At 62.8% G+C, this 57,671-nt stretch carries 50 protein-coding genes, 1 tRNA gene and 2 pseudogenes (2 of these 53 running past the window's edge); 37 read left to right on the forward strand and 16 right to left on the reverse strand.

The genetic code is table 11. The features are described from left to right. Positions 1–341, reverse strand: the 5' portion of a protein-coding gene (locus I2G20_RS12185) for a YybH family protein (RefSeq protein ID WP_196259987.1). The gene continues 106 nt to the left of window position 1, outside the view; the window shows 341 of its 447 coding nt (coding positions 1–341); the start codon lies at positions 339–341; its stop codon lies off the left edge, out of view. Positions 342–1,268: 927 nt separating this feature from the next. Between I2G20_RS12185 and I2G20_RS12190 the strand changes: the two genes are divergently transcribed. Together I2G20_RS12190 and I2G20_RS12195 are read left to right on the forward strand one after the other, a co-directional pair. After that, on the forward strand, positions 1,269–1,751 hold the full coding sequence (locus tag I2G20_RS12190; RefSeq protein WP_196259988.1) for a YciE/YciF ferroxidase family protein: 483 nt from the start codon (positions 1,269–1,271) through the stop codon (positions 1,749–1,751). Positions 1,752–1,755: 4 nt separating this feature from the next. Further along, complete coding sequence (locus tag I2G20_RS12195; RefSeq protein ID WP_196259989.1) at positions 1,756–1,941, forward strand: hypothetical protein; 186 nt, start codon at positions 1,756–1,758, stop codon at positions 1,939–1,941. Positions 1,942–2,290: 349 nt separating this feature from the next. On the opposite strand, the gene I2G20_RS12200 is transcribed toward I2G20_RS12195, so the two are convergent. From I2G20_RS12200 to I2G20_RS12210, 3 genes are all read right to left on the reverse strand, one after another. After that, positions 2,291–2,367 (reverse strand) — tRNA-Arg (locus I2G20_RS12200). A gap of 122 nt (positions 2,368–2,489) precedes the next feature. Then, positions 2,490–3,893 (reverse strand): ATP-binding protein, encoded by a 1,404-nt coding sequence (locus I2G20_RS17485; protein ID WP_196259990.1) that lies wholly within the window; start codon positions 3,891–3,893, stop codon positions 2,490–2,492. 47 nt (positions 3,894–3,940) lie between these two features. After that, positions 3,941–5,368: an FAD-dependent oxidoreductase gene (locus I2G20_RS12210; protein WP_196259991.1), complete on the reverse strand. Its 1,428-nt coding sequence runs from the start codon at positions 5,366–5,368 to the stop codon at positions 3,941–3,943. A 263-nt stretch (positions 5,369–5,631) separates the two neighbouring features. Here I2G20_RS12210 and rpmH point away from each other — a divergent pair, with 263 nt between their 5' ends. The 4 genes from rpmH to yihA are packed head-to-tail and all read left to right on the forward strand — an operon-like array spanning position 5,632 to position 8,676. After that, positions 5,632–5,766, forward strand: a complete 135-nt coding sequence (gene rpmH / locus I2G20_RS12215) for a 50S ribosomal protein L34 (protein ID WP_196259992.1) — start codon at positions 5,632–5,634, stop codon at positions 5,764–5,766. 29 nt (positions 5,767–5,795) lie between these two features. Continuing rightward, positions 5,796–6,152: a ribonuclease P protein component gene (gene rnpA, locus I2G20_RS12220; protein WP_246473048.1), complete on the forward strand. Its 357-nt coding sequence runs from the start codon at positions 5,796–5,798 to the stop codon at positions 6,150–6,152. A gap of 4 nt (positions 6,153–6,156) precedes the next feature. Continuing rightward, complete coding sequence (gene yidC / locus I2G20_RS12225) at positions 6,157–7,998, forward strand: membrane protein insertase YidC (RefSeq protein WP_196259993.1); 1,842 nt, start codon at positions 6,157–6,159, stop codon at positions 7,996–7,998. A gap of 60 nt (positions 7,999–8,058) precedes the next feature. Next, positions 8,059–8,676, forward strand: a complete 618-nt coding sequence (yihA, locus tag I2G20_RS12230) for a ribosome biogenesis GTP-binding protein YihA/YsxC (RefSeq protein WP_196260103.1) — start codon at positions 8,059–8,061, stop codon at positions 8,674–8,676. On the opposite strand, the gene I2G20_RS12235 is transcribed toward yihA, so the two are convergent. From I2G20_RS12235 to I2G20_RS12245, 3 genes are read right to left on the reverse strand one after another with little or no spacing between them, the layout of a single operon-like run. Further along, on the reverse strand, positions 8,673–9,485 hold the full coding sequence (locus I2G20_RS12235; protein WP_196259994.1) for an alpha/beta fold hydrolase: 813 nt from the start codon (positions 9,483–9,485) through the stop codon (positions 8,673–8,675). The genes yihA and I2G20_RS12235 overlap by 4 nt on opposite strands. Next, positions 9,482–10,462, reverse strand: a complete 981-nt coding sequence (mbfA, locus tag I2G20_RS12240) for an iron exporter MbfA (protein ID WP_196259995.1) — start codon at positions 10,460–10,462, stop codon at positions 9,482–9,484. The genes I2G20_RS12235 and mbfA overlap by 4 nt, the downstream gene beginning before the upstream one ends. 24 nt (positions 10,463–10,486) lie before the next feature. Then, positions 10,487–11,374 carry a LysR substrate-binding domain-containing protein gene (locus I2G20_RS12245; RefSeq protein WP_196259996.1) on the reverse strand — a complete coding sequence of 296 codons (888 nt, stop codon included), beginning with the start codon at positions 11,372–11,374 and terminating at the stop codon, positions 10,487–10,489. 93 nt (positions 11,375–11,467) lie between these two features. Here I2G20_RS12245 and I2G20_RS12250 point away from each other — a divergent pair, with 93 nt between their 5' ends. From I2G20_RS12250 to I2G20_RS12280, 7 genes are all read left to right on the forward strand, one after another. Next, on the forward strand, positions 11,468–11,629 hold the full coding sequence (locus tag I2G20_RS12250; RefSeq protein WP_196259997.1) for a hypothetical protein: 162 nt from the start codon (positions 11,468–11,470) through the stop codon (positions 11,627–11,629). A gap of 53 nt (positions 11,630–11,682) precedes the next feature. Continuing rightward, complete coding sequence (gene lepA / locus I2G20_RS12255; protein WP_196259998.1) at positions 11,683–13,497, forward strand: translation elongation factor 4; 1,815 nt, start codon at positions 11,683–11,685, stop codon at positions 13,495–13,497. 107 nt (positions 13,498–13,604) lie between these two features. Further along, the gene (locus I2G20_RS12260) at positions 13,605–13,952 is read left to right on the forward strand and encodes a YciI family protein (protein WP_196259999.1); all 348 of its coding nucleotides are present in this window, start codon (positions 13,605–13,607) and stop codon (positions 13,950–13,952) included. Positions 13,953–14,050: 98 nt separating this feature from the next. Then, a complete protein-coding gene (locus tag I2G20_RS12265; protein WP_196260000.1) occupies positions 14,051–15,172 on the forward strand; it encodes a DUF2235 domain-containing protein in 1,122 nt (373 codons plus the stop codon). Between the two features lie 75 nt (positions 15,173–15,247). Further along, positions 15,248–17,560: a mechanosensitive ion channel domain-containing protein gene (locus I2G20_RS12270; RefSeq protein ID WP_196260001.1), complete on the forward strand. Its 2,313-nt coding sequence runs from the start codon at positions 15,248–15,250 to the stop codon at positions 17,558–17,560. A 56-nt stretch (positions 17,561–17,616) separates the two neighbouring features. Further along, complete coding sequence (locus I2G20_RS12275) at positions 17,617–18,333, forward strand: HAD family hydrolase (protein WP_196260002.1); 717 nt, start codon at positions 17,617–17,619, stop codon at positions 18,331–18,333. Positions 18,334–18,392: 59 nt separating this feature from the next. After that, on the forward strand, positions 18,393–19,286 hold the full coding sequence (locus tag I2G20_RS12280) for a cation diffusion facilitator family transporter (protein ID WP_196260003.1): 894 nt from the start codon (positions 18,393–18,395) through the stop codon (positions 19,284–19,286). Here the strand turns inward: I2G20_RS12280 and I2G20_RS12285 are convergent. Next, complete coding sequence (locus tag I2G20_RS12285) at positions 19,281–20,552, reverse strand: MFS transporter (RefSeq protein ID WP_196260004.1); 1,272 nt, start codon at positions 20,550–20,552, stop codon at positions 19,281–19,283. The two genes, I2G20_RS12280 and I2G20_RS12285, sit on opposite strands and share 6 nt — an antisense overlap. A gap of 251 nt (positions 20,553–20,803) precedes the next feature. Between I2G20_RS12285 and I2G20_RS12290 the strand changes: the two genes are divergently transcribed. After that, complete coding sequence (locus I2G20_RS12290; protein ID WP_196260005.1) at positions 20,804–21,400, forward strand: cell wall hydrolase; 597 nt, start codon at positions 20,804–20,806, stop codon at positions 21,398–21,400. Positions 21,401–21,458: 58 nt separating this feature from the next. Here the strand turns inward: I2G20_RS12290 and I2G20_RS12295 are convergent, their stop codons facing one another. Further along, entirely contained in the window at positions 21,459–23,057 is a 1,599-nt protein-coding gene (locus I2G20_RS12295) for a phosphoenolpyruvate carboxykinase (RefSeq protein ID WP_196260006.1), read from the reverse strand. A gap of 294 nt (positions 23,058–23,351) precedes the next feature. On the opposite strand from I2G20_RS12295, the gene I2G20_RS12300 reads away from it, so the two are divergent. The 5 genes from I2G20_RS12300 (at position 23,352) to I2G20_RS12320 (ending at position 27,141) form a co-directional block, all read left to right on the forward strand. Beyond that, positions 23,352–24,068, forward strand: a complete 717-nt coding sequence (locus tag I2G20_RS12300) for a response regulator transcription factor (protein ID WP_196260007.1) — start codon at positions 23,352–23,354, stop codon at positions 24,066–24,068. 6 nt (positions 24,069–24,074) lie between these two features. After that, a complete protein-coding gene (locus tag I2G20_RS12305; RefSeq protein ID WP_196260008.1) occupies positions 24,075–25,868 on the forward strand; it encodes a sensor histidine kinase in 1,794 nt (597 codons plus the stop codon). Further along, on the forward strand, positions 25,865–26,329 hold the full coding sequence (locus tag I2G20_RS12310; protein WP_196260009.1) for a hypothetical protein: 465 nt from the start codon (positions 25,865–25,867) through the stop codon (positions 26,327–26,329). The genes I2G20_RS12305 and I2G20_RS12310 overlap by 4 nt, the downstream gene beginning before the upstream one ends. Before the next feature lie 96 nt (positions 26,330–26,425). Then, the gene (locus I2G20_RS12315; RefSeq protein WP_196260010.1) at positions 26,426–26,824 is read left to right on the forward strand and encodes a PTS sugar transporter subunit IIA; all 399 of its coding nucleotides are present in this window, start codon (positions 26,426–26,428) and stop codon (positions 26,822–26,824) included. Beyond that, entirely contained in the window at positions 26,821–27,141 is a 321-nt protein-coding gene (locus tag I2G20_RS12320; protein ID WP_196260011.1) for an HPr family phosphocarrier protein, read from the forward strand. Before I2G20_RS12315 ends, I2G20_RS12320 begins: the two co-directional genes overlap by 4 nt. 41 nt (positions 27,142–27,182) lie before the next feature. Here the strand turns inward: I2G20_RS12320 and I2G20_RS12325 are convergent, their stop codons facing one another. The 4 genes from I2G20_RS12325 to I2G20_RS12340 all read right to left on the reverse strand — a co-directional run bounded on the left by I2G20_RS12325 (position 27,183) and on the right by I2G20_RS12340 (position 33,803). Then, positions 27,183–29,366: a TRAP transporter permease gene (locus I2G20_RS12325; protein WP_246473049.1), complete on the reverse strand. Its 2,184-nt coding sequence runs from the start codon at positions 29,364–29,366 to the stop codon at positions 27,183–27,185. Positions 29,367–29,473: 107 nt separating this feature from the next. Then, entirely contained in the window at positions 29,474–30,448 is a 975-nt protein-coding gene (locus I2G20_RS12330) for a TAXI family TRAP transporter solute-binding subunit (protein ID WP_196260012.1), read from the reverse strand. 209 nt (positions 30,449–30,657) lie between these two features. Continuing rightward, positions 30,658–32,022 (reverse strand): sigma-54-dependent transcriptional regulator, encoded by a 1,365-nt coding sequence (locus tag I2G20_RS12335; RefSeq protein WP_196260013.1) that lies wholly within the window; start codon positions 32,020–32,022, stop codon positions 30,658–30,660. Beyond that, positions 32,019–33,803, reverse strand: coding sequence for a sensor histidine kinase (locus I2G20_RS12340; protein WP_196260105.1), 1,785 nt, complete (start codon positions 33,801–33,803; stop codon positions 32,019–32,021). The genes I2G20_RS12335 and I2G20_RS12340 overlap by 4 nt, the downstream gene beginning before the upstream one ends. 411 nt (positions 33,804–34,214) lie before the next feature. Between I2G20_RS12340 and I2G20_RS12345 the strand changes: the two genes are divergently transcribed. The 5 genes from I2G20_RS12345 to I2G20_RS12365 all read left to right on the forward strand — a co-directional run bounded on the left by I2G20_RS12345 (position 34,215) and on the right by I2G20_RS12365 (position 38,988). Further along, the gene (locus tag I2G20_RS12345) at positions 34,215–35,393 is read left to right on the forward strand and encodes an ABC transporter substrate-binding protein (protein ID WP_246473050.1); all 1,179 of its coding nucleotides are present in this window, start codon (positions 34,215–34,217) and stop codon (positions 35,391–35,393) included. Between the two features lie 254 nt (positions 35,394–35,647). Continuing rightward, entirely contained in the window at positions 35,648–36,511 is an 864-nt protein-coding gene (locus I2G20_RS12350; protein ID WP_196260014.1) for a branched-chain amino acid ABC transporter permease, read from the forward strand. A 14-nt stretch (positions 36,512–36,525) separates the two neighbouring features. Further along, positions 36,526–37,521 carry a branched-chain amino acid ABC transporter permease gene (locus tag I2G20_RS12355; protein ID WP_196260015.1) on the forward strand — a complete coding sequence of 332 codons (996 nt, stop codon included), beginning with the start codon at positions 36,526–36,528 and terminating at the stop codon, positions 37,519–37,521. 5 nt (positions 37,522–37,526) lie between these two features. After that, a complete protein-coding gene (locus I2G20_RS12360; RefSeq protein ID WP_196260016.1) occupies positions 37,527–38,279 on the forward strand; it encodes an ABC transporter ATP-binding protein in 753 nt (250 codons plus the stop codon). Continuing rightward, positions 38,272–38,988, forward strand: coding sequence for an ABC transporter ATP-binding protein (locus I2G20_RS12365; RefSeq protein WP_196260017.1), 717 nt, complete (start codon positions 38,272–38,274; stop codon positions 38,986–38,988). Before I2G20_RS12360 ends, I2G20_RS12365 begins: the two co-directional genes overlap by 8 nt. A gap of 61 nt (positions 38,989–39,049) precedes the next feature. Here I2G20_RS12365 and I2G20_RS12370 read toward each other — a convergent pair whose 3' ends face one another. Both I2G20_RS12370 and I2G20_RS12375 read right to left on the reverse strand, forming a co-directional pair. Further along, positions 39,050–40,174, reverse strand: a complete 1,125-nt coding sequence (locus I2G20_RS12370) for a 5-methyltetrahydropteroyltriglutamate--homocysteine S-methyltransferase (RefSeq protein ID WP_196260018.1) — start codon at positions 40,172–40,174, stop codon at positions 39,050–39,052. Between the two features lie 131 nt (positions 40,175–40,305). Further along, complete coding sequence (locus I2G20_RS12375; protein ID WP_196260019.1) at positions 40,306–41,226, reverse strand: methylenetetrahydrofolate reductase; 921 nt, start codon at positions 41,224–41,226, stop codon at positions 40,306–40,308. Positions 41,227–41,433: 207 nt separating this feature from the next. On the opposite strand from I2G20_RS12375, the gene I2G20_RS12380 reads away from it, so the two are divergent. The 5 genes from I2G20_RS12380 (at position 41,434) to I2G20_RS12400 (ending at position 46,344) form a co-directional block, all read left to right on the forward strand. After that, a complete protein-coding gene (locus I2G20_RS12380) occupies positions 41,434–42,396 on the forward strand; it encodes a VOC family protein (protein WP_196260020.1) in 963 nt (320 codons plus the stop codon). 61 nt (positions 42,397–42,457) lie between these two features. Next, entirely contained in the window at positions 42,458–43,321 is an 864-nt protein-coding gene (gene purU / locus I2G20_RS12385) for a formyltetrahydrofolate deformylase (RefSeq protein ID WP_196260021.1), read from the forward strand. Between the two features lie 93 nt (positions 43,322–43,414). Then, complete coding sequence (locus I2G20_RS12390) at positions 43,415–44,149, forward strand: GntR family transcriptional regulator (RefSeq protein ID WP_196260022.1); 735 nt, start codon at positions 43,415–43,417, stop codon at positions 44,147–44,149. Positions 44,150–44,306: 157 nt separating this feature from the next. After that, positions 44,307–45,710: a vanillate/3-O-methylgallate O-demethylase gene (ligM, locus tag I2G20_RS12395; RefSeq protein ID WP_196260023.1), complete on the forward strand. Its 1,404-nt coding sequence runs from the start codon at positions 44,307–44,309 to the stop codon at positions 45,708–45,710. A 97-nt stretch (positions 45,711–45,807) separates the two neighbouring features. Continuing rightward, positions 45,808–46,344, forward strand: coding sequence for a CAP domain-containing protein (locus I2G20_RS12400; RefSeq protein ID WP_196260024.1), 537 nt, complete (start codon positions 45,808–45,810; stop codon positions 46,342–46,344). Between the two features lie 104 nt (positions 46,345–46,448). On the opposite strand, the gene I2G20_RS12405 is transcribed toward I2G20_RS12400, so the two are convergent. After that, entirely contained in the window at positions 46,449–46,994 is a 546-nt protein-coding gene (locus tag I2G20_RS12405; protein WP_196260025.1) for a response regulator, read from the reverse strand. A gap of 252 nt (positions 46,995–47,246) precedes the next feature. Between I2G20_RS12405 and polA the strand changes: the two genes are divergently transcribed. The 8 genes and pseudogenes from polA to I2G20_RS12445 form a co-directional block, all read left to right on the forward strand. Continuing rightward, the gene (gene polA, locus I2G20_RS12410) at positions 47,247–50,138 is read left to right on the forward strand and encodes a DNA polymerase I (protein WP_196260026.1); all 2,892 of its coding nucleotides are present in this window, start codon (positions 47,247–47,249) and stop codon (positions 50,136–50,138) included. A 292-nt stretch (positions 50,139–50,430) separates the two neighbouring features. Then, positions 50,431–50,723 (forward strand): annotated as a pseudogene (locus I2G20_RS12415) (GIY-YIG nuclease family protein). Positions 50,724–50,911: 188 nt separating this feature from the next. Beyond that, positions 50,912–51,349: a DUF1810 domain-containing protein gene (locus I2G20_RS12420; RefSeq protein ID WP_196260027.1), complete on the forward strand. Its 438-nt coding sequence runs from the start codon at positions 50,912–50,914 to the stop codon at positions 51,347–51,349. 683 nt (positions 51,350–52,032) lie between these two features. Then, positions 52,033–53,052, forward strand: a complete 1,020-nt coding sequence (locus I2G20_RS12425) for an SDR family oxidoreductase (protein ID WP_196260028.1) — start codon at positions 52,033–52,035, stop codon at positions 53,050–53,052. Between the two features lie 14 nt (positions 53,053–53,066). Then, positions 53,067–54,869, forward strand: coding sequence for a glycoside hydrolase family 15 protein (locus tag I2G20_RS12430; protein WP_196260029.1), 1,803 nt, complete (start codon positions 53,067–53,069; stop codon positions 54,867–54,869). A gap of 210 nt (positions 54,870–55,079) precedes the next feature. Continuing rightward, the gene (locus I2G20_RS12435) at positions 55,080–56,372 is read left to right on the forward strand and encodes an ABC transporter substrate-binding protein (protein ID WP_196260030.1); all 1,293 of its coding nucleotides are present in this window, start codon (positions 55,080–55,082) and stop codon (positions 56,370–56,372) included. Between the two features lie 236 nt (positions 56,373–56,608). Continuing rightward, positions 56,609–57,463 (forward strand): annotated as a pseudogene (locus I2G20_RS12440) (carbohydrate ABC transporter permease); the annotation flags it as partial. 19 nt (positions 57,464–57,482) lie between these two features. Then, a protein-coding gene (locus tag I2G20_RS12445) for a carbohydrate ABC transporter permease (RefSeq protein ID WP_196260107.1) crosses the window boundary here: on the forward strand, positions 57,483–57,671 show its 5' end (the start). 690 nt of this gene lie beyond the right edge of the window; 189 of the gene's 879 nt are visible here — the first part of the coding sequence; its start codon is at positions 57,483–57,485; the stop codon falls past the right edge of the window.

Consider the following 57,671-nt stretch of genomic DNA (forward strand, 5'->3'; position numbering starts at 1 on the left):
ATACGCTTTAGCACGATGGTTCGCCGACTCCAGGAGTCGACCGTTGTGCCATCGGTCTTCACGCCAGTCATGCGCGACAGCCCGAAGGCCACTGCAAGATCGCCGTTGATCATGAACTGCGGGTCCGCCATGTGAACGGTGACGGCGTCGCGCCAAGTTGCAAACCAGGTATTTATCGCCTCGATGTCGCGTGCTTCTTCGCGTCGATACGCAAGGGGCGGCTGCAGATCGAAAATCACCACATCTGCGTCCATGGCATCGACTGTAGCGCGGGCGTCCCCCTTGGCAATTGCGTCTTCCTGGGCCCGGATAACGGATAGAACTTCCTTTTCAGACATCATCGTTGCTCCTTCATTTCTTGAACGACGAAGCCCGGGCGATCAATCCGACGTGGACACGCCACTCTTGGTTGCTGATCTGGCAGGTCCTAGCTCCTGTTGCATGGTCGTATCCAGGGGATGAGCCGCTCATCTGCCGGACACAAGCGTCATCGGCTACGTCATCGTGTGCGGCCCGGGCTAAGCGCAGGTGATGCCGTGGGCACCAGAGCCCGTGCCCTTAGATACACATAAGCCACCAATACGGGTACCTATAGCCCAATGGAAAAGCCTCCAGGTACCGCACCCTTCAACCAGTGCCGGTACCGTTGGTGTTGTCATTAGGACAGTCAAAGAGGTCGATGATGAGCTTAGCGGATAGTTGGAAGGTTTGCGAAGCGGCGCTTCTGCGGCATCAAGTGAACGACATTGAGCACATCATCTGCAAATCGCATATTCGGACGGGGATCGTCGCGGTGGGGCAGAAGAAGGATGAAGCGGCATGAGATTGTTCACAGCAGGGGTCACACTCAGCCTGGCGCTTGTTCTCGCGGGGTTCCTTTACGATGTCTACTTCGCGGGAATCCCTTACCAGGATCCCACCCCAGAACTGCAATCTCGTTGGGCTTTTCATAAAGGCGTGTCGAAAACAATGATGCTCGCAGGCGCCATCGGCTTTGCCTTGGTGGCTTTGGCTGCTCTTATGGTCGGCCTCCGGCGTCGGCGGACAAGGGCCGACCCGTGAATGACGAAAGCGCCCCCGGCTCATGCGAAGGTGCCCCGCAAATCGCTCTACAAGTGTCGGCAATTGGCCCGAGGGGGCGGGCCGAGCTATGCGGGCACGTTGGCTCGACGTTTTGGTCTTCTAGCGTACGTAAATCTTTGTTCTGGAACCATTTTCCCCGGAATACCGTTGCCGTCCGGACTTAATTGCACAGACCGGAGGATCCAATGGCCGAAAAAAATCTCAAGTCACTTTTCGAAGACACCTTGCGCGACATCTATTATGCCGAGCGCCAGATTCTCAAAGCTCTTCCCAAAATGGCCAAAGCGGCAAACTCGGAGGAACTGGCCCAAGGTTTCGAGCGTCATCGGCAGGAAACCGAAACCCATGTCGAACGGCTCGAGCAGATTTTTGAGATGCTCGACAAGCGTCCCCGCGGCAAGACCTGCGACGCCATTCTCGGCATTATCGAAGAAGGCAAGGAGGTGATGGAGGAATACAAGGACACCGTTGCGCTTGATGCCGGACTAACGGCTGCGGCACAGGCCGTCGAGCACTATGAAATCGCGCGCTATGGCACCTTGAAATCGTGGGCTCAGCGGCTCGGGATGAAGGACGCGGTTCGCCTGCTTGACCAGACGCTCAACGAAGAAAAGGCGACCGATGAAAAACTGACCGCACTCGCCGAGGCCGATGCCAAGGCGGCATGACACTGTGCCGCTGTATGACGGCATCGGCCCGGACGACGCCATCGATTTGCGCGCTATCCTCGAAGGCAGGCAACTGGAACCTTCCTTGGCGCAGAGGCTTGCAGCAAAGGGCTGGATCGATCCCAGCCCGCATGGCCATCTCCTCACGCTTGCGGGTCGTTGCGTGATCGATAGTTCAACCCTGCGCTGAACGTTTCGGAGCCTGTTCCAGAAATAGGAACAGGCTCTGCACTTTTTAGGGCAAGTGGGCCTAATAGTCCCCGACGTGCTTTGGGAATTATGACGTCTTCGCTCGGCGCTGCGATTTGCTGAAGAGAATAAGGGCTTTGCCGAGCGGTTCATCATCCTGAGACGTTTTATGGCCGTACCCAGGTTAGTCTGGAAATCGAACGCATCCGGCAAATCACCAAGGATGCCAAGGCCAACATCAAGCGTCTTCACCACGCCAACGTGCATGGCATAATCGATCTGAACGATGACGACTCCGCCAGCGCATTCAGGGTGTAAGGCTCGAAGGCGGGACACCTCTGCAACGAGATTGGCGCGCCCGAAAGGATTCGAACCTCTGACCCCCAGATTCGTAGTCTGGTGCTCTATCCAGCTGAGCTACGGGCGCGCAGTGCCGGTTTTGGGGGCTGGCCCCGACGGCAGGCGCAACGCTTATACCGGGTTGGCAGGCAATGCAAGCCTTGAGGAAAGGGAAATTTGATTGCTGACGCGCGCTCCAAAGGACGTGGGTCAGACAAGGCTTGCGAGGGGAAAATCGAGGGCGAAGCGCGTGTCCTTGGGGGTATCGAGGAGGGTGAGCCGGCCTCCGTTCGCCTCGGTCAATTCGCGGGCGATGGCGAGCCCCAGCCCCGTGCCGCCGGCCCGCGCCGAACCCTCGAAAGCCACGAAAAGGTTGTCGCGCGCGCGGGGCGGCAGGCCGGGGCCGTTGTCGGCGATCACGATCCGCACCTGATCGCCCTCTCGCCCCGCGGTGAGGACCACTGCAGGGTCGGGGGTTTTTTCCCCCATCACCTCGAGAGCCTCGCGGGCATTCTTGAAGAGGTTCACCAGCACGCGCGAGACGTGATCGGGATCGAGTTTGAGATCGAGGGTTTCGGGCACCTGGTTGTCGAACCTGATCGTGGGATGCCCATGAAGCCCGGCTGCCTGGGCCGCTTCGTTGCCAAGCGCATGAAGGGAAAACCTGCGCGGGCGTGGCGGGGTGACCTGCTGGCGTCCATAATCGAGCACCGTCTGGGCAAAGCCGATAGCCTTGTCGAGCGTGGTCACTAGCCTGGGCGCGAGCCGCTGCACCTTGGGATCGTCGAGGGTTGCCACCTGATCGGAGAGCAATTGTGCAGAGGTCAGCATGTTGCGAAGGTCGTGATTGATCTTGGCGACTGCCAGCCCGAGATCGGCAAGGTGGCGGCGATGACGGAGCATCGAGAACAGCTCGGCCTGCGTTTCGGACAACGCGTTCTCGAGCACCCCGATTTCGTCGTCGCGATCGGGATCGGGCGTGATGATCAGCGTGCCGTTTTCGGGATTCCGGCGGAAGGCGAGAACGTTGCCGGTCAGCCGCTTGATGGGCGCAATCAGGAGCCGCTCGGCAAAGATATAGAGTACGGCCGCGGTCACCGCTGCAATAATGAAGCCGAGCGCCAGAATGTTGACCGAATAGGTGAGCATGTCCGCCCGCAAGGGGCCTTCGGGCATCACCACCTCGACGACGATGTCCCCCGCTCCGGGCGGCACGCCGACGATCCGCAATACCCGCCGACCACCGAAGAGCAGAGTTTCCACCCCTTCCACGACGAGGCGCAGGGGGTTGCGGTCCCGCATGTCGGCGAGATGGGTCTCGGTGGGCATGGTCACCGCTTCGAGCGCAATCAGGTCGGTCTGCCCGGCGCGCCGGTAGACGATGGCCAAAGCGCCCGCAGATTGCAGCAGGGGATCGGTGATCTCCACCGGCAGGTCCGTGACGTCGGGCACTGCGTCGAATACACGCACCGCCACCCCGCCGACACGCAGGCGGTCGTCGAGCCAGCTCGCACGGTAATTGGCGAGCGAGGGGAAGAAGACCGCGACCTCGACCAGGAGGATGACAAAGGCAATGACCGAGATGAGCTTGAAGGACAAGCTTCTCACTCTCACCGTTTTGTCCCCAAGCGCCATGGCGGGAGTCTACAGGCGCATTTTCGCTATGGCAACAAACGCTTAAGCGTCCCCATAACCCTCCAGGCGAGGCTTTGGGGATGATCGGCGGCATATCGAGCGGCGGAAAGCGATGCGATTTCGCTGAGCGCGGGATAGGGAGCGAGAAGACCAGCAAGATCGTGGAGCGTCAGCCTTTGTGCGATGACAAGCCCAAAGAGGCCGGCCAATTCGCCCGCGCCGTCTCCACAAAACCCTGCCCCCACAAGCCTGCCTCTCCGGGTGGTAAGGAGCTTTGCGTGCCCCTCGCGCCGGGCGTGGACACGGGCCTTGTCGAGACCGGCCAGCGGAAAGCGGGTGACGGAGAAATTGAGCCCATGGCGCGCCCGCGCCTGGGCTTCGGTCAGCCCCACGGCCGCGATTTCGGGGTCGGTGGCAATCAACCGAGGCAGGACGGGGGGCAGAAACAGCCCCAAACGGGGGCCGAGCGCATGGGTCGCAGCCCAGGCGCCCATAAAGCGCGCAGCATGGACCGAGCGCGTGCCCGCGGCGTCCCCCACGCAATAGATACGGTGATTGGAGGTGCGGGAAACCATGTCGAGCGCCACCCCGCCCCGGCCCCTTTTCACCCGCGCTTTGCCCAGGTCGAGGGTGTCGAGATTGGCGCTACGGCCGGTCGCGACGAGCAGGTAGGAGCCTGAAATCGTTCGTTCGTCGGCTCCGGTCCTGAGCGTGACAACAACGTTATTTTCATCGCCCTCGACGGCAACGACGCCCGTGTTGGCAAAGATCGCGACACCCTCGCGTTCGAGACCGTCGAGAACCGGCACGGCAAGTTCGACATCCTCATCCCCCAGAGGGGCGAGCATATCGACGAGCGTCACCTCGCAGCCGAGCCGCCGGTGCGCCTGTGCGAGCGTGGTTCCCGTCGCGCCGCCGCCAATGACGATGAGGTGTGCCGGCCGGCGGGTGATCTCGAATATGGTTTCCGGCGTGTGGAAGGGCACGCCCTCGAGCCCGGGTATTTCGGGAATATGGGGACGGGAACCGGTGGCGAGGATGAACCGCCGGGCCTTTATGCGCCTTTCGCCGGCCGCGATTGTCGAGGGCGACGTAAATGCGGCCGGATGGCGAATGACCTCGGCCCCCTTGGCGGCCAGCCGCTCGGCCGATACGTTGGGCCGCGCGTCCTCGACGACAGATTTGATATGGGCATTGAGCCGAGCAAAGTTGACCCTCGGATCTTCAGCTCCAATACCCAGGTCGGCCGCGGTACGGATATCATGGGCCCGGCGCGCCGAGGCGGCGAGCGCATGGGCCGGCAAGGCGCCCCAGTTGAGGGCAACCCCGCCCATCTCGACCGCCTCGACAATGGCGGTAGACGCCCCGAGTTCGAGCGCCCTTTCGGCGGCGGCCAGCCCGGCCGGACCGGCGCCGATCACGCACAGATCGACCCTTTCGTTCCTCGTTGCCACGCTATTCCGAAGGCCCCTCGACCGGTTGTCCCCTATGTTCGCCTCGCTTGTAACGCGGCTTGGAGATGCTGACCAGACCGCCCAGGGCATGCCGGCGCAAATTCGGTCGCTGGCTCGATTGACTTGAGGGAGGCTTTTTTCTATAAGCCGCGCAACCTTTGCCATTGGCTCTGGGCGGGACCGCCCTTGCCCCATTGGCAGACATTAACGTCACAAAGACACCTAGACAAAGAGGATCGCGCCGGCGCGCGCGGTATGGATCAATGAAGCGTACTTTCCAGCCGAGCAATCTCGTGCGCAAGCGCCGCCATGGTTTCCGGGCCCGTATGGCCACCAAGAATGGCCGCAAGGTTCTGGCCCGCCGCCGCGCGGTCGGCCGCAAGCGGCTTTCGGCGTAAGCGTCCGGCTTTGCGCCGGAGGGCCTGGCTTGTCGCTGAGGCGCCTTACGAAACGGGCACAGTTTGTAAAAGCCGCGCGGGGCACGAGGGTAGCCCGGCGCGGTTTTGTGTTGCAGGCAGCAACGGTCGAGCAAGCAATCCCGGGGGTCGGATATACGGTCACCAAGAAGACCGGTAACGCCCCGGAGCGCAACAGGATCAAGCGCCGACTGCGCGCGGCTGTCGCAAAGGTGAGCGGCAAGCTTGTCGCAGGTCACGATTATGTCTTGATCGGACGGCGTGAGGCCTTAAATGAACCCTTCAATGTGCTCGTGGCCGAACTTTCGGGCTCCATCGAACGCATTCACGAGAGACAACGGCCCAAGGGCGAGCGGGTATTGAAATAGAGCCATGAACGACCAACGCAACATGATCCTGGCCATCGTCCTGAGCATGGTTGTGCTCTTTGGCTGGCAATATTTCATCGCGGGCCCGCAGCTCGAGCAGGCGCAACGCCAGGCCGAACTTGCCGCCGAGCAACAGGCGGCACAGCAGGCGCCGGACAGCCTCGACATCGCCGCTCCTGCAGGAGAGCCGGGCGCTGTAGCGCCCGCCGGAACGGCAGCGCCGACGTCCGATATCACGACCTTTGCGACGCGTGACGCCGCGCTCGCCGCCAGCCCGCGCATCGCCATCCAGACACCGTCGGTTTCGGGCTCCATCAATCTTGTGGGCGCGCGGATCGACGATCTCCATCTCGTGAACTACCGCGAAACCATCGAGCCCGACAGCCCGACCATCACCCTGCTTTCGCCAGCCGGGTCGCCTGAACCCTATTTCCTCGAGCATGGTTGGGTCGCGCCTTCGGGCAGCACCGTTGCGCTGCCCAACGGGCAGACGGAGTGGGCGCTCGAGAGCGGGGAAACTCTTACCGCCAATTCGCCGGTAACGCTGGTATGGGACAATGGCGAAGGCCTCGTGTTCCGCCGCACAATCACTGTCGACGACCATTATCTCTTCACGGTCACCCAGAGCGTGACCAATACCGGAGCCAGCGAAGTGGCGCTTTATCCCTATTCGCGCATCATGCGGCTCTATACACCGTGGACGCAGAATTTCTTCATTCTCCATGAAGGCCCGATCGGTGTCCTGGGCGCCGCCAACCTCGTCGAGATGAGCTATGGCGACCTGCAGGGCGATCGCCAGCGTGATTATGTCTCGACCGGCGGCTGGCTGGGCTTTACCGACAAATATTGGGCCACGGCGATCATTCCCGATCAGACAGAGACGGTCAACGCGCGGTTCTTCCATTCGACCCGCAACGGCAATCTTGACGATTATCGCGCCAATTTCGTGTCCCAGACGGCCGTCGTCGCGCCGGCCGGCGGATCGGCGGAACATACGAGCCTTGCCTTTGCCGGGGCCAAGGTCGAGGCGATCATCGATTCTTACGAGCGCGCCTATACAATCGACCGGTTCGAGCTTCTGATCGACTGGGGCTGGTTCCACTTCATCACCAAGCCCATGTTCATCGTTATCCGGTTCCTGCACCAGATCCTGGGCAATTTCGGTCTCGCCATCCTTGCGGTGACGGTGATCATCAAGGCGATCTTCTTCCCTCTGGCCAACAAGAGCTATGCCTCCATGGCCAACATGCGGCGCGTGCAGCCGCAGATGAAGGAGATCCAGGAAAAGCACAAGGATGACCGCGCCGCCCAGCAGCAGGCGATGATGGAGCTTTACAAGACCGAGAAGATCAATCCGCTCTCGGGCTGCTGGCCGATCCTGATCCAGATTCCGGTGTTCTTTGCGCTCTACAAGGTCCTGTTCGTTACCATCGAAATGCGGCACGCGCCGTTCTTTGGCTGGATTCAGGACCTTGCGGCGCAGGACCCCACGACGATCTTCAACCTCTTCGGGCTCCTGCCCTACGACCCCACGATCGTGCCGATCATCGGGCCGTTCCTGCAGGTGGGCGTCTGGCCGCTCATCATGGGTGTCACCATGTGGGTGCAGATGAAATTGAACCCGCCCCCGACCGATCCGACGCAGCAGATGATTTTCGGGCTGATGCCGATCATCTTCACCTTCATGCTGGCGACCTTCCCGGCCGGTCTGGTGATCTACTGGGCGTGGAACAACTTCCTTTCGATCGTCCAGCAATGGTTCATCATGAAGCGCCACGGCGTCGAGGTGGACCTTCTGGGCAACATAAAGAACAGTTTCAAGCGCAAGCCCAAGGCTGCGGAATAGAAAAGACGAAAAGAAGGGCCGGGAGACCGGCCTTTCTGCTATTGGTGGCCCATGTCCGAGATTCCAGAAACCGTTCGCCTGCTCTTTGCCCGCCCCTGGGTTTTTCTCAAGGGGTGCGTGCGTGTTTCCGATCTGCCTGCCGATGACGTGGTGGAAGTTGCCTTCGCGGGTCGCTCCAATGTGGGCAAGTCCTCGCTCATCAACGCGCTTGTCGGCCAGCGGGCGCTCGCGCGCACGTCCAATACGCCGGGTCGCACGCAGGAGCTCAATCTCTTTGCGCCCGAACAGGGCGGGATGCGGATTGTCGACATGCCGGGTTACGGCTTTGCCAAGGCGCCCAAGCCGGCGGTCGAGAAGTGGAACAAGCTCATCCACCAGTTCCTGCGCGGCCGCCCCAATCTGCGCCGGGTCTACGTTCTCGTCGATGCGCGGCACGGACCCAAGGCCAATGACGCAACGGTCATGAACGAGCTCGACAAGGCCGCCGTCAGCTACCAGATCGTCTTGACCAAGGCCGACAAGCTGACCGGGAAGGCCCTTGAGGGCATCATCGAGGCTTGCGTCAAATCAGTTGCCAAGCGCCCTGCCGCGCATCCCGAGATCATCGTCACCTCAAGCGAAAAAGCAGAGGGGATCGACCGGCTGCGAGCGGAAATCGCGGCGTTCCTTCCCAACTAGTCGGGCTGGCCCGCAATAAAATCGAGCACGGTCTGCCTGAACAACTCGGGCTGGTCGAGATTGGCGCAGTGCCCGGCTCCGTCCATGCGCACGATGGTCACATTGGGCAGCGCGTCGAGCGCAGCAAGCGCAGGATCGAGCTTCCGATTGACAGCCCGGTCCCGGGCCCCGCGAATGATGAGCAGCGGCTTTTTGCAGGCGAGCACATTGGCGCTGAGGTCGTATCGCGACACCACGCCGCCGACCGCCTTGCCAACTTCGGGATCGAACGTGCGGATCAGCGCCGCCACGACCTCGCGGCCCTCCCTTGCCGGCGTGGTCACGTGCGCGGTCAATCGGGAAACAACCGTCTTTCCAGCCAGCCGATAGCTCAGTGGAATGAGCGCGCTCGTGAAACCTGGGAGGTTGAGCGCCGGCGCGGTGCCGAATGTGGTCAGCGTATTAAAGCAGGTCGCGTGATCCTTGAGCAGATGCAGCGCCAGGATTCCGCCCAGGGAATTGCCGACATAATCGATCGGCCCTGCACCGGCATCCTCGAAGATTTCGAGGAGGTCTTGCGCCATCCGCGCGATCGAATAGTCCTTGGATGCGGGTTTGCCCGAGCGCCCATGCCCGCGCAGATCCGGCACGATGACGCGGAACCCCTTGCCGGCAAAATGCCGCGCGTCGGCATCAAACTGGTCGGCGCCCGCCGCCAACCCGTGAACCAGCGCGAGGGTACGGCCGCCCGGCTCGCCATAATCGAACCAGACGAGTTCAACCCCGTCGCTCGAGGATGTCACGCGTTCGAAGCGGAGTTCAGATTTCATGCGCTCCCGATCAGTATGCCTGCCGCAAAGACCAGCGAGCCACCCAGCACCACTTGCAGGACGGCACGCCAGAAGGGCGTGTCCATGAATCGCTTCTGGATATAGGCGATAGCCCATAGCTCGATAAAGACCACGATGGTCGCAATCGTTGTCGCTGTCCAGAAGTCGGCGATGAGATAGGGCAGGGCGTGGCCGAGCCCGCCAATTGTCGTCATGATGCCCGAGGCAAAGCCGCGCTTTACGGGCGAGCCGCGCCCGGTCAGCCTGCCATCGTCGCTTGCCGCCTCGGTAAAGCCCATCGAAATCCCCGCACCGACCGATGCGGCAAGCCCCACGAGAAACGTCGTCCAGGTGTCGCCGGTGGCAAAAGCAGCGGCAAAGATCGGGGCGAGAGTCGAGACCGAACCGTCCATCAGGCCCGCAAGGCCGGGCTGGACATAGGTGAGGAGAAACTTTTTGTGGGCCGATTGCTGCTCGGTCTCGCGCGCTTGCGGGTCGAGATGGGCGGTCTCGAGCGCTTCAGCGGCGCGCTCATGCCCGCGCTCTTCGCGCTCGAGGTCACCGAGCAGCTTGCGGATCGCGGAGTCTGCGGTGCGCTTGATGGCCTCGGCGTAAAATCGGGCTGCGCCCTGTTCCATGTCGCGCGCCTGCGCGCGAACGATCTCGATGTCGAGCTCGGACATCAGCCAAACGGGCTTGCGGGTGAAAAAGCCGCGCACGTGCTCGCGCCGTATCGGCACAATATGTGCGCCGAACTTTTCGGTATAGAGATCGATCAGCTTGCGCCGGTGCTCATCCTCTTCTGCCGCCATGCCCTCGAAGATCGCCGCCGAGGCAGGGTAGTCGGACCGCAGCCGGTCGGCATAGGCTGCATAAATGCGCCCGTCCTCTTCTTCGGATGAGATGGCGAGGGCCAGGATCTCGCGTTCGGACAGGGAGGAAAAGTCGCGCTTGGAGGAGAGAACGCGGGCGAGCATGACGAAACTCCGTGAAGTTTAGAACTATTCTAAACTAGAACCGGCCATCTCGTCTATCAGCCAGGCCCGGAATTTTCGCGTGCGGGACGGCAATTGCCGCCCCTTTGCCGTTGCGAACCAATAGCCATTGGCCGGCTCGACGCTTTGCGCAAAGGGCCGCACCAGCTGCCCATGCTTGAGCGCATAATCGGCCATGATGCCGACCGCCAGCAGCACGCCCTCCCCAGCCGTCGCCGCATCGAAGGACAGGGCGGGGTCGGCATAGACCGGGCCGTTGAGCGGCAATCCCGCCACGCCGGCGGCTTCGAGCCAATCGGCCCAGGACAACATCGTCATCATGTCGCAAATGACCGGCACCCGGGCGAGGTCGCCGGGGGCCTTGAGCTTTTCCGCCAGCGCAGGTGCGCAGACCGGGAACACCCGCGCCCGCGCCAGCTTGACCGCGTCAACGTCTGGCCAGTCACCGCGTCCGAAACGGATGCCGCAATCGATATCGGGACGCGAGAGATCGACAAGCTTGTCGGTCGGCAGGAGCCGCACCTCGATATCGGGATGGGCGGCATAGAACCTTGAAAGCCGCCACACCAGCCAGCGCGACGCGGAAACGTTGCCGAGCGTCACGTTGAGCACCTGTCCTTCATCGGCCACCAGCCGCGCGCTGGCCGAGGCCAGCATCTCAAAGCCGGAACGCAATTGAGGCAGCAGCTCTGTCAAGGCGGGCGTCGGAATCAGTCCCCGCGGGGTTCGCTCGAACAACAAGAGGCCGGCCCGTTCTTCGGCGCGACGGATGTGCTGGCTTACCGCCCCCGGCGTCACGCCCAGCACCTCTGCCGCCGCCGAGAGACCGCCCAGCCGCGCCACCGTTTGGATGGCCCGCAAAGCATTGAGGGGAATGGCCAGTTCGTCGCGCATATAGTTTTTCTAAAGCAAGCTTGAGAGCTTGTCGATTGAGATGACCGATAAACGAGCGGAAAATGCTTCAACGTTCAAGTTGGAGACGAGAAAATGTTTAAGCTTATCCGGAAACTTCTTACCTCGCCGATCTATTTTGCGCCCCGGACCGAATGCTCGAACGCCCTGCCCGATTACCTCACCTTGCGCGAATGGGCCGACCTTCCGGCCTGGCATCCCCCGAGGCCTGAAAATCGGCGTGAAACGCGGCGTTAAGTGGCGATAAACCATCTTCCCCAGCATGGGGCTTGCTGGTAAACGCTAGCCCCATGACAAAGCCGAAAACGCCGCTCACCCACATCCGCAACTTCTCGATCGTCGCGCATATCGACCACGGGAAATCGACGCTTGCCGACCGTCTGATCCAGATGACCGGCGGGCTCGATGCGCGCGAGATGAAAGAGCAGGTGCTCGATTCGATGGACATCGAGCGCGAGCGCGGCATCACCATCAAGGCGCAGACGGTGCGGCTCGAATATGAGCATACCGATGGCCAGCATTACGTGCTCAATCTCATCGATACGCCGGGCCACGTGGACTTCGCCTACGAGGTCAACCGCTCGCTGGCAGCCTGCGAAGGCTCGCTTCTGGTGGTCGATGCGGCGCAGGGCGTCGAAGCCCAGACGCTGGCCAATGTCTATCACGCCATCGAGGTCAATCACGAGATTGTCCCGGTCCTCAACAAGATCGACCTACCTGCCGCCGAGCCCGAGCGCGTCAAGCAGCAGATCGAGGACGTCATCGGAATCGATGCCTCCGACGCCGTCGAGATTTCGGCCAAGACGGGGCTGGGAATCGAAAAGGTTCTCGCCGCCATCGTCGAGCGGCTGCCCGCGCCCAAAGGCAACGAGGACGCGCCATTGAAGGCGCTGCTGGTCGACAGCTGGTATGATCTCTACCTCGGCGTCGTCGTGCTCATTCGCGTCATCGATGGGCGGATACGGAAGGGCCAGAAGATCCGCATGATGGCGACCGGAGCGGCCTATGAGCTCGACCGCGTGGGTGTCTTCACCCCCAAGCTGGTCGATGTGGGCGAACTCGGTCCTGGCGAGATCGGCTTTTTTACAGCCTCGATCAAGGAGGTTGCAGATACCAATGTCGGCGACACCATCACCGACGACCGCAAGCCCACCGATACCCCGCTCGAGGGCTTCCGGCCCGCCCAGCCCGTCGTCTTCTGCGGGCTCTTTCCGGTCGATGCTTCCGATTTCGAGGATCTGCGCGCCGCCATGGGCAAGCTCAGGCTCAACGATGCGAGCTTTTCATTCGAGATGGAAACCTCGGCCGCACTCGGGTTCGGCTTCCGATGCGGGTTCCTGGGGCTCCTGCACCTCGAGATCATTCAGGAACGCCTCGCACGCGAATTCGATCTCGATCTCATCACCACTGCCCCTTCGGTGGTCTATCAGATCCAGATGACCGACGGCACCGAGATCGAGCTGCACAATCCGGCCGACATGCCCGACGTCGTCAAGATCGCCGAGATTCGCGAGCCATGGATCAAGGCAACCATCCTCACGCCCGACGACTATCTCGGGGCGATCCTCAAACTTTGTCAGGACCGGCGCGGCATCCAGACCAATCTCTCTTATGTCGGCAACCGGGCGATGATCGAATACGACCTGCCGCTCAACGAGGTGGTGTTCGATTTCTACGACCGGCTGAAATCGATCTCCAAGGGCTATGCGAGCTTTGACTACCAGCTTTCCGATTATCGCGAAGGCGATCTGGTCAAGATGAGCATTCTCGTCAATGCCGAGCCGGTCGATGCGCTCTCGATGCTCGTCCACCGCTCGGCCGCCGAATATCGCGGGCGGCAGATGTGCGAAAAGCTCAAGGAGCTGATCCCGCCCCACCTCTTCGTCATCCCCATCCAGGCCGCCATCGGGGGCCGCATCATCGCCCGCGAGACCGTGCGGGCGCTGCGCAAGGACGTGACCGCCAAATGCTATGGCGGCGACGCCACGCGCAAACGGAAACTGCTCGAAAAGCAGAAAGAGGGGAAAAAGAAGATGCGCCAGTTCGGCAAGGTCGAAATCCCGCAGGAAGCCTTCATCAAGGCCCTCAAGATGGGCGACCAGTAACGGCACGAAAATGCCGGAAAAAAGTCCGGTGGCGAATTGTCGGCTTCGATGCTTGCGCGCCGTCCTGCGTTCGGGTCCAATCCCGGGCCGCCATCGGAGCATCAACCATGAAATATATCGGTATCGTCAGAACCACCAATCCCGAAGCGCTTGGTGAGCCGCCTGCGGCGCTTTTCGAGGCCATCGACAAGCAGAGCGCGGAGGCCGGCGCCAAGCTTTTAGCCGGCGGTCCCATGTTCAAGACCGGCATCGGCCGCGTGCGCGGGGGCAAGCTCACCTTGGACGGCCCCTATACCGAGACCAAGGAAGTCATTGCGGGCTATGCGATGTACGAGCTCGACAGCGACGAGGAAATGATCGCCTTCACGCGTGATTTTCTCGAGATTCACCGCCAGCACTGGCCCGAATGGGAAGGCGAGGTTGAAGTGATCGAACTTGGCGACGGGCTCGGCTGACCCTTTCTAGGGTGCCCGCCAACCCGCTTTCCCGCCAGCCGGCCACGACAGCCATTGTGAAATCGTGCTAGTTTCTTCCCCGGGCCAGGGGAGCTTGGATGAAACGGCTGGCGGTTTTCTGCGACGGCACATGGAACAGGATGAGCGCCGAGTACCCGTCCAACGTGGTGCTTGCGGCGCAATCCGTCCTGCCGCGCGACGAAACGGGGATCGAGCAACTCACCTTCTACGATGAAGGCGTAGGTACTTCGCCGGCGCTGGGACGGATGGAGGCGTGGCTCGCAGGCGCTTTCGGGCTCGGGCTTCTGGCCAAGATCGCGGCGGCCTACAGGTTCCTCATTTTCAACTATGAGCCCGGCGACGAGATCTACATCTTCGGATTTTCGCGCGGGGCCTATACCGCCCGCTCGCTGGCCGGGATGATCCGCAAATGCGGCATCGTTCCGCGCGCCAACGGCCGCGCGATCCGCGACGTCTTCGATTTCTACAAACGCTACGATGTGCATCCCGACGACGATACGGCACGCGCCTTCCGCGCGGTCAACTCTCCGGGGCTGGTGACCAAACCTTCGGACAGGCCCTGGTATGTCAGGCATGGCATGCCCGAAGCGGAGGCCGCGGCGCTGAACCTGATTGCGCTAAGTTATGTCGGGGTCTGGGATACGGTTGGCGCGCTTGGCATTCCGGCGCATCTGCCGATCGTTTCGGCTTTCACGCGCAAGAAGTACCAGTTCCACGACCATGACCTTTCCAGCCTCGTCAGATCAGCGCGGCATGCGGTGGCGGTGGATGAAAACCGGCGCAGCTTCGAGCCTTCGCTGTGGACCAACCTCGCAAGGCTCAACGGCAAGCCGCCGAGCGGAAAGTACCGGCAGATGTATTTCCCCGGCGATCACGGTTCGGTGGGCGGCGGTGGGGACATTGTGGGGCTGTCGGACAACGCGCTTCTCTGGGTGCTGGAAGGTGCCGAGCATCAGGGCCTCGCCTTCGACATGGAGGCACTGGCCCGCCACCGCGCGCGGGTCGACCCCCTCGTGCCACTGCGCAACATGACCGCGCCCGAGGGGCCGATGGGCTCGCTTTATCGCCGCGCGCCGCGCAAGCCTCCGATGCCCGATTGCGAGGTTTCCCCTTCGGCGATCTACCGCATGAACTACGCTGCGCCCGGATGGACGCCCTACCGTCCCGCGACCTTGCGACCTTTCTGGCCAAAGCCTTGAAAAGAGTTCATCAAATGCGCGAACCGCTATAGGCTCCGCATCCGTTCCCGATCCGAGACGACGCATAACGCCACCATGCCCAGCCGCCTTTTCCATCCATTCCGCATTCTGGCCGTCCTCATCGTTCTGGGCCTCGGGGCGCTTGTCGCCGGTCCGGCAATAGGACAGACCGCCCAAGCCCAGACCGAGACCGACGCAGCGCTCGCTCGGCTCATCGAGGTTCTGCGCGACGACGAAGCGCGCCAGCGCCTGATCGCCGAGCTCGAACGCGCGGCCGACACCGCCGAGGCAGGGAATGGTGCTGCCCCGCAAAGCGTGATCGAATTGCGGTCGGTCGGAGGGCAGATCGCCGATTTCACGCAATGGGCCGCGGAAAGCACGGGGCGGTCGCTCAGCGAGCTCGGCAGGCAGATCCTTGCCGCGCCCACGATCTTTTCGGCGCTTTCAGTCCAGGATCTGCGGCTGGTCGGCACGCTCGCCGTCGACCTCCTGGCGCTTGTCGTCATAACCTATGGCGGCTATTATGGCTTGCGTTACCTGACCGGAAATTTCCGCCGCCGAATCAAGGGAACGGTTGGCGAGGACAGCGTTCTGGGAAAGCTGATCGTTCTTGCCATCACGCTCGTGCTCGATCTGGGGGCGGCGGTCCTGCCCTGGGCGCTCGGCTATATCGTTGCGCTTTCCGTGCTCGGCGATCCGGGCGATATCAGCTTTGCCCACTCGCTCTATCTCAACGCCTTCGTCCTCATCGAGGTGGCGCTGGCCTTCCTGCGATTCCTGGTTTCGCCCTATCGCGCCCAAGCCAGGCTTATCCGGCTCGAGGATGCTCACGCACTTGCCGTCATCCGCTGGGGGCGGCTGCTGACGAGTGTTTTCGTTTTTAGCCAGATGCTGATCCTGCCGCTCTTTTCGCGCATGATCTCGACGGGCGCGGGGCGCGCCATCGGGGTAATCGGGCTCCTGATGGTGCTGGGCTTCGCCGTCGCCGCCGTTCTCAAGGCCAATCGCCCCGTGTCGCGTCGGCTGGCACGGCGAGCGGGGGTAGGGCGCAACCGCAATACGCTGCGCTTTATCGCGCGCTACTGGCACATGCCGGTGCTCGCCTATCTCGCCGGGCTCGGCGTACTCGCCATCACGCGACCACTGGGCGATTTCTATTCGATTCTGGTCGCCAACGGGCAGATCGCCATCGCCGTCGTCATCGGTATCGTGGTTTCCAACCTGCTGGGCAAAATGATCGGGCGGGGCATCGTCCTTCCACCCGAGCTTTCCCGGCGCGTGCCCCTGCTCGAAAGACGGCTCAACACCTTCGTGCCACGGGCGCTGTCGGCCCTGCGCTTCGCGATCTTTGCCGCGGTCGTCGTCTTCTGCCTCCATACGCTCGGGGTCATCGACTTTTTTGCCCTGCTCGAAAGCCAGGTCGGCGGGCGCATGGCCAATGCCATCGTCACGATTGCGCTGATTCTCATCGTTACCTTCGTCGCCTGGCTGGTCCTCAATTCCTGGGTCGATTATCGCATCAACCCCGAACTGGCGGTCATCGTCTCGGCGCGCGAACGCACCCTGCTCGTCCTGTTGCGGAACGCGCTCACCATCACGCTGCTCGTCGTCTCGCTGATGATCGTGCTGTCGGAACTGGGGCTCAACATTGCGCCGCTGCTCGCCTCGGCCGGTGTGATCGGCCTTGCCATCGGCTTTGGCGCGCAAAAGCTCGTGCAGGACATCATCACGGGGATTTTCATCCAGCTCGAGGGCGCGATCGATGTCGGCGACGTCGTTTCGATCGGCGGCATTTCGGGGGTAGTCGAAAGGCTGACCATCCGCTCGGCGGCATTGCGCGATGTCGAAGGCTCATATCACATCATCCCGTTTTCCTCGGTGGATACGGTGACGAACTTCATGCGCGGGTTCTCCTTTGCCCTCATCGACATGGGCGTCGCCTACCGCGAGAACACCGAGGAAGCCAAGGCTGCCATGTTCGACGCCTTTGCAGAACTGCGCGCCAATCCGGATTTCAAATCGCAGATCATTGCCGAGTTCGAATGGATGGGCGTCAACGCCTTCGGGCCGAGCGAGGTGGTCCTGCGTGCGCGCATCAAGACGCTTCCCGGCAAGCAGTGGGGAATCAGACGCGCCTACAGCGCTATCGTCAAACGCATATTCGACGAGCGGAACATCGAAATCCCCTTTCCGCACCAGACGGTCTATTTCGGCACCGACAAGCGCGGCAAGGCCCCGCCGATCCACTTGGCACGCGAGGACAATGGGGAGCCCGAACCCAGAAAGAGGCCGCGCAAATCGACCCCGTCCGAGGCCAAGCCCGCCCGCCGCAGGCGGCGAAAACCGGATGTCGACCTCCCCGATGTCGATGCCGGCCCCGAGCGCTAGTTCGCATTGACGCGGCGCATCGGGCCCGGTATTGAGCGGCTTTGAAGGGTCTCTCAATGCCGCTCTCCCACCCTTTCGACGCCGTCATCTTCGATATGGACGGCACCTTGCTCGATACCGAAGCCGTTTTCCGCGCCATCGTCTTCGATGTTTGCGGCGAGCTCGGTTTCGAAATGACCGATCCGATTCACAACTCGCTCGTCGGGAGCTCGCACGAATCCACCGCGCGCCTGCTGGTCGCCGCCTATGGCGAAGATTTTCCCTATCCCCGGTTCGACGAGATGTGTCGCGTCCATATGCACCGGCGCATGAAGGACGCGCCGATTCCCTTAAAGCCCGGCGCCGCCGAGCTGATCGCGGCGCTCAAGACGCACGGCGTGCCGATGGCCGTTGCGACCTCCTCGCGGCGGGCCCATGCCGAAGCCCATCTCGATGCGGTCGGGATCTACCTGTCCTTCGATACCATCGTGACCCGCGACGATGTGCAAAATCCCAAACCGCATCCCGAGCCCTACCTGACGGCGGCGGAGCGGCTGAGGGCCCTGCCCAGGCATTGCGTGGCCTTCGAGGACTCCCATGCGGGCGTCAGGGCCGCCCATGCGGCGGGCATGCGCACCATCATGGTGCCCGACCTCGTCCACCCGACCGAGGATATCGCCGCCCTTTGTCACCTGGTCATCGAGACCCTCGAACATGCGCACGCCTCCTTTGCGTCCACCCCGCGTTCTGCAACTCGTTTGCAATCTCATTTGCAAGTAAAAACAAAGGGATAGACAGGGAAACGCCACTCGCATAAGGGTTTGCGACACCCGTTTTGTTGCGAGACCCGCCGATGTTCAACACCTCACCGGTCCACCTGGCCATCGGCTCGATCGTTGTCGGCATTGCAGTGCTTGCGCTCAAGTTCTGGGCGGCGCAGATCACCGGGTCGGTGGCGCTGCTCTCGGATGCGCTCGAAAGCGTGGTGAACGTGGTTGCCGCCTTCGCGGCCCTGATTGCGGTGCGTCTCGCCGCCCGGCCGGCCGATGCAACGGCCCCCTATGGCTACCACAAGGCCGAATATTTCTCGGCAGTCCTCGAAGGCATTTTCATTCTCATCGCCGCCCTTCTGATCTTCCACCAGTCGTGGCAGGCGATCGCCGATCCCCAGCCGGTCGATCTTTCAGGCGAGGGTATCGCCATCGTCCTTGCCGCGACGGCGATCAACGGCGCGTGGTGTGCTGTATTGATCCGGATGGGACGCAAGCTGCGCTCGCCGGCCATTGAAGCTGACGGACGGCACCTTTGGACGGACGTTCTTTCGTCGGTCGGCGTCATCGTCGGGCTCGGGATCGCTATCGTGAGCGGATGGCAGATTCTCGACGCGATCATCGCCGTTCTGGTCGGGACCAACATCCTGTGGTCAGGATCGACGCTTGTCGCCCGTTCGGTCGGCGGGCTGATGGACGTGGCGGTCCCCCCCGAGGAACTCGAAACCATCCGCCAGACCATAAAGAAAAGCGCCGAAGGTGCGCTCGAAGCCCACGATGTCAGGACCCGGCGCGCCGGGCCGGTGACCTTCATCGATTTCCACCTCGTCGTCCCGCGCGAGATGAGCGTCGAGACGGCGCACGGGATTTGCGACCGGATCGAAGCCGCGCTCAAGACGGCCACCGAAGGCGCCCATGTCACGATCCATGTCGAACCCGACCACAAGGCCAAGCATTCGGGGATCGTGGTTCTATGACGCTGCGGTTGCCGCAACCTGGGCACGGAGCCGTTCACGCAGGAAGAAATAAAAGACGCTGATGGCAAAGCAATAGGCGGCAAGCGCGAAGCCTTGCCCGGGCAGCGAAAAGCCAAGATCGATAAAACCGCCCACAATCCCCGGGCCAATGGCTGAAGCCAGAACCGTACCCGCCGTCACCATCGCGCGGACCGCGCCCAGATGAACCGTGCCGAAAAGTTCGGCCCACAGCGCGCTGATCGTCGTGCCGACCATGCCGTTGGACAGGCCGAGAAGAAAGAAGAACACCGGGATGGTCCAGACCGGCGTCAGGAGCGCAATCACGAGGCAGCACGTGCCCAGCGGCAGAAGAAAAATCGGCATGAGCCGGTAGGCGGCGAAACGGTCGATCAACCAGCCCGTTCCCAGCGAGGCGATGATGGAACTTGCGGCCATGACCGGAAAGAACCCGGCAAAGATCAGGAGATCCCAGCCTTTTTCGCCAATCAGGTGCATCTGGTGGAAAAAGATGGCCGTACTTATGGCCGGGCTGGTCGCCACCCCCATCATGACGATCCAGAACAGGGGAAGGGCCAGCACACGCCGGCGCGTATAATGGCCACCCGTCAGGCGCTCGGCCCCGCTGTCGGGATTGACGAGGCCGGCCGCCCTGGCCTTTTTGCCGTCGGGCGGATTGGCAAAGCACCACAGGATCGCCGGCGCGAGCACCAGGGCAAGCGCGCCGGCCGTCACGAACCACACCGTGCGCCAGCCCAATCCCGCGATCCCAAGCGCCACGGCAAAGGGCAATACCGCCTCGCCGGTCGAAAATCCCAATTGAGCCAGGGCCAGCGCGCGGCCACGGAAACGGTTGAACCAGCGGCCCAATGCGGTGATCGCGTTCAGTGTCAAAAGGCCCTGCCCGAAGAAGCGCAAACCGAACAGTGCCAGCCCCAGCATCCAGATTTCGCCTGCCAGTCCCATCAGAAGGCTGACAAGCGCAAGGCTCAACGTCGCCCCGCTGCCCACAATGGCCGCCGGTATCTTGTCGGCCATGCGTCCGGCCGCAACAAGGCACATGGCGGAACCGAGCGTTGCCAGCGTATAGAGCAATCCGAACTGGCCGTCGCTCAGGCCGAACTCGGACCGGATATGCGCGCCGAACAGCGCGATGAAAAAGGTCTGCCCCGCCAGCGAGGACAGCATTGAGACATAGCCGCCAGCGATCCACCGGATCTGACGGGGCTGAAGTTCGGAGAGGGGCGGAGCGGGGGCGAGAAGAGACATGGTGTGCCTCGCTCCCTACGCCAACGGCCCCCGGCCAGCAAGGCAAATTAGGTTAAATGCCCGCATTCCGGCTAACAAAACCGACACGCCCGCCCCTTAAGCAAGACCCGCCAGAACCGGTGGCCCGATCGTGTTAACCATTGATTAAGCTTAATATCGCGTTAATACTAAGGTCTGGTTAAAAGGCGAACCAACAAAGCAGGCCGTGCCGATCAAGGCGCGGTGCGCAAGACAAGGGCTTGGGACAGACGATGGCGCGGGGTGGCAACGCCATAAGAGTGGTTTTTGCGCGGCTGAGGGCAGCCGCCCTCGCGATGCCGTTTCTTGCCTTTGCCGCGACTGCACCTCTCGCCCAGGACACTCTGACGCCCGAACTCGTCGCCCATTACGTCGCCTCTCCTCAGTTCCAGTTGACCGAAGAGCGCAAGGCCTTCGCGTCCAAGGAAATCTATTGCTTGGGGCAAGCCGTTTATCACGAGGCACGCGGCGAGCCGGAAGCGGGGCAATGGGCCGTCGCATCGGTGATCCTCAACCGGGTCGATTCGCGGCAATATCCCAGCAGCGTCTGCGGCGTGGTGTTCCAGAACGCCCACCTCATCAATCGCTGCCAGTTCTCGTTTGCCTGCGACGGGCGGCCCGACGATGGGGGCCATGGCAATACGCTCGACCGGGAATCCTGGGTCAAGTCCCACCTCATCGCCCGGATCGCCTATAACAAGCACCTGCGCGGCGTCCGCCACGAAGACGGGCTGACCACCGCGATGCACTTCCACACCACAACGGTCCAGCCCAATTGGGCCTCCGCCTATGTCGCGGTGGCGACCATCGGGGCGCATATCTTTTATTAGGCGACAAGAAAAAAGCCCCGGACGTGTCCGGGGCTCTGGGTTTGCGAGATAGGCTTTTCTATTCCGCCGCGACGGCAAGACGCGGGCCGGCTTCCGCGATCTGGGCGTCCGCTGCGGCGAACTTCTCGAAATTGGTTTCGAACAGCCCGACGAGCCTTGCCGACTGACGGTCGTAGGCGCCCTTGTCGGCCCAGGTCTCGCGCGGGTCGAGGAGCCGGCTTTCGACGCCCGGCACCTCGACCGGCACCTTAAAGCCGAAAACGGGATCAATCCGTGAGGGCACGTTGACGAGCGCGCCCGACAGCGCCGCGTTGAGCAGGGCGCGCGTGTCCCTGATCGAAATGCGCTTGCCAACGCCATAGGGGCCGCCTGTCCAGCCGGTGTTGAGGAGCCAGCACTCGGCGAGGCTTTCCCTGATGCGCTTTTTCAGCATCCGGCCATAGACGGTGGGGTGGAGGCTCATGAACGGCGCGCCGAAGCAGGCCGAGAAGGTCGCCTCGGGCTCGGTCACGCCGCGCTCGGTCCCCGCAACCTTGGCAGTATAGCCCGAAAGGAAGTGATAGATCGCCTGTTCGGGGCTCAGCCGCGCGATCGGGGGCAAGACCCCAAATGCATCCGCGGTCAAAAGCACGATGTTGGTCGGCGTCTGGCCCGTCCCCGTGCGCGAAACGTTATCGAGCACATAAAGCGGGTAGGCGGCGCGGGTATTTTCAGTGCGCGAGCCATCGTTGAAATCGAGCTCGCGGCTTTGCGCGTCCATTGCGACGTTTTCGAGCACCGTCCCGAAGGCCTTGGTCGCCCCGAAGATTTCGGGCTCGTTCTTTTCCGAGAGATTGATCGTCTTGGCGTAGCACCCACCCTCGAGGTTGAAGACGCCGTCCTCGGACCAGCCGTGCTCGTCGTCCCCGATCAGCACGCGTTCGGGATCGGTCGAAAGCGTCGTCTTGCCCGTTCCTGAAAGCCCGAAAAAGAGCGCTGTGTCGCCGCCCTTGCCGGTATTGGCCGAGCAGTGCATGGGCAGCACCCCTTGCGAGGGGGCGTGGAAATTGAAGAGCGAGAAGACCGATTTCTTGATTTCGCCCGCATAGGCCGTGCCGCCGATGAGGACGATGTTGCGCGACAGATCGAGCGCGATGACGGTCCCGCTGCGCGTTCCGTGCTTTTCCAGGTCGGCCTTGAATGCGGGGTTGTGAATGATGGTGACGTCGGGCGCGAACCCCTCGAGCGCCGCGCGGGCCGGGCGGATCAGGAGGTTACGGATGAAGAGCGCATGCCAGGCCGAAGGCGTCAGTACGCTCACGTTGAGCTGATGCTTGAGATCGGCACCGGCGTAAAGCTCTTGGCAGAAGAGCTCGGCGCCTTCGAGGCCGGCGGTGAAATCAGCCAGAAGCGCATCGAAGTTCTCGCGGCTCATCGCGGCGGTGTTGTCCCACCAGACCAGCTTTTCAGTCAATTCGTCGCGAACGATGAACTTGTCCTTGGGCGAGCGGCCGGTGAACTGGCCGGTATCGGTGACAAAGGCGCCATCGACGCTCAAGGAGCCTTCCTTGCGCGCAATCGCAGCCTCGACTAGGGCAGGCGCGGCGTCGTTGAAATGGACCGTCCCCGCTTTGCGGGCGAGGTCGGTAGCAAGGCTCTGGCACGTCACTTTTGTCATCGAAAAACTCTGGGCACGTGTTGGTCGGCAAAGCCGTCCCGGCTCCGCCAATGTGGTGCGCAGATTACCCGGCCAGGGCGCCAAAGGACCATCTGGCAATGGGTCGTAAGACGTTTGTCTAGCCAGCGAGGGCGGGAGCCCTCCACACGGTCGAAAGGGAACCAATTGGCCTTGCCTTATTTTCCGCGTAATATAGGGGCCAAAACGAGGTCGACCAATTGTGACGGCAATTCCGGCGCCTGCGGAGCCCCCCCATCGGCTGGCATCCCGCGCGGCAAACACGAAGGAAAATGCATGCCCAAAATCGCTCTCGTCGATGACGATCGCAACATTCTCACCTCGGTCTCGATGACGCTTGAAGCCGAGGGCTACAATGTCGCAACCTATACCGACGGCGCCTCTGGCCTCGAGGGCCTGACCAACGACCGGCCTGATCTCGCCATCCTCGACATCAAGATGCCGCGCATGGACGGCATGGAACTCTTGCGCCGCCTGCGCCAGAAATCGGACGTCCCGGTGATCTTCCTGACCTCCAAGGACGAGGAGATCGACGAATTGTTCGGGCTCAAGATGGGCGCGGACGATTTCATCACCAAGCCGTTTTCCCAGCGCCTGCTCGTCGAGCGCGTCAAGGCCGTGCTGCGACGCGCCGCCGCGCCCAAGGAGACCAGCCCGGCGCCCGCCAATGGCGAGGACAGCGGGGTACGCTCCTCAATCGAACGCGGCGCGCTGATCATGGATCAGGAGCGGCACACCTGCACCTGGAAGGGGCAGCGCGTGACCCTGACGGTCACCGAATTCCTGATTCTTCTGGCCCTCGCCCAGCGCCCGGGGGTCGTCAAGAGCCGCAATGCCCTCATGGATGCCGCCTATGACGATCAGGTCTATGTTGACGACCGGACGATCGACAGCCACATCAAGCGCCTTCGCAAGAAGTTCAAAAGCGTGGATCAGGCCTTCGACATGATCGAAACCCTTTATGGGGTGGGATACCGCTTCAAGGAGCAATAGTCCGGCTTGGACGTAACCGAGACCATCGAAGATACCCCTCCGCCCTCAAAGGCAGAGGAAAAGGCGCGCGCGGCCGCCGAGCGCCGTGCCGCGCGCAAACCGCTGCTGCGTCCGGTGTTCGCCTTTTTCCGGGGCCTGGGGCGGCTCATAAATTTCACCTTCTTTTCCTCGCTCACCCGCCGGATTGTCATCCTCAACCTCGTCGCGCTCGCGGCGCTGGTCTCCGGGATCATGTATCTCAATACCTTCCGCGCCGGGCTGATCGACGTGCGGGTGCAATCGCTGCGCGTGCAGGGCGAGATCATTTCGGCCGCCGTCGCGGCTTCGGCCACCGCCGATTCCAACGTCATCGAAGTCAATCCGGACCGGCTGCTCGATCTCTATATGGGCGAGTTTTCCTCGCCCTTTTCGTTTTTCGACCCCACGCTCGAGTTTCCCATCAATCCCGAGCGCGTGGCCCCGCTTCTGCGCAATATCGTTGCCCCGACCCGAACCCGCGCGCGGATATACGACCGCGACGGCATGATGATCCTCGATTCCAACGACATCTTCGCCAGCGGGGAAATCCTGCGCGCCCCCGGCCCGCCCCCCCAGACCAACGGCACCGGGTTTTTTCTTTTCGATGCCTGGAACTGGGTGGCGCGCTTCCTGCCGGGGGGCACCTATCCGCTCTATCAGGACTATCCCGCGACCGAGGGGCTGCGCTATCCCGAGGTCGCCTCCGCTCTTACGGGTTCGCCCGCCGATATCGTGCGCGTCGATGCGCGCGGCCAGCTCGTGGTTTCGGTGGCCGTGCCGGTGCAGCGCCAGCGTTCGGTGGTGGGCGTATTGCTGCTCTCGACCTCGCCTGGGGATATCGATGCGATCGTCTCCCAGGAGCGTTGGTCGATCCTGAGGATCGCGCTCGTTGCAGCGCTCGTCACCGGCTCGCTTTCGGCGCTGATGGCCGGGACGATCGCGGGGCCGATGCGGCGGCTTTCGGCGGCGGCCGAGCGCGTCCAGGCGTCGATGACCGCGCGCGAGGAAATTCCCGATTTCACCGACCGGTCCGACGAGATCGGACATCTTTCCGGCTCGCTGCGCGCCATGACCAACGCGCTCTACAACCGGATCGACGCCATCGAGCGTTTCGCCGCCGATGTTGCGCACGAGCTCAAGAACCCCCTGACCTCCCTGCGCAGCGCCGTCGAAACCCTGCCGCTGGCCAAGAAAGCCGCCGATCGCCAACGGCTGGTCGAAATCATCCAGCACGATGTGCGCCGGCTCGACCGGCTGATTTCCGACATTTCCAACGCAAGCCGGATCGATGCCGAGCTGGCGCGCGAGAATACCGAGCCCGTGGACATCGCGGGGCTGGCGCAGGCCATCGTCGCCATCCAGTCCGACCTTGCGGCCAACCGCGGGGTTTCGGTGGTGTTCGCGGAGAAAAAGGGAAAGGGCGGGCCGTTGGTGCTCGGCCATGACACGCGGCTGGCCCAGATCTTCACCAATCTCATCGACAATGCGGTTTCATTTTCGCCCGAAGGCGGCACGGTCGAGGTTCTTGTCGCGATCGAGGGTGATCGCGTGATTGCGCGGGTCACGGACGAGGGGCGGGGGATCGCGGACACCGAAAAGGTGTTCCAGCGTTTTTATACCGACCGTCCGGAAACCGAATCCTTTGGAGATCACTCGGGATTGGGGCTTTCGATCTCACGCCAGATTGCACAGGCGCATAAAGGCACGCTAGAAGCAGGAAACAGGGATGACGGGAGGACCGGCGCCGTGTTCACTCTAACCTTACCGAAAGCGAAGACGTGACGGAAAAGCATAACACTCACGGCACGGGAATCCTCATCGGCGATCACGGCATTCTGCTCACAGGCGTTTCGGGAGCGGGTAAATCGCTTCTGGCGCTCGACCTTATCGAACAGGCGCGGCTGCGGGGCGAAACCGCGCTGCTGATCTCGGACGATCGGGTTCTGCTCTCGACCGACGAGGACGGGCTCGTGATGGAGCCGGTTCCCACCATTGCGGGGATGATCGAATTGCGCGGGCGCGGGATCATCACCCTGCCCTATGCCCAATCGGCGCATGTACATCTGGTGGTCGACCTGGTCGACCAGGAGCATCGCCTGCTCGAGGAATCGGAAATGACCACGAAGATACACGGCATCTGGGTGCCGCGTTGCCCCGTGCCCCGGCGCGGGCAGATCGACGGGCTGCATCAGCGGTTTCTCGTTCATGCCGCGCTCAGGGCGCTCGGTGCCGGGATCGCGTGAATTTTTCCCGAAAAGGCTTGAAACGCGCGGCGGCGCGGTCAACACTCCGGACATGTCGCGGTGGGCCGGTTCAAACTACAGGGATTAGATAACCCCATGATTGGCATGGTCCTTGTGACCCACGGCAGACTGGCTGAAGAATTCCAATCTGCGCTTGAGCACGTCGTCGGCCCCCAGGAGGCTGTCGCTGCGGTATCGATCGGTCCGGACGACGACATGGAAGGCCGTCGCAACGACATCATCAAGGCGGTCGAAACCGTCGATGACGGCAAGGGGGTCGTCATCCTCACCGACATGTTCGGAGGCACGCCCTCGAATCTTGCAATCTCCGTGATGCAGGACCGCAATATCGAGGTCATTGCCGGGCTCAACCTGCCCATGCTGGTCAAGCTCGCCCGCATCCGGGGCGAGACCGAGATGCGCGATGCCGTGCGCCTTGCGCAGGAGGCGGGGCGCAAATATATCAACGTGGCCAACGACGTTCTGGGCAAATGAGCACAACCGGCGAAACCGACCGCGCAATCTGCCAGCGCCTGACGATCTGCAACAAGCGCGGCCTGCATGCGCGTGCTTCGGCGCGGTTCGTCCATATCGCCGATTATTTCGATGCCAATGTCACCGTCACGCGCGACGGGGTTACGGTGGGCGGCACCTCGATCATGGGGCTGATGATGCTCGCGGCCGGTCCGGGTTCGACCATTCTCGTCCAGGCGACGGGCCGGGAGGCCCGCCAGGCCATCGAAGCGCTGACCGACCTCGTCAACAACGGCTTCGACGAAGATAGCGAGGGCGCTGCCCGCGCCGAGGATTGAGGAAGCCCCGTCCGCGCATGGCGCGCGAACGGGGAGCTTAATCAGTCCGAGCCTCTGACGAGCGTGCGCGCGTTCACGAAGCGCTTCTGGTAGACAAACACCGCCAGCCCCACGCCGAGCCCCACGATATCGGACATCCAGCCACCCTGGATCATGGCCAGCGCGCCCGCGAGCAGCACGACGCGCAGGAGTTTGCCGAGGTTGCCGAAGAAATAGCCCTGGACTGCGGAGGAGAGCAGCAGGATGCCCAGCAGCGCGGTGATGAAGACATGGAGGATTTCGTGCCATTCGCCCTGCATGAGCAGTTCGTGCGAATAAAAGAACATGAAAGGCACGACGAATGCGGCAAGGCCGAGCTTGAACGCTTCCACCGAGGTCTTCATGGGGTCGGACCCCGATAGCCCGGCCCCCGCATAGGCGGCGAGCGCCACGGGCGGGGTGATGGCCGACATCACCGCATAATAGAAGACGAAAAAGTGGGCGATCAGCACCGGGATGCCGAGCTGGATCAGTCCGGGCGCAACCACCGCCGCGGCAACCGCATAGGCCGCCGTGGTCGGCATGCCCATGCCGAGGATGATCGATATGCACATGGCAAAGAACAGGGCAAAGATCTGGTTCTGTTCGGCAATGCCCAGGAGCAGCGAGGAGAACCGTGCGCCGACGCCGGTGAGAGCAATGACGCCGACAATGACGCCCGCCGCCGCGCACACCGCGACGAGCTGGATGCTCATCTTGGCGGCGAGTTCCAGCGCCTTGAGCACCGCGCGCGGGCCCATCTTGTAGGGCGTGAGCCATGAAACCACGGCCGCCGAGGCCATCGCCATCGTGCCGGCGCGGATCACCGAATAACCCGCAAAAAGCGTATAGATGAGGATGATGATGGGCAGGAACAGGTAGGCTTGCTTGGCCAGAACGGCGAATTTGGGCAACTCGCTCTTGGGCAGGCCCTTCATGCCCAGCTTGAGGGCCTGGAGATCCACCATCAGATAGACCGAAACGAAATAGAGCACCGCAGGGATGATCGCGGCAACCACGATGTCGGTATAGGGGATGCCGGTGACCTCGGCCATGATGAAGGCACCCGCGCCCATGATCGGGGGCAGGATCTGTCCGCCCGAGGAGGCCGTCGCCTCGATGGCGCCGGCGCTGCGCGCGGGATAGCCGACCTTCTTCATCAGGGGAATGGTGAGCGAACCGGTGGAGACGACATTGCCCGCCGAAGTGCCGTTGATCATCCCCATCAGGCCCGAGGCAAAGACCGCGACCTTTGCCGGCCCACCGCGCCAGCCACCGGCCATGGCGAAGGCGAAATTGACGAAATAGTCGCCCACGCGCGAGGCCTGGAGGAAGGCCGCGAAAGTGATGAAGAGGATGATATAGGTCGAGGAGACGGCAATCGGGTCGCCGAGAATTCCCTGGTCGGTAAAGATGTAGGTGAAGAACCGTTCGGGCGAATAGCCGCGATGGGTCAAAAACCCCGGCAGCCAGGGACCAAGGAAGGAATAGGCAATGAAGACGCCTGCAATGATCACGAGCGCAAGCCCGGCCACACGCCGGGTCAATTCAAGAATGAGGATCACGCCGACCAGCGCGGCATAGAAATCGGGGGCCTGCGCCAGCGCCGTGCCGGCGCGCAAGCGGATCGGCCCAACATTGAACAGGATGTAGCCCAGCACGGCGATCGATGCCGCTGCCAGCACCCAGTCGCTCCAGTGGACGCGCGACTTGGCGCGCTCGGGGAAGAACCAGCCGGCAACGAGTGCGGCAACCGTACCGACCAGAAGGGGAATGCCGAAGGTCTGGAAAACAAATGCCTGCGGTGCGCGCACACCGGCAAACCACAGCCCGCCCCAGGCGAAAACCACCATCGCGAGGCCATAGCCGACGCCCAGAATGCCGGCCCCCGCGAGGGCCAGTTCGAGCGGGCTCCGTTTTGCCGCCTGATTTTCGGCATCGGGCTTGAGGCTCAGCGCAGAATAGATGACGAAACCGAGGAACAACCCGCCCGAGAGGTGGATCATACGATAGGTCCACGTTTCAAGCGGGTAGAGGTTCATGATCGCGACGTGAAAGCCCGTATAGGCAATGCACAAGGCGACGAGAAACCAGTTCAGGCGCCCGCTGAGGTCGCGCTGGTTGGTGGCAAGCGGCTCCTCGTCGACGCCCTTGGCGATCATCGGGCCTGCATCGGTTGCCTGCGCCGTCTTTTCGGTCTGAACCATCTGATCTCCTCCCAGGCCGCGTAAGCGCGGCCGCTCAATCGGTTCCTGCAGAAACGGGTGGCAGAGCAACTGCCACCCGCAAGTTTTACCGGAAGGTTCCGCGCTTGTTAGCCGCGCAGTTCAGCCGGGATCTCCACGCCGATTTCATCGAAGTAGCGGACAGCCCCGGGATGATACGGCAGGAAGGTGTTTTTATCCACATTTGCCGGAACGGTTTCGGCCGCCGTCGCGTGGATCTGCACCATGCGCTCGGTGTTTTCCATGACGAGCTTGGTAATCTCGTAGGCGAGGCTCTCGGGCAGGTCGGCATGGGTGACCGCGAAATTCCAGAGGGCGATGGTCAGGGCGGGTTCGTCAAAGCCCTGATATGTGCCTGCGGGAACGTCGAACGCAGCGAGCTCGGGCCGGGCCTGAAGGATCTGGCCGCGCTGTTCTTCGGTGAAGCTGAAGATATTCACTTCGTTTTCAGCCGCGATCTGGGCAAAGGCCGCGATCGGCACGCCGGCGGCGAAGGCGAAGGCATCGATCAGACCATCCTTGACCTGGCTCACCGCGTCGTTGGCGCCCGAATAAGACACATCGGGAGACACGCCCACGATCTCGAAAAAGCGCGGCCAGTAGGTCGCAGCGGTGCCACCGGCGGGACCGACCGAGACGCGCTTGCCGTCAAGGTCGGCAACGTTCGAAATGCCCGAGGAGGTCAGCGCGACCGCCTGGAACGGCGTCTGGTACATCGGGAACAGCGCACGCAGGTTCTTGTGCTCAAGGCCGGGCGCAAGTTCGGATTCCCCAACCCAGGCTTCATAGGCCGGGCCCATGGTGACAAGCCCGATCTGGTGATCGCCGGTCTCGACGAGCGTTGCGTTCTGAACCGGGCCGCCGGTCACTTCACCGGAGGCGTTGATGCCGAGTTCCTCGGTAATCAGCCCACCGAGCCCGGTGCCGTAGATGAAGTAGGTGCCGCCCTGGCTCGCGGTGCCGATGGTCAGGCTCGAGGGCCAGCCCTCGCGGTCCTGTGCAAAGGCCGGGCTTGCGGCAAGCGCTGTCGCTGCCGCGAGCGCGGCAAGAGAAAGAAGACGCATCGATATCCTCCCATAGGATTTGGTCGCTGGGCATGATGCCCATCCGGTCCCCGGTTTGCCGGAGCCGGACATGGCCGCAATCAACGCCCTGGAGTGGCCCGCGCGCAACAGCCCGAATCCCGCGGGCTGCATTTTTTCCGCCCTTGGGGCCGGTCAATGGGTGGATTCGGTAACATTAGGCGTCGAGTACGGGTGGAAATCCACCCGTTCTAGTCGTCCCCTGCCGGCTCCCCGCCGAAGCGCGTGCGGTCGAGATCGTATTTCTGCATCTTTTCATAGAGCGACTTGCGCGAAAGCCCCAGCGATTCATAGACGGGCTTGAGGCTGCCACCATGGGCGATCAGCGCGTTCTCGATGACGCTTTTCTCGAACGCTGCGACCCTGTCGGCCAGCCGGGCGGGCGCGACGCCCCCATTGACGGCGCCCTGCTCGGTCACCGGCAGGCCCAGATCGAGGGCGTAGCGATCCGCCGCGTTGCGCAGCTCGCGGACATTGCCCGGCCAGTTGCGCCCGGCGATCGCTGCGATGACATTGGGCGGCACCGGCGCGGGGTCACGCCGGTAGCGCGCGGCGGCTTCGGTCAAAAGCTGCATGAAGAGCAGCGGGATGTCCTCGCGCCGCGCGGAAAGCGGCGGGATGTGAAGCGTTATGACGTTAAGCCGATAGAGCAGGTCGGCGCGGAAGCGCCCGGCCGCCACGTCGTCCTCGAGCCCTGTCTTGCTGGTGGCGAGAAACCGCACATCGAGGGGCAGCGGATCGTTGGAGCCCAGCCGGGTGATGACGCGATCCTGGATGACGCGCAGGAGCTTGCCCTGCACGTCGAGGGGCATCGAGCCGATCTCGTCGAGCAGGATGGTTCCCCCCTGCGCAAGCTCGAACTTGCCGAACCTTGCGCGCAGGGCGCCGGGAAAGGCGCCCGCTTCGTGACCGAAAAGCTCGCTTTCGATGAGGTTGGCGGGCAGCGCGGCGCAATTGATGACGATGAAGGGCTTGTTGGCGCGGGCAGACAGATCGTGCAGCGCGCGGGCCACGACCTCCTTGCCAGAACCGGTCTCGCCGACGATCAGCACATCGGCATCGGTGGGCCCTACGGTGCGCACCTTGCGCCTTAAATCGATCATGGCGTTGGAGCGCCCGATGAGGCGCTGCTCGACATCGTCGCGCTGGCCGGCGGCGGCGCGTAGCACGCGATTTTCGAGCACCAGCCGGCGATAGTCGAGCGCGCGGGTGGCGATCTCGGCGAGCTGGGAAGAGACGAACGGCTTTTCGATGAAATCGTAGGCGCCCTCGCGCATGGCACGCACGGCAAGCTGCACGTCGCCATGCCCGGTGACGAGGATCACCGGAATGTCGCGGTCGATCTCGTGCAGGCGGTTCATGAGGGTCAGCCCGTCCATCCCGGGCATGCGGATATCGGTGATGACGATGCCCTGGAACCCGAACCCGGCCAGCTCGAGCACGCGCTCGGGGTTGGAAAAATCCTTGACGTCGAACTCTGCAAGATCGAGCGTCTGGGCCGTCGAGAGCCTCAGCTCCTCCTCGTCATCGACCAGAAGTATGCGGCCCCAGCTCATTGGGCGGGCTCCAGCGCGGTGTCCGAGGTCTGCCCGGCGGGCTTGAGGACGATGGTGAATACCGCCCCGCCCTCGGGGTGGTTTTCGGCCCTGAGCTCGCCGCCGAAATCCTTGATGATGTTGTAGGAGATCGAGAGCCCGAGCCCCAGGCCCTTGCCCACGCCCTTGGTCGAAAAGAACGGGTCGAAAATGCGTCCGCCGAGCCCGGTCGGGATGCCCGGCCCGTGGTCGCGTACGGTGATGGTCACCGCGTCGTCGGTATGCCGCGCGGCAAGTTCGACCCGCTTGTCCTCGCCCTCGCTCACCGCATCGATGGCGTTGCCGAGGATATTGACCAGCACCTGTTCGAGCCGCACGGGCCCGGCAAGGACGCGCACCGGCACGTCGCCCAGATCGATCGTGAGCTCCGCCTCGCCGGCCTTGATCCGCCAGTCGATGATTTCGAGCGTGTCGCGCACCACCTCGCCGAGATCGATGGCGCTCAGGCGCTGGTTGGGCTTGCGGGCGAAATTGCGCAGGTGCCGCGAGATCGAGGCCATGCGGTCGATCAGTCCTGAAATGCGGGTGACGTTGCCGCGCGCATCCTCGATCCGCCCGCGTTCGATCAGCACCAGTGCGTTGTCGGCATAATTGCGGGCTGCCGAGAGCGGCTGGTTGAATTCGTGGGAAAGCGCCGCCGACATCTGCCCCAATGCGGCTAGCTTTCCGGCCTGGATGAGATCGGACTGGGTTTTTCTCAAGACGGCTTCGGTCGCTTTGCGTTCGCCGATCTCCTCTTCGAGCTTGGTGTTGACCGCGGCAAGCTCGGCGGTGCGCTCGGCGACGCGGCGTTCCAATTGCTCTTGCGCGGCCCGTTCGAGCTGGCGCCGCTCGCGCAGCCGCGCGCGACGCTGGAGATAGATGGCGGCGGAGAGCGTAATGAGCCCGACGACCAGCACGGCGAGGATCACGGCGGACAGTGCCTGGGCGCGGGCGGGGGTCGTGTCGAGCAGAACCTTCACCGTCCAGCCGGCCTCCGCCATTTCCTCGGTCAGCATCAGGAACTCGCGGAACGTTCCGCCATCCTCGACGAGCAACAATTCGTGGTCGGCATAGGCGCCGCGCGAGGTCGGCAGGTCGCGCAGTTGCGCATCGGCATAGCGCCTCGTCTCCGCCGTGCGTTCGAGCAGGTCGCCGGTGAGCGGGGGGACCGACATGAACAGCCAGTCGGTCTTGCTGGTCATGAAGATGACCCCCTCGGGGTCGGTCACGAAAATCTCGTAGTCCCCGCCGCGCCAATTGTCCTCAATGGCGTCGATGTCGATCTTGATGACCACCACACCAGCCACGTCGCCGCCGATGATCACCGGCGCCCCGAAATAGTAACCCCTTTTGAGCGAGGTCGTCCCGAGGGCGAAAAACCGGCCGGGCCTGCCCTCCATGGGATCAAGGAAATAGGGCCGATAGGCGAAATTGCCGCCCACAAAGGAGGTATCGGTATCGAAATTGCTCGCCGCCAGCGTGTCGCCATTGGGGAGCATGACGTAGAGGTCCGAGGATTCAAGCAGCGCGTTGATCGATTTGAGCCAGAGATTCATCTCCTCGACGAATTCGTCATCCCCGGGGTTGGAAACCAGCCGCCTGATGTCCTCATGATCGGCGAGGAGCTGGGGCAGGCGCTCGAAGCGGGCGAGATGCCCGCGCAGCACGGCCACGGCCAGCCTCAACGTGTTCTGGCCGCGCGCTTCGGCTTCGGAGAAATAGAACCGCGTCGCGTAGCTGCCGCCCCAGCTCACGATCATGACAAGCAGTACCAGCGCGATGGCGCCGGGCCATAGCCAGCGCCCGCGGGGGGTCGTCACTGCGGTCGTCTCGATCATACGCAAGCGTCGGTCATCCGATCGTGATGCAACTGGCGTGAACATGGTGCCGCTGCCAGCCTCATGCCCAGCCAGCGTCAGGCGCAAGGTACGCCACGAGCGAACGGGAGGTAAATAGGCGGCGTGCAGACGCCAGAAATGTGTACATGGCCGTCTCGGAGGCCCGCAATATTTGCTATGCAGCATAACATACAGCGCGTCGTTTCGCGAATAATGCGTTTCACCTCTTGGCGCATGCACGATCTTATGTATACAATTTCCCGAACGGGAACACGCCAGGGTGCGCAACCTATGCGCGGTCGTCCCGTCACAACGGAACCAAGGGAGGATTCCATGTTGGGAAGAACAGCGACGGTCGTGGTGCTGGGCCTGGGTTTGGCCTTCAGCACGGCCGCATCGGCGCAGGAGCCGCTCAAGATCGGCGTCATCCTGCCCTATTCGGGCCCGTTCGCGGACGCGGCAAATCAGCTTCAGGCCGGTATCGATCTTTATCTTGCAACGCATGGCAACGAGGTTGCCGGCCGCACCATCGAGATCGTCCGGCGCGACACGGGCGGCCCGGCGGCCGATGTGGCCCAGCGCCTTGCCCAGGAACTCGTGGTGCGCGACGGCGTCGACATCCTTGCCGGCTTTGCGCTGACCCCCGAAGCGCTCGGCGCGGCGCCGGTATCGGCGGAAGCGGGCAAGCTCATGGTGGTAATGAACGCCGCCACCTCAATCGTCACCGAGCAGTCGCCCTATATCGTGCGGACCTCGGTCACCATTCCCCAGCTCAATTACGCCTTCGGCCAGTGGGCGCATGAGGTGGCCGGGGTCGGTGAAGCCTATACGCTGGTGGCCGATTATGGCCCGGGACACGATGCTGAAGCTGCGTTCTCACGCGGGTTCACCGAAGCGGGCGGAACGGTCGTGGGGTCCGACCGCACCCCGGTCGCCAATCCGGACTTTTCGGCCTTTGTGCAACGGGTGCGCGATGCCAATCCCGAGGCAGTCTATATCTTCGTACCCGGCGGCGCCCAGCCCGCCGCCATCGGAAGGGCGCTGGCCGACCGCGGCCTTGCACCCCCCGACACAGCGATCTTCGCGCAGGGCGAGTTGACCCATCCCGAGGCTCTGGAATCGATGGGTGAAACCGCTCTCGGCATCATCACCACCTTCCACTACACGCTCGAACGCGACGACCCGCTCAACAACGAGTTCGTCGCCGCCTATACCGCCGCCAACAATGGCCGCGAACCAGACCTGTTCTCGATCGGGGGCTATGACGGCATGCACCTCATCTTCGAGGCGCTCAAGGCCACCGATGGCGATGCTTCCGGAGATGCGCTGGTCGAGGCCGCCAAGGGTATGAGCTGGCAGAGCCCGCGCGGCCCGATGTGGATCGACCCCGAGACTCGCGACGTCGTCCAGACGGTCTATATTCGCGAAATCCAGGATGTCGATGGCGAACTCCAGAACGTCATCATCCACGAGATCCCGGACGTCAAGGACCCACTGCACGGCAGCAACTAAGTTTGAACGGCACTTTTGGCTTTCCGCCTATCCGGGCGGAAGGCCCTTTCTCCCGGCTCCCTGCGGGATGGAGAATGGACGCGGGCAATCGGCGAAACGGCTTGCTTTCAGGTGGCTTCACCGAGCACTCCAACCTCTCCAGCCGTCATCACCCGGCTTGTCCGGGTAATGACGGAGGAAGCGGCGGTGCGTGGTCCAGCCGGGGCGAATTATGGTCTAATGCCAAAACGAAAATCCAGTAGGGGTCCGCGGTCATGACCGGCCAGATCGCCATTGTCTTGTTCGACGGCTTCGCCTTCGGGATGTTGCTGTTCCTGCTCTCGGTCGGGCTCTCGGTGACGCTCGGGCTCATGGGCTTCATCAACCTCGCCCACGGCGCGTTCGGGATGCTGGGCGGCTATGTGACGATATTGGCTATGCGCCAGCTCGGCCTGCCCTTCCTTGTCGCGCTGCCGCTCGCCTTCATCGCCGCCGCACTGGTTTCGGTGGTCCTCGAAAGAACGCTGTTCCGCAGGCTTTACCGGGCGGGCGAGCTTAACCAGGTGCTGTTCACCATCGGGCTGGTCTTTGTCGCCACGGCCGCGGCGACCTTTCTTTTCGGCACCGTGCAGCAGGTGGTCATCCTGCCGTCATGGCTGCGCGGTTCGGTGCAGTTCGCGGGGCTCAATTTCACCACCTACCGCATCTTCCTCATCGTTGTCGCATTGCTGGTCACCGCGCTTCTGGTGTTCGGCCTCGAGCGCACGCGGCTAGGCGCGCAGATCCGGGCTGCGGTGGATAACCAGCGGGTGGCGCAGGGGCTGGGCCTTAATGTCGAGCGCGTCTTTGCCATCACCTTTGCGCTGGGGAGCGGGCTTGCAGGGCTAGGCGGCGCGCTGGCCATCGACATCGTGGGGCTTTCGCCCTCCTTTGCCTTCCATTTCCTCGTTTACGTCCTGATCGTGGTTTCGGTGGGCGGGCTCGGTTCGATCACCGGCTCGTTCGTCGGCGCGGCGCTCTTGGGGATCGGGGATGTGGCGGGAAAATACTTCATGCCCGAGTTCGGTGGATTCTTCATTTACCTGTTCCTCGTGGCGATCCTTCTGGTCAGGCCGCTGGGCCTGTTCGGCAAGCGCTAGGAGGGATTCGAACGATGAGTGCAACCGACCCCACGACCGGCACCACCGATCCCAAGATCTGGATGCGCCGCCAGGGCCGCTGGTCGGCCTTTGAAATCCTCGCCTGGCTCGCGGCGCTGACCCCGTTCTTTCTGTTTCCCACCTATCTGCCGCTGGCCAACCAGATCGCCATCGCCGCGCTCTTTGCCATTTCGGTCGATCTGATCCTTGGCTATGCGGGGATCGTGACGCTCGGGCACGCCATGTTCTTCGGGCTTGGGGCCTATTTCGCCGGGATCATCTCGGTCTATGGGTGGGGCGAGCCGATCACCGGGCTTTTGATGGCCGGGGCATTTGCCGGGCTCATCGGGTTCATCGCCTCGTTCCTCATCACCCGCGTGCAGCACCTTGCGCTCATCATGGTGACGCTGGGCCTGGGCTTTCTGACCCTCGAACTCGCCAACGCCATGTCGTGGCTCACGGGCGGAACGGACGGATTGCGGGGCATGAACCGCTGGCCGGTTTTCGGCCAGTTCCGCTTCGATCTCTGGGGCTATACGTCCTACACCTATTCGCTCATCGTTCTATTTATCTGCTTCCTACTCAGCCGCCGGCTGGTCAACTCCTCTTTCGGGCTGGCGCTGCGCGGGGTGCGCGAGAACGTCAAGCGCATGCCCGCCATCGGCTCGGACCATAAATGGCACCTGCGCAAGATCTATACGATCTCGGCGGCAATTGCCGGGCTGGCCGGGGCGCTGATGGCGCAAACGACCAATGTGGTGACGCTCGATGCGCTCTCGTTCCAGCGCTCGGCCGATGTCGTCGTCATGCTGATCCTGGGCGGCACCGGGCGTCTCTACGGCGCGATCCTCGGGGCCTTCATTTTCTTGATGGCGCGTGACCAGCTCGCCGGGGTCAATCCGCAATACTGGTATTTCGGCATCGGCATTTTGCTGATGCTGGTCGTCCTGTTCATGCCCAAGGGGATATTGGGCTTTCTGTCGGGCCTTGTGTCGAGGCGCGGAAAATGAGCCCGATGACCGATGTTCTTGTCACCGAAGGGCTCAACAAGAGCTTTGGCAAGCTCGAGGTGACCCGCAACGTGTCGATCGCGCTGCCTCAGGGTGCGCGCCATGCGCTGATCGGGCCGAACGGGGCCGGCAAGACGACGCTCATCAACCTGATCACCGGACAGATCAGGCCCGATTCGGGCCGTATCGCGCTTGATGGCGAGGAGGTCACCGGCCTGGCACCTTATGCCCGCGTCAAGCGCGGGCTCACGCGGACCTTCCAGATCAACACGCTCTTTCCCGATCTCGCTCCCATCGAAGCGGTAACGCTGGCGGTCTGCGAGCGGGACGGGAAGGCCGGCCAGTTCTGGCGGCGGCTGCCCGCCCATGCCGATGCGATCGACGAGGCCTTTGCCATTCTCACCCAGCTCGGGCTTGCCGATGTCGCGATGCGCACGACGCGGCACCTGCCCTATGGGCAGCAGCGGTTGCTCGAAATCGCGCTGGCACTCGCCACACGGCCGCGCGTGCTCCTGCTCGACGAGCCGGCGGCGGGGGTGCCCAAGGACGAAAGCGCGGCGCTTTTTGCCGTCATCTCGGCGCTGCCCCAGGACATCTCGGTGCTGTTCATCGAGCACGACATGGACATCGTCTTCAAATTCGCCTCGCGCATCATCGTGCTCGTTTCGGGCGCGGTTCTGCTCGAGGCCGACCCCGAAACCGTGCGCAACGATCCGCGCGTGCGCGAAGTCTATCTCGGGCAGGGACATCATGGCTGAACCGCTCCTCCAGTTCAAAGGCGTCCGCTCGGGCTATGGCGAGGCGGTCGTGCTCGACGACATTTCGTTCGCGCTTGCCGCGCAAGGGTCCCTTGCGCTTTTAGGCCGCAACGGCGTCGGCAAGACGACGCTGCTTTTGACCGCCATGGGGTTCGTGCCGCTGGCACGCGGGGAAATCTTCTTTTCCGGCGCGGACATTTCGCACCTCGCGCCCCACAGGCGGGCGCGGGCCGGGCTCGGTTGGGTACCCCAGGAGCGCGACATCTTCCCATCGCTTTCGGTCGAGGAGAACCTCACCGTCGCCGCACGGCCCGGCCGCTGGGACGTTGCCGCCATTTATGCGCTCTTCCCGCGCCTCAAGGAGCGCCGCACCAATATGGGCAACCAGCTTTCGGGCGGCGAGCAGCAGATGCTCACCATCGCCCGCACGCTGATGACCAATCCCTCGCTGCTGCTTTTGGACGAGCCCTTCGAGGGGCTGGCGCCCATCATCATCGAGGAGCTGACGGCTGCGGTGAGGAAGATGGCCGAGGATGAGGGCATCGCCATCATCCTTGTCGAGCAGCATGCCGAGGTCGCACTCGCCCTCACCGAGAACGCCCTCATCATAGAGCGCGGGCGCATCGCCCACAGCGCAACCTCGGCCCAGCTGCTCAAGGACCGCAACACGCTCGACCGCTATCTGGGGCTAAAGCTCGGCGACGCCTAGAAGGGGCAAAAAAAGCCCGGCGCGACGGCCGGGCTCTTGTCCTGCCTTGGAAACTGTGGCTCTAGACCTCGCCCCAGATCGCCTCGGCGGTCTTGACCACCAGTTCGAGCTTGCGCTTCTGGTCCTCGATCGTGATGTCGTTGCCTTCCTCGGTCGAGGAGAAGCCGCATTGCGGGGCGATGCCGAACTGGTCGAGGTCGGCATATTTGGCCACCTCGTCGAACTTGCGCCTCAGATCGTCGATCGATTCGAGTTCGCCGGTCTTGGTGGTGATGAAGCCCGGCAGCACGCGCTTGTTGCCCTTGGGCAAAAGCCGCAGGGGCTCGAGTCCGCCGGCGCGCTCGGTATCGTATTCCATGAAATAGATGTCGACGCCGGTCTTGTTGAACACCGCGTCGGCCGCCGGGTCATAGGCGCCTTCGGCGATCCATGTGGATTTGAAATTGCCCCGGCACATGTGCATGCCGATCAGCATATCGTCAGGACGGCCCTCGATCGCATCGTGCATCATCTTGGCGTACTGGTCGATCAGCCAATCGGGATCGAGCCCCTCGGCCTGTTTTTCGGCGCGGATCTTGGGATCGCACAGATAGGCGAAAAAGATGTCGTCCATCTGCAGATAGCGGCACCCGGCGTCATAGAAGGCCTTGACGGCTTTCTTGTAGGCCTTGGCGAGATCGGCGAACAGCAGTTCGAGATCGTCGGCATAAGGCTTGTGGCCGATATCGGCCTTTGCCACACGGAAATGGCAGCAGGAGGGGCCGGGGATCGAGATCTTGGGCATCACCTTGGTGTTTTCAGCCACGAACCTGTAATGCGCGATCATCGGGTGATCGTCGGGAAAATCGACAGGTCCGGTGATGGTGGGGAAGATCGGCCTGGTGTTGGCGCCCTTGAAGTTGTGGCCGGTCGCGACATCGCGCTGGACGAACTTGAAGCCCTCGAGATCCTCCATGAAATCGTAGTGCCAGAACGAGCGGCGCAGTTCGCCATCGGTCACGACCGGCAGGCCGACATCTTCCTGGAGTTTGATCGCGTCGCGGATCGCACCGTCCTCGACAGCCGTCAGTTCGTCGCGACTTTTGGCCTCGCCGCCGAAGAACTTGGCGCGCGCATCCTTGACCGCCTGGCTGCGCAGGAGCGAACCGACGTGATCGGCACGGTAGGGGGGCGGCTTTACGGTCATGGGCATTCTCCTCAATCGACGCGCCGTGCTGGCGTTGACGCTCATGTACACAGGCTTGCCCCTGCCGGGCAAGCCTTACGCTCACGGCAGGCGCAATTGGCGCGGTGCTGTATACCGAATTTGGAGGCGCGCTAGCCGACGGCGGCCTTTACGGCCTCGCCGCCATTCTCGTTCATCCAGTTGGCCGCCGCCTTGATTCCCCCCAGGGGGAAGACATGCAACTGGGCAATGAGGCTGTCGGGGTTCTGCGCCTTGTGCGTGGCCAACCCATTGACGACCTCGGTCGGCTCATAGGGCACGAGCAGCTTGGTGATGTCTCGGGCGCGCTTCTGGAGCACGCCGATCGAGGGACCGACGCCGCAGCTCAGCGCGAACTGGATCAGCGTCTGGAGCTTGGCCGGGCCGGCGATGCCCACGTGCACGGGGAGGGTGACGCCCATCGCCCTGATGCGCTCGGCCCATGCGATCACCGCCTCCGCGTCGAAGGCGAACTGCGTGGCAATTGCCATTTGCGCATCGGTGCGGGTGGAAAAATCCTGCTTGAACATCAGGGCCGCATCGACATTGGCACTGCCCTGCGTGTCGATGTCCTTGTTGCCCTCGGGATGGCCGGCGACATGGAGATGGGTAAAGCTGTATCTGTCGAACAGCCCGGTCTCGATCAGCTGGATCGAACTCTCGAACGCGCCGCGCGGGCTGGCTATGCCGCCCCCCAGAAGAAGGGCCTGCCGGACGTCGGCGGCATCGCGGTAGCGCTTGATCCAGTCCTCGAGCGTTGCCTTGTCGGGGATCGATCGCGCCGGAAAATGCGGCATGACCGGAAAGCCCTCGGCGTGGAGCCGGGCGGCGGTGGCCAGCATGTCCTCGATGGGGGTGCCGTCGATATGGGCGATATAGACGCGGGTGCCTTCTGGAAGAATGGCGCGAAAATCTTCGACCTTGGCGGCGGTGCGCGGCATGACTTCGATCGAATAACCTTCGATCATCCCCGAAATCGCAGGGCTTTTCGGCTTTGCGTCCGTGTGCCGGGGCCCGAAATTCAAGATGGTCATGCCGATCCTCCATTTCATCGGTCTATGTATACAATGAACTGGCGAGGCAAATCAAGCGTGGACTCAAAACGCCCCGGAATTGCGAAAAAACTGCCGCATACGCCGTTGCGCTGGATTTTGAGTTGCCCCATAATGCATACAAAGCCGCGTGTGGGCCGCTAAACGCCGCCGCGCTGGCAGGGGGCCGGGATCCCGGGAGGAAAAGCGATGGCTGAGCCCGTTTACGACGTTGCCCATCTCGGGCATGTCGAGATCTATACCGACAAGTACGAGGAGAGCCTCGACTTCTTTACCCGTGTCTATGGGCTCAAGCTTTCCGGACAGGACGAACGCTCGGCCTATCTGCGGGCCTGGGAGGATTACGAGTTTCATTCCCTCAAGCTCACGCGCCACACGACCACCGGGGTCGGGCATATTGCCTATCGCGTGTCATCGCCCGAAGCGCTCGAGCGCCGCGTCAAGGCGATCGAGGCCTCGGAATATAAAGTCCTCGGCTGGGTCGATGGCGATCTCGGCCACGGACGGGCCTTTCGCTTCGAAGACCCCTTCGGCCATGTGTTCGAGCTTTACTGGGACACGCACCGCTATATCCCGGACGAAAACGACCGGCCCGCACTCAAGAACATGGCGAGCCGGTTCCACGCGCAGGGCGCCTGCCCCCGCCGGATCGACCACCTCAACCTCCTTTCGGCCGACGTTACCCGGTTCCGCGATTTCATGATCACCTGCCTCGGCTCGCGGGTCACCGAACAGATCATGCTCGACAACGGGCGGCTGGGCGGATGCTGGTTCACGGTCAACAACAAGACCTACGATCTCGCCTGTACCGAGGAGCACGGTGGGGGGCATGGGCGGTTCCACCACGTCACCTACGCCACCGACCAGCGCGAGGATATCCTGCGCGCGGCCGACATTTTTCTCGAGAACGGAGTGCATATCGAGACCGGCCCGCACAAGCATGCGATTCAGGGCACATTCTTTCTCTATGTGTGGGAGCCGGCGGGCAACCGGGTGGAACTGGCCAATGCGGGCGCGCGGCTGATCCTTGCACCGGACTGGGAAACCGTCACCTGGACCGAGGCCGACCGCAAGAAGGGACAGGCCTGGGGCTTGAAAACAATCGAAACCTTCCATACCCACGGCACGCCGCCGGTGGAGAAGAAGGGTTGAGGACCGACCCCTCGCATCATCACATCGTTTCAGGGTATGCGGTCCCCAGCGCGCGGCCGCAATGGAGGCACTAGACGTGACAGACTATATTTTGACCCTCTCCTGCACCAACCGCAGCGGGATCGTGGCGGCGGTAGCAACGCGTATTGCCAAGCATGACGGCGACATTCTCGAAGCGCATCAGTTCGATGACGCCACGACCGGCATGTTCTTCATGCGCGTGGTTTTTTCCATGCAGACCGAGGAGGCAGCCTTCCGTACCGGAATAGCCGAGGAGGTCGAACGATTCGGCCTCGATTTCACGCTGCGGGTCGCTGGCGCGCGGCGCAAGGTCCTCTTTCTCGTTTCCAAGTTCGACCATTGCCTGGGGGATTTGCTTTACCGCAATCGCATTGGCGAATTGAACATCGATCCGGTGGGGATCGTCTCGAACCATCCGCGCGATGCGCTCAATCTGACCCTCATGGAGGGCATTCCCTACCATTACCTGCCGATTTCCAGGGACACCAAGGCCAGCCAGGAAGCGCAGATCAAGGCGATCATCGAGGAGACGGGTGCCGAACTGGTCGTCCTGGCGCGCTATATGCAAATCCTCTCGGACGATTTCTCGGCTTATCTCGCGGGCCGCTGCATCAACATCCACCACTCGTTCCTGCCGGGGTTCAAGGGCGCCAAGCCCTATCACCAGGCCCACGAGCGGGGGGTGAAGATGATCGGGGCGACCGCCCACTACGTCACCGCCGATCTCGATGAGGGCCCGATCATCTGCCAGGACGTCGAGCCGGTGAGCCATGCCGACACGCCCGAGGACCTCGTGGGCAAGGGCCGCGACATCGAGCGCCGGGTTCTGGCCCGCGCGGTGGCCTGGCATTTGGAAGACCGCGTGCTCATCAACAAGCACAAGACGGTGGTTTTCACCAAATAATCGGGGGCTGACGCCGGCCGGTCGCCGCCCGGTCTCGCCTATCGGCATAGCGTGGTGTTATACAGCATCGGGTCAAAGCAGATGGGGAAGGCTATGAGGAACAGCGAAGTCGCAACGCACGGCCGCCGCGCCGTCATCGAGTTGCGCGAAAAGATCATCAACGGCGAGTTGCCGGGCGGAATGCGTCTTTTCGAGGTGTCGCTGGCCGAAACGCTGGAGATTTCCCGTACCCCCGTACGCGAGGCCCTGTCGCGGCTCGCCGAGGAGGGCCTGCTCGACCGCCTTCCCAGCGGCGGGTTCGTCGTCAGGCGTTTCGGCTATGCCGACGTTGTCGATTCCATCGAGTTGCGTGGGGTTCTCGAGGGGACCGCCGCGCGGATCGCCGCCGAACGCGGCCCAACCCCGGATGGGCTCGGGCGCCTCAAGGCGATCGTTGAAAAACTCGATACCTGCTTTGGCCCCAATGAGGGCGATGTCGATTTCGACACCTATGCCGAACTCAACGAGCAGTTCCACAACGAACTCGCCGGGCTTTCGGGAAGCGACATCGTCCGCCGTGAGGTCGAGCGCGCTGCCGCTCTTCCCTTTGCTTCGCCCTCGGCCTTCCTGCCCAACAAGCTCGAGATCGCCGCGTTCAAGCGCTCCCTGCGCACCGCGCAGGACCAGCATCACGCGATGCTCAATGCCATTGTCGCCCGGGAGGGTGCGCGGGCCGAATTCATCGCCCGCGAGCATGCGCGGATCGCGCGGCAGAACCTTGAATACATTTTCAGCCAGGACCCCGAACTGCTCCAGAAAATTCCGGGCCTGGCGCTGATCCACCGCTGAGGCCAGAAAAACCGGCCCCTCCTCTTGCTTATTCACACCGGCGCGATGCAGGCGATTCTGCATCGCGGCCGAAAAACGCGTCAAAATGGACTTGCTTTTCACTCACGATCGAGCACATATGTATACATCAAAAACGTGACACAAGGGAGGGGCCACTATGGCGCACACCAGTCTTGCCGACATCATGAAGGAAAACCCGGACATTGTGGACCGGCTCCGCAACTCCAAGATCGGGATGTATGTATACCCGGTCGTGGCGCCCGAGTTCCAGAACTGGCGCAACGAACAATGGGCGTGGCGCAATTCGGCTGTGCTGTTCGACCAGAGCCACCACATGGACGAGTTGATCGTCGAGGGTCCGGACGCCGAGAAATTCCTCGCCTATCACGGCATCAATTCCTTCGCCAATTTCGGTCTCAACCGCGCCAAGCATTACGTGCCCGTCACGCCTGCCGGTCACGTGATCGGCGACCACATCATTTTCCGCGAGCGTGAGGACAAGTTCGTTCTCGTCGGCCGCGCGCCGACCTCGAACTGGCTGATGTTCTGTGCGTCCTATGGCAAGTGGAATGTGCGCATCAAGCACGATCCGCGCTCCAATTCCCGCCCCGAGGGCGAGCGCGTGCTGCGCACCCATTACCGCTACCAGATCCAGGGTCCGGAAGCCTACAAGATCTTCGAGAAGATGAACCGCGGGCCGATTCCGGACATCAAGTTCTTCCATGTCGACTGGATCAATATCGGCTCCAAGAAGGTTCAGGCCCTGCGTCACGGCATGTCCGGCGCACCCGGTCTTGAAATCTGGGGTCCTTACGAGGACAAGAACTACATCCTCTCGGCAATTCTCGATGCCGCCAAGGAAGCCAATGTCGATATCGTGCGTTGCGGCAGCCGCGCCTATTCGACCAACACGCTCGAATCGGGCTGGATTCCCTCCCCGCTTCCGGGCATCTACACCGGCGACGGCATGCTGGCGGCCTATCGCGAATGGCTTGGTGCCGACAGCTACGAGGCCTCGGGCGCCATCGGCGGCAGCTTTGTCTCGAACAATATCGAGGACTACTACGTCAATCCGTTCGAGCTCGGCTATGATTTCTATATCGGCTGGAAGAAGGACGACTTCATCGGCAAGGCCGCCCTTGAAAAGATGAAGACCCAAAAGAACCGCAAGAAGGTCACCTTCGAGTGGAACCGCGAGGACGTCCTCAAGGTCATCGCCTCGGCCTTCGAGCAAGGTACGCCCTACAAGTGGATCGACTTCCCGCAGCCCAACTATGCTTCCTCATCGGCCGATATGGTGATGGCCGACGGCAAGATGGTCGGCATGTCGATGTTCAACGGCTATTCGTTCAACGAACGCTGCGTGCTCTCGCTCGGCGTTGTCGATGCTGACGTGCAGGAAGGCGACATCCTCACAATGCTCTGGGGCGAGCCGGAGCCGACCGGCAAGACCTCGACCGAGCATCACAAGCAGACCGAAATCCGCGTGCGCGTGTCCCCCACGCCCTACGCCGCCGAGGCCCGCGAGAACTACGCCGACAGCTGGCGCACCCGCAAGTAAGCCGGTTGCCCACCGAAATCCTCAAGGACGCCGCTTCCATTTGGAAGCGGCGTTTTTGCCTCTACCGGTGGAAATAAGTTCTGGTAAAAGGAGCGCCATGAACCTGATGCTTCGCCGCGACTTTCTGCTTGGCCTTGCCGCGACCGGCGGGGCCCTGCTTGTTTCCGGGTGCTCGACCGCGCCCGTCATCATGGCCACCGAGCGCGCAACCCCAGTCTCCTCGGTTTCGCCCGCGGAAGCGCGCGTGGCGCTCAATGCCATGCGGCGCGAGAACGGGCTGGCCGAGTTGACGCACAATGCGATGCTGCAGGCTGTCGCCGAAGAGCAGGCGGGGATCATGGCGCGCACCACCAAGGTGGCGCACACCGCCGAAAAGGACCAACCCTTCATCGAGCGCCTGCGGCGCGCCGGCTTCTGGGGCGGGGCGGGCGAAAATCTTGCGGGCGGACCGCCGAACCTCGCGACGGTCATCGACGGCTGGATGAAATCCCCCGCCCATCACAAGGTGATGATCAATCCCGACTATGTGCAGTTCGGCATTTCGGTCAAACGCGGACCCGCGACCACCTTCAACACCTATGGCACCTATTGGGCGCTGATCATGGGCGTACGCTCGCCGGGCATGACGGCGTAGTCCCTCCCTATCTCTGGCGACAACGGCTGGGTCACCATCGCTGGCCCTCTCCCGCGCGGGGAGAGGCGCGCGCGATGCCTACCCAATATTGCGGCTGATCAACCTTACCCCGCGTGGCGGGTCGGCTTTTTGCTCTGGGACAGGATCTTGATCCCGTGTACGGGGTCGCGCTGGACGGTGAAGCGCTCGACGATGTCCTCCTCGTCCCCTTCGCGCAGGTTCGGGCGATCGAGCCCGAAATAATCGCCGGCATGGACATAATCGATCCTGCGCCCGAGCTGATTGGAAAGCCGCTCGGCGAGATAATCGAGGGTGCAGGGGAAGGTTATGATGTCGTCGCACCCCATCTTGAGGAAGTGTACCGCCGTCGCCGCGCTCGAATCGCGGCTGAAGACGATAATGGGCATGAACCTGACGCCCGTTTCGCGGTGATGGCGCACCTCGGCGATGGCCTGCTCGATGTCGGCGGCGTCGGTCTTGTAGCTGATGATGAGGAACTGGACCGGGGTCTTGCGTACGCGGCGGGCGATGTCGTCAACGCCGAGGAACAGGCAGGATTCCCCCATCCCGGTCCCACGGACGATCTCCCCGCACCGCGTGCTCCAATCGCGATGGGGCGCCAGGTGAATGGCGGCGCAGTGGTCGAGCATTTTTGCCTCCGCTCTCCCGATTGACGCAATTATAGGCACGGGCGGTTACAAATTCGTCTATTTTTATGAGAAAAGCACCGGTGGTTCGCGCTCTTGCCCGGGCGGCGAGAACGCGCCAAGGTGCGCGGGGAATTTTCACGATTCTTGCAATGGTGAGGGTTCCGCTTTTTTGTGTTGCGCTTTCGGGCTTTTAGGGTGGTCTCCCCTTTTGCCGGAATCGCTCTGGCCAAATCACCCTGCCGGACGCCTCTCATGCATCTCGTACTTGTCGACGGTTCGTCTTTCATCTTCCGCGCCTATCACGCCTTGCCGCCCCTAACGCGCAAGTCCGACGGGCTGCCGGTCGGAGCGGTGGCGGGGTTCTGCAACATGCTCTTCAAGCTTTCCGAAGACCTCAAGGGCGAGAAGACCCCCACCCACATGGCGGTCATCTTCGATTATTCGGGCAAGAGCTTCCGCAACGATCTTTACGACCAGTACAAGGCCCACCGGCCCGAGGCGCCCGAGGACCTCGTGCCGCAGTTTCCCCTGACCCGCGACGCCACCCGCGCCTTCAACCTGCCCTCGATCGAGCAGGAGGGTTATGAGGCCGACGACATCATCGCCACCTATGCCTGCCAGATGCGCGACCGTGGGGGCAAGGTCACCATCGTCTCCTCGGACAAGGATCTGATGCAGCTTGTCGATGAGAACGTCTCGATGCTCGACACCATCGCCCGCCCCGGCCAGCCGCCAATGCGCTGGATCGGCCCGGACGAGGTGTTCGAGAAGTTCGGCGTCACGCCCGACAAGGTGGTCGACGTGCAATCGCTGTGCGGGGATGCCGTCGACAACGTGCCCGGCATTCCCGGCATCGGGATCAAGACCGCCGCGCTCCTGATCAACGAATATGGCGATCTCGAAACGCTCCTTGCGCGCGCCGGCGAGATCAAGCAGCAGAAGCGCCGCGAAACCATTATCGAGAATGCGGAACTGGCGCGCATCTCGCGAAAGCTCGTCGCACTCGATTGCAACACGCCAGTCCAAATTCCTCTCGACGATCTGGTGCGCCAGCCCATCGACGCCAAGCTCCTCGTGCCTTTCCTCAAGGCGATGGAATTTGCCGCCTTCACCCGCCGCGTCTCGACGCTGCTGGAGGTCGATCCGGACGATTTTTCCGCCGACGCCGCGCTTTCCGCCACCGCCGAAGGGCATTCGGGCCAGTCGGGCACCTCCGCCGATACCGGCGCGGCGCACCGGACCAATCACGGGCCGGAGGCCCATGCCGAAGCGGTGCTCGAAAAAATCCGCGCCATTCCCTGCCGCCACGAGGGGTACGAGATCGTTCGCGATGCCCACCAGCTTGCCGGCTGGGTCGAAAAGATCATTGAGATGGGCCATGTCGCGGTCGATACCGAAACGACCGGGCTCGACAATCAGCAGGCCGATCTCGTGGGCATCTGCCTTGCCACCGAGCCGGGCGCGGCCTGCTACATTCCGCTCGGCCATGTCGATGGGGTGGGCGACATGTTCGGGGGCGGGCGCGCCGAGGGGCAGATGGATCTGCGCACCGCGCTCGATATGCTCAAGCCCATCCTCGAGGACCCGGCGATCTTAAAGATCGGCCAGAACATCAAATACGATCTGGGCATTTTCGCGCGCTACGGCATCACGCTCACCCCGATCGATGACACCATGCTCATGAGCTATGCGCTCGATGGTGCGCGCAACAACGGCATGGATGCCCTGGCCGAGCGCTGGCTCAGCCACACCTGCATAAAGTTCTCCGACATTGCCGGCACCGGCAAAAGCCAGCTCACCTTCGACAAGCTTTCGATTGAAAAGGCTGCGACCTATGCCGCCGAGGACGCCGACATTACCTTGCGGCTCTGGCATGTCCTCAAGCCGCGCCTTGCCGCTTTCAATGCCACGACCGTCTATGAAACCATCGATCGCCCGCTCGTCCCGGTGCTGGCGCGGATGGAAGCGCGCGGGGTGAGCGTCGACCGCCAGATCCTGTCGCGCCTTTCAGGCGATTTCGCCCAGCGCGCCGCCGCGCTCGAGGAAGAGGCCCATGAATTGGCGGGCGAGCGCTTCAACCTCGGCTCGCCAAAGCAGCTTGGCGATATCCTCTTCGGCAGGATGGGGCTCGAGGGCGGCACGAAAACCAAGACGGGCGCCTGGGCCACCGGCGCGTCGGTGCTCGACGATCTCGCGCTGCAAGGCGTGCCGCTCGCCAAGGTCCTGCTCGATTGGCGCGGGGTGACCAAGCTCAAATCGACCTATACCGACGCCCTACCCGATTACATCAACCCGCGCACCAATCGCGTCCACACCTCATACCATCAGGCGGCGGTCGCGACGGGGCGGCTGTCCTCGACCGATCCGAATCTGCAGAACATCCCCATCCGCACCGAGGACGGGCGCAAGATCAGGACCGCGTTTATCGCGGCGCCCGGCAATCTCCTGATTTCGGCCGATTACAGCCAGATCGAACTGCGCGTTCTGGCTCATATCGCCGATATCGATGCCCTCAAGGATGCCTTCGAGGAGGGGCTCGACATTCACGCCATGACGGCGAGCGAGATGTTCGGCGTGCCCATCGAGGGCATCGACCCGATGATCCGCCGCCGCGCAAAGGCGATCAATTTCGGCATCATCTATGGCATTTCCGCCTTCGGGCTGGCCAACCAGCTGGGCATCGCGCGCTCGGAGGCGGGCGATTACATCAAGACCTATTTCCAGCGTTTCCCGGGCATCCAGGACTATATGGAGCAGCAAAAGCGGCTGGTCAAAGCGCAAGGGTTCGTCTCCACCATCTTCGGGCGCAAGATCCCCTTCGAGAACGCCAACACCAAGAACCCCTCCGAACGCGCCTTCATCGAACGCGCCTCGATCAATGCCCCGATCCAGGGCAGCGCAGCGGACATCATCCGCCGCGCCATGATCCGCATGGAAAAGGTCCTGGCCGCCGAAAAGGCTCAGGCCGACATGCTCTTGCAGGTCCACGACGAATTGATCTTCGAAGCCCCCGCCGACAAGGCGGAAGCCGCACTCCCGGTCATACGCAAGGTGATGGAAGGGGCAGCCGAACCCGCGGTGCGGCTAGCGGTGCCTATTCAGGTGGACGCGAAGGCGGCGGAGAACTGGGAAGCGGCGCACTGACGGCGCGGGTTGCGCGCACCACTTTATGAAAGCTCGCCGCCACCTCCCATGCCATGCCATGCCATCCCATCCCATCCCATCCCATCCCGTCCCATCCCATCCCCACCATCTCGTCATGACCCGGTTTATCCGGGTCATCCAGCTGCGCGCTGTCCAGCGCGCGTTGAGACTTCTGCCAGGAGTGGCGTGCGCTGTGAGACCTGGCCTGGACCACCCGGACGAGCCGGGTGGCGACGGCGTGTAGGGCAGGTGCAGCGTTGCAACCAGCCTATGTTCTCGATACGTTCGACTCATGAGGGGCTACGTCTATATCCTTGCCAACAGGTGCAACGGCACGCTCTATACCGGCGTCACAAGCAACTTGCGCCAACGTCTGGGTCAGCACCAGCGCGGGGAAGGTGGCCACTTTACCCGGAAATACGGGACGCACAGGCTGGTATGTTCGAAGAACACGAACTGATCGCGGCAGCCATAGGCCGCGAAAAACGCATCAAGAAATATCCGCGCGCGTGGAAGATCAATTTGATCGAGGCGCTTAATCCCGAGTGGCGCGATCTGGCCGATTGGCTGATGGCATTGGATTGATCGCCGCCCTTCGCAAGGCCTATCGCGCACCGCGCATGTCCTCCTCCCCGTCATCACCCGGCTCGTCCGGGTGATCCAGCCGCGCTGGCCAGCGCGAGGTGACTTCTCGAGAGGCTGGCGCGCGCCGCACTACATCGACTGGACCACCCGGACAAGCCGGGTAGTGACGGAGGTGGGGACGACCCGGAATGTTGCCCAGCCTGTTCACATGCTATCCTCCCGCCATGCACCACTTCCTCGCCGCCCAGGACCCCGTCTACGAAACCGTCCTCGCCGAACTCCTCGCGGGCGAGAAGCGCTCGCACTGGATGTGGTTCATCTTTCCGCAGGTCGCCGGGCTGGGGCATTCAGAGATGAGCCGGCGCTATGCGCTCTCGGGGCTTGGCGCGGCGCGCCAATATCATGCCCACCCCGTGCTGGGCGCGCGGCTAACGGAATGCACGCGGGCCGTGCTCGGGCATAAGGAGAAATCGGCGCACGACATCTTCGGGTCGCCCGACGATTTCAAGTTCCGCTCGTCGATGACGCTTTTTGCCGAGGCCGTGCCCGAAGAGCCGGTGTTCGGGCAAGCGCTCGATGCGTTTTATACCGGGGCGCGTGACCCTGAAACGCTCATACGGCTGTGATGGCAGCGCTGGCCCGAATAAATCTTATCGCCACACGCCGCGCGGGTGCGATACTGCACGCGCGATGCCGTGCCGACGCATGGCGGCGCCACCGGAAGGGCCAAGCAAAAAAATAACTGAACGAATTATACGAAAGCCGTTCAATCCGTTCAGTTATGATGAGCAGGCCGCCGCTTCGGACGAGCGCGACCCGCAGGCGTCGGATGAAAACGCCGCCGCCACGCCGGAAATCTTATCCCCGTATCGCGAACCCTCGTTATGATGGTCCCCGTCGCTGCCCACGAGCGAGGATGCATACGCGTTTCTGGGGCGGTGAATCCGGGTGGCATGGACTTTCTTGTCCAGGCCGGGCCGAAGAGCGTCACGTGAGCCGTTCGCCGTAGTCATCCGGCGTCGTACCCCCGAAAGGGGGCGGGGATTGGCCCCAGCCATATGGGGACGCCGACGCCGAAAACTCCCGGATCGCAGGGCGAAGACCGCTCGCGCATAAATAAACAGAGCGTACGGAAGCGATCTTCGCCCTGCGCAGCTCGACCAACCGGAGCCGGAAGGCGGCCGGGGTTTCGCGCTGCATCGAGAGCAGGGCACGCCCACTCTGTGCCGCAACCTCCCCTGCCGAACAAACCGCGCCCTTGTGCGTTAGCTCCATGCGGACGGAACGAAAAACCAGGGAAAACATCGGCATGACGAATATGGACGGCAAGGTCGTTTTGGTCACCGGGGCCTCAGCCGGGGTCGGCCGCGCCACGGCGCGCGCCTTTGCCCGCGCCGGCGCCAAAGTGGGGCTGCTCGCGCGGGAAAGCGAGGGGCTCGAGGAGACGCGGCGCGAACTGTTGGTTCTGGGCGCAGAGGCGGAGGTTTTTCCTGCCGATGTCGCCGATGCCGAGGCGGTTTTTGCGGCGGCCGAAGCCTGCAGGGACCGGCTCGGGCCCATCGATATCTGGGTCAACAACGCCATGACCACGATCATCGGCAAGCTGGGACAGGTATCGCCGGAAGAGTTCCGGCGGGTCACCGAGGTTACCTATCTGGGCTATGTGCACGGCACCATGGCGGCGCTGCGGCAGATGGAGCCGCGGGACGCGGGCGTTATCGTACAGGTCGGTTCGGCCCTTGCCTATCGCGGCATTCCGCTGCAATCGGCCTATTGCGGGGCCAAACATGCGATCCGCGGCTTTTCCGACGCCCTGCGCACCGAGCTTATCCATTCGCAGAGCCGTATCCGCATCACTTCGGTGCATCTGCCTGCGGTCAACACGACCCAATTCGATTGGGCGCGGACCAAAAGGGAGGCACAGCCGCGCCCGGTGGCTCCTGTCTATTCGCCCCAGGCGGCGGCCGACGCCATCGTGCACGCGGCCATGAACCCCAAGAGGGAGTATTGGCTGGGGCGAAGCACCGCCATGACGATCCTGGGCGCGATGGCCCTGCCCAGCTTCATGGACCGCTACCTGGCCCGCAATACCGTCGAGGGGCAGGACCGGGACGAACCCGTCGAACCGGATCGGGAGGATAACCTCCGCTCCCCGGTCGAGGACCTGCACGAGCCCGATGGGGCTTTCGATGACGAGGCGCGCGCGCATGCGGTGCTGCTGCCGGCTTCGGTAACCCTGGCTACGCTGGCGGGCGGCACCCTTCTGGTTGCGGGTCTGGCCGGCGCTGCTCTGGCTAAAGTCTTTGGCACGGCGCGCGGACGCCACTGAGGGCGGCGGGAAGCATGGGTTTGAAAATCAGCGACTATGCCATGATCGGGGACTGCGAAAGTGCAGCCCTTGTGGGAAACAACGGTTCGATCGACTGGCTATGCTGGCCGCGGTTTGATTCCGAGGCGTGTTTTGTCGCCATCCTGGGTTCGGAGGAGCATGGCCACTGGCAGATCGCCCCCGCCACCGCGCCGGCCCGTGTCGAGCGCAGCTATAGCGGGGACAATCCGGTTCTCCAAACCGACTTTCACACCGAAAGCGGCAGCGTGCGCCTCATCGATTTCATGCCGGTGCGCAAGAACCACGAGGTGTCCGACCTGGTCCGGATCGTTGTGGGGCTCGAGGGCGAGGTCTTGATGAACATGGATCTCAGGGTGAGGTTCGACTATGGCCGGATCGCGCCCTGGGCCACGCGCTCGGAAGACCAGAGGGCCCTGCGCGCCACCGCCGGACCGCATTCGGTCACCCTCTCGTCTCCGGTGGACCTCGAGGAGGACGACCGTTCGATCGTCAGCACCTTCACGGTCCGGAAGGGCCAGCGCCTGCCCTTCGTCATGGCCTATGAAGCCTCGCATCTGCCGCCGCCCAAATTGCCCGATGCCGAAAAGGCGCTCAAGGAGACCGAGGCGTTCTGGCGGGAGTGGTCGAAGACGTGTTCCTATAAAGGGCCCTGGCGCGAAGCGGTGATGCGCTCGATCATTACCGTCAAGGCGATGACATACCGCCCCACCGGTGGCGTGGTCGCAGCCATAACGACCTCGTTGCCCGAGGCCGTGGGGGGCGAGCGGAACTGGGACTACCGGTATTGCTGGCTGCGCGATGCCTATTTCACTGTGCTTTCGCTGGCCAATGCCGGCTACCGCAAGGAAGCCGAGCAGTGGTGCGACTGGCTGCTCAGGGCCGTGGCCGGCGCACCTTCCCAGCTTCAGCCACTCTACAGCATCGCCGGCGAGCGGCGGACCGGGGAGGTCGAACTCGAAGGGCTGCCGGGACATCGCGGCTCCCATCCGGTCCGGGCGGGCAATGCCGCCTACGCCCAGCTGCAGATCGATGTGTACGGGTCGGTTATCGATACGCTTTACGAAGCCCGGTGCCTGGGCCTCGATCTGCATGAAACGTCCCGGGGTGTCGAACATGAACTCCTGCGGCATCTCGAGACGATCTGGGACAAGCCCGATGCGGGGATATGGGAAGTCCGCAGCGATCCGCAGCATTTCGTTCACGGCAAGCTGATGGCGTGGGTGGCGTTCGACCGCGCCATTGCCTCGGCGGAACGCTTCGGCTTCGAAGGCCCCGTCGATCACTGGCGCGGGTTACGGGCCGATATTCGCCGCGACATCGAGGAAAAAGGGTTCAGCCGGAAGCGCAACGCCTTCGTGCAGGCTTATGGCGCGGAGGCGCTCGATGCCTCGGTGCTCCTGATGCCGATCGTCGGCTTTCTGGACGTCGAGGATCCGCGCATGGCCTCCACCATCGCAGCCATCGAGGAGAACCTGATGCGCGAGGGGCTGGTGCTGCGCTACGACACCGAAGAGTCGGTGGATGGATTGCCGGGCGACGAGGGGGCGTTTCTCGCCTGCAGCTTCTGGCTCGCCGACAATTACATCCTGCAGGGGAGGCGCAACGAGGCGATCACGCTGTTCGAGCGCATCCTGTCGTTGCGCAACGATGTGGGGCTGCTTTCCGAACAGTACGATTGGGAGGGCAAGGAACTGGTGGGCAACTTCCCGCAGGCCTTCTCCCATTTCGCCCTTGTGGACACCGCCTATAATCTCGCGCAGGACGAAAAAAAGGGCCAGGGCAAGGACCGCAAGTAACGCGGCCGAAGACGCCCAAGCCGGTTCCCGCGCTGCCGATCCGGGGTGGCGATCCGGCCCCATAAAACGATTGACAGCGCCAATCTTGTCAGACAGCATAGTAACCAACTGGTTATTTACCGGCAGAAGACCGGAGCACAATAAAAATGCCGGAAGTTTGGCCACGGACCTGCCGGAGTGCAGGCCTTGGGAGAAAATGGAGGAGATGTAATGTCACTTGTAATCGATAGACGCAGGATGCTCCTGGGGAGTGCCGCCGCGCTTTCCGCAGCCTCGCTGGCCGGGGTAAGCCGGGCGATCGCGCAGGAAACGCGCTTGAGGCTGATGTGGTGGGGTTCGGCGCCGCGCGCCGACCGGACCTTTGCGGTCAGCGAGCTGTTCATGGCGGCCAATGAGAGCGTCGTGATCGACGGCGAAACCGTCGGCTGGGACGACTACTGGCCCCGCTTGGCGACACAGGTTGCCGGCCGGAATGCGCCCGACGTCATCCAGATGGACTACCGCTACATTTTCGAATATGCCCGCCGCGGCTCGCTGGCCCCACTCGATGAATTCCTGGACGGCACGCTCGACCTTTCGGGCTTCGACCAGGCAACGATCGATGGCGGGTCGGTGGATGGCTCGCTCTACGGCGTGAGCCTGGGCGCCAATTCGGCGGCGATGATGGTCAATGCGGCCGTGTTCGAAGAGCTTGGAATCCCGCTTCCCGACAACAGCCTCACCCTGGCCCGCCTCAAGGAAATCGGCGACGAGATCACGGCCAATTCCGGCCGACAGGGCTTTTACGGCATTGCCGACGGCTCGGGCGGCGAACCCTTCCTAGAGAACTTCCTGCGGCAGAAGGGCAAGGCGCTCTATACCGCAGACGGCGAGTTGGCCTTCGATGTCGACGATATCCACGAATGGTTCGAGTTGTGGGCCGAAATGCGGGCGTCGGGTGCCTGCGTGCCTCCCGATGTGCAGGCCCTCGATCAACGCCAGATCGAGACGGGCATGGTTTCACTTCGTCGTGCGGCGATTTCCTATGCGCACTCCAACCAGCTGGTCGGCTACCAGGCGATCAATGAAGAACCCATCGTGATGCGCGCCTATCCGCGGATTGCCGACGGCGTTGGCGGCGGACACTACCGCAAGCCGTCGATGTTCTTCTCGGTCTCGGCCCAGAGCGAGCAGAAGGAGGCCGCAGCAGCGTTCATCAGCTTCTTTGTCAACGACCAGGAAGCTGCTGCCATCCTCGACGTCGAGCGCGGCGTGCCCGAATCCGCTGCCGTGCGCGATTTCCTTGCGCCGCAACTCAACGAGGCCGGCCGGGCCGGGGTCGAATATATCGGACAACTCGGCGATCTTGCCGGTCCGCTGCCGCCCCCGCCGCCGCTGGGTGCCGGTGAAATCGACCGGACGCTCGTGCGGGTGAGCGAAGAAGTGGCTTTCGATCAGCACAGCCCGCGCGCAGGTGCCGAAGCCTTCGTCGCGGAAGCCCAGTCGATCCTCGAACGGGCATGATCGCTCCACCCCACACCCGCCGGTTCCCATCGGCGGGTGTGGGGCCTCCCCGCATTCGGATCGGCGCCCCAAGGGCGACGCATCCCGAAGGTTTCCAGCGCGGGAGCGCTCCCTGATCGGTTCTCTTGGCATAAGTGTTGGATCATCGGCCCATGTCGACTATCGCATCAAGCCCATCGGGGGTCAGGCCCCGCAAGCAGGGGCCCCTCGTGCGTTTTCTGCGCCGCGATGGCGCGGGCTACATGTTTCTCTTGCCCTGGTTCATCGGCTTTTTCGGGCTGACCGCCGGTCCCGCGCTGGCCTCGCTCTACCTGTCCTTCACCAGTTTCGACCTTCTCACCGACCCGCGCTGGGTCGGGGCGGCCAATTATGTGCGCATCGCGACAGCAGATCCCAAGTTTGCCGCCTCGATGCGGGTGACGTTCTTCTTTGTGCTGTTTTCCGTACCGCTGAAACTTGCTTTCGCGCTCCTCGTCGCCCTGGCGCTCAATCGCGGCATGCGCGGCTTGCCCTGGTACCGGGCGATTTTCTACCTCCCTTCCCTGCTCGGCACCTCCGTGGCCATCGCCGTTCTCTGGCGCCAACTTTTTGCCGGCAATGGGCTGGTCAACACCTTCCTCGCCAATTTCGGCATCGAGGGCCCGAGCTGGATTTCCAATCCCAACTACTCGCTCTCCACCCTCGTCATCCTCTCGGTCTGGCAGTTCGGCTCGCCGATGATCATCTTCCTTGCCGGCCTAAGGCAGATCCCACAGGACATGTACGAGGCGGCCAGCCTCGACGGGGCCTCGAAATCGCGCCAATTCTGGAAGATCACCCTGCCGCTCCTGACCCCCGTCGTCTTCTTCAACGTGGTGGTGCAGACCATCGAGGCGTTCAAGGCCTTCACCCCCGCCTTCATCATTTCGGGCGGCACTGGCGGGCCGATCAACTCGACGCTTTTCTATACCCTCTATCTCTATCAGGAGGCGTTCGGCTTCTTCCGCATGGGCTATGCTTCCGCGCTGGCCTGGATCCTTTTGGTGATCATCGCCCTTTTCACAGCCTTTTCCTTCCTCACCGCGCGCTACTGGGTGCATTACGATGACTGATCAGGCGGCATCGGCAAACATGGACGGCAACCGCGGCACCGAGGTCGTCGGGCTCGACGACAAGCGCAAGCCCTGGGTTTCGCTTCTGTTGCACGCGCTGCTGATCGGCGCGTCCATCCTCATGCTTTACCCGCTGCTCTGGATGCTCTCCGCCTCGTTCCGCCCGTCCCAGGAAATCTTCAACACGACAACCCTGATCCCCTCGACG

Source organism: Pelagibacterium limicola (assembly GCF_015694405.1).
GTDB lineage: Bacteria > Pseudomonadota > Alphaproteobacteria > Rhizobiales > Devosiaceae > Pelagibacterium > Pelagibacterium limicola.

Coding starts and splice junctions, on each gene's coding strand:
- I2G20_RS12190 (WP_196259988.1), top strand. CDS start 1,269: ATGGCCGAAAAAAATCTCAAGTCACTTTTCGAAGACACCTTGCGCGAC.
- rpmH (WP_196259992.1), top strand. CDS start 5,632: ATGAAGCGTACTTTCCAGCCGAGCAATCTCGTGCGCAAGCGCCGCCAT.
- yidC (WP_196259993.1), top strand. CDS start 6,157: ATGAACGACCAACGCAACATGATCCTGGCCATCGTCCTGAGCATGGTT.
- I2G20_RS12235 (WP_196259994.1), bottom strand. CDS start 9,485: ATGAAATCTGAACTCCGCTTCGAACGCGTGACATCCTCGAGCGACGGG.
- mbfA (WP_196259995.1), bottom strand. CDS start 10,462: ATGCTCGCCCGCGTTCTCTCCTCCAAGCGCGACTTTTCCTCCCTGTCC.
- I2G20_RS12245 (WP_196259996.1), bottom strand. CDS start 11,374: ATGCGCGACGAACTGGCCATTCCCCTCAATGCTTTGCGGGCCATCCAA.
- I2G20_RS12250 (WP_196259997.1), top strand. CDS start 11,468: ATGTTTAAGCTTATCCGGAAACTTCTTACCTCGCCGATCTATTTTGCG.
- lepA (WP_196259998.1), top strand. CDS start 11,683: ATGACAAAGCCGAAAACGCCGCTCACCCACATCCGCAACTTCTCGATC.
- I2G20_RS12260 (WP_196259999.1), top strand. CDS start 13,605: ATGAAATATATCGGTATCGTCAGAACCACCAATCCCGAAGCGCTTGGT.
- I2G20_RS12265 (WP_196260000.1), top strand. CDS start 14,051: ATGAAACGGCTGGCGGTTTTCTGCGACGGCACATGGAACAGGATGAGC.
- I2G20_RS12270 (WP_196260001.1), top strand. CDS start 15,248: ATGCCCAGCCGCCTTTTCCATCCATTCCGCATTCTGGCCGTCCTCATC.
- I2G20_RS12275 (WP_196260002.1), top strand. CDS start 17,617: ATGCCGCTCTCCCACCCTTTCGACGCCGTCATCTTCGATATGGACGGC.
- I2G20_RS12280 (WP_196260003.1), top strand. CDS start 18,393: ATGTTCAACACCTCACCGGTCCACCTGGCCATCGGCTCGATCGTTGTC.
- I2G20_RS12285 (WP_196260004.1), bottom strand. CDS start 20,552: ATGTCTCTTCTCGCCCCCGCTCCGCCCCTCTCCGAACTTCAGCCCCGT.
- I2G20_RS12290 (WP_196260005.1), top strand. CDS start 20,804: ATGGCGCGGGGTGGCAACGCCATAAGAGTGGTTTTTGCGCGGCTGAGG.
- I2G20_RS12295 (WP_196260006.1), bottom strand. CDS start 23,057: ATGACAAAAGTGACGTGCCAGAGCCTTGCTACCGACCTCGCCCGCAAA.
- I2G20_RS12300 (WP_196260007.1), top strand. CDS start 23,352: ATGCCCAAAATCGCTCTCGTCGATGACGATCGCAACATTCTCACCTCG.
- I2G20_RS12315 (WP_196260010.1), top strand. CDS start 26,426: ATGATTGGCATGGTCCTTGTGACCCACGGCAGACTGGCTGAAGAATTC.
- I2G20_RS12320 (WP_196260011.1), top strand. CDS start 26,821: ATGAGCACAACCGGCGAAACCGACCGCGCAATCTGCCAGCGCCTGACG.
- I2G20_RS12325 (WP_246473049.1), bottom strand. CDS start 29,366: ATGGTTCAGACCGAAAAGACGGCGCAGGCAACCGATGCAGGCCCGATG.
- I2G20_RS12330 (WP_196260012.1), bottom strand. CDS start 30,448: ATGCGTCTTCTTTCTCTTGCCGCGCTCGCGGCAGCGACAGCGCTTGCC.
- I2G20_RS12335 (WP_196260013.1), bottom strand. CDS start 32,022: ATGAGCTGGGGCCGCATACTTCTGGTCGATGACGAGGAGGAGCTGAGG.
- I2G20_RS12340 (WP_196260105.1), bottom strand. CDS start 33,803: ATGATCGTGAGCTGGGGCGGCAGCTACGCGACGCGGTTCTATTTCTCC.
- I2G20_RS12345 (WP_246473050.1), top strand. CDS start 34,215: ATGTTGGGAAGAACAGCGACGGTCGTGGTGCTGGGCCTGGGTTTGGCC.
- I2G20_RS12350 (WP_196260014.1), top strand. CDS start 35,648: ATGACCGGCCAGATCGCCATTGTCTTGTTCGACGGCTTCGCCTTCGGG.
- I2G20_RS12355 (WP_196260015.1), top strand. CDS start 36,526: ATGAGTGCAACCGACCCCACGACCGGCACCACCGATCCCAAGATCTGG.
- I2G20_RS12360 (WP_196260016.1), top strand. CDS start 37,527: ATGACCGATGTTCTTGTCACCGAAGGGCTCAACAAGAGCTTTGGCAAG.
- I2G20_RS12365 (WP_196260017.1), top strand. CDS start 38,272: ATGGCTGAACCGCTCCTCCAGTTCAAAGGCGTCCGCTCGGGCTATGGC.
- I2G20_RS12370 (WP_196260018.1), bottom strand. CDS start 40,174: ATGACCGTAAAGCCGCCCCCCTACCGTGCCGATCACGTCGGTTCGCTC.
- I2G20_RS12375 (WP_196260019.1), bottom strand. CDS start 41,226: ATGACCATCTTGAATTTCGGGCCCCGGCACACGGACGCAAAGCCGAAA.
- I2G20_RS12380 (WP_196260020.1), top strand. CDS start 41,434: ATGGCTGAGCCCGTTTACGACGTTGCCCATCTCGGGCATGTCGAGATC.
- purU (WP_196260021.1), top strand. CDS start 42,458: ATGGAGGCACTAGACGTGACAGACTATATTTTGACCCTCTCCTGCACC.
- I2G20_RS12390 (WP_196260022.1), top strand. CDS start 43,415: ATGAGGAACAGCGAAGTCGCAACGCACGGCCGCCGCGCCGTCATCGAG.
- ligM (WP_196260023.1), top strand. CDS start 44,307: ATGGCGCACACCAGTCTTGCCGACATCATGAAGGAAAACCCGGACATT.
- I2G20_RS12400 (WP_196260024.1), top strand. CDS start 45,808: ATGAACCTGATGCTTCGCCGCGACTTTCTGCTTGGCCTTGCCGCGACC.
- I2G20_RS12405 (WP_196260025.1), bottom strand. CDS start 46,994: ATGCTCGACCACTGCGCCGCCATTCACCTGGCGCCCCATCGCGATTGG.
- polA (WP_196260026.1), top strand. CDS start 47,247: ATGCATCTCGTACTTGTCGACGGTTCGTCTTTCATCTTCCGCGCCTAT.
- I2G20_RS12420 (WP_196260027.1), top strand. CDS start 50,912: ATGTTGCCCAGCCTGTTCACATGCTATCCTCCCGCCATGCACCACTTC.
- I2G20_RS12425 (WP_196260028.1), top strand. CDS start 52,033: ATGACGAATATGGACGGCAAGGTCGTTTTGGTCACCGGGGCCTCAGCC.
- I2G20_RS12430 (WP_196260029.1), top strand. CDS start 53,067: ATGGGTTTGAAAATCAGCGACTATGCCATGATCGGGGACTGCGAAAGT.
- I2G20_RS12435 (WP_196260030.1), top strand. CDS start 55,080: ATGTCACTTGTAATCGATAGACGCAGGATGCTCCTGGGGAGTGCCGCC.